This window comes from Mesorhizobium sp. M0496 (assembly GCF_040321205.1).
Classification (GTDB): Bacteria; Pseudomonadota; Alphaproteobacteria; order Rhizobiales; family Rhizobiaceae; genus Mesorhizobium.
In genome coordinates this window covers 54,553-97,373 of the sequence record NZ_JAMYRC010000026.1, presented here as the reverse complement: position 1 = coordinate 97,373, position 42,821 = coordinate 54,553, and the positions used below count along the sequence as shown (strand labels likewise).

Here is a 42,821-nt window from a genome sequence, read left to right as displayed (position 1 = left end):
TAAACCGCTTTCTCTTCATCAGTCCGTCCTTCAATCAAGGCCCGGACTCTAATCTCAGATGGAGGAAATTCTCAGTGGCAGGTCACCGACAGCAGCGTGCCGAAGATCGGCACCAGATTGATGAACAGGCCGGCGCGGTTGGCGCCGATCAGTTCGTTGCCCCTGATGTAGAAGATCTGCGAGATGACCGAGGCGCCGATCGCGGTATAGACGATGACTGTCCAGCCGCGCGCGTCGGGTACGATGACCTTGCCGGCAGCGACCTCCCACAGGAAGAAGGGCAGCGAGGTGACGAGAGCTGCGACCGACAGGGCCAGCATCAGGCTCTGCCAATGCATTACCGGTTTCAGCCGCAGCCCGACCGAATAGCCGCTGTAGAGAAACACGGCGACCAGCATGATGGCGTCGCCGAAATTGAGCTCCAGCGTCAACAGCCGGCGCGGGTCGCCGTGGCAGGCGGTCAGGATCACGCCGGCGATGGTCAGCACCACGCCGACAGTCTGCGCCCAGTTCACGCGCAGGCGGAAGAAGACGAAATTGGCAACGATGATCAGGATCGGCATCGCCGCCTGTTCGATCGAGACGTTGATTGCAGTGGTGTAGTTGAGCGCCGTGTAGAAGATGGTGTTGAACAGAGTGAAACCGCTGGCGCCGAGGGCCGCGAGGATGAGCCAGTGCTTGCGCACCACCGGCCAGTCCTTCTGGATCGTCTTCCAGCCTATCGGCAGCATGACCGCCACGGCCAGCACCCAGCGCAGGAAGACGAGCGTCATCGGCGAGACGTGATCGACCGCCAGCTTGCCGGCCACCGAGTTGCCGCCCCACAGCAAGGTGGTGAGCAGCAGGAATATGTAGGCGCTTCGATGCATCGCGGGATTCCGACCGCGGGGCCGCGGTGTTTGTCGGCCTATTGCCCCCATGCGCCCAAGTAAATGATGTCAAAGCCGAAAATTGTTGTGCCTCAGGGCATTTTCGGCGGCAAAGAAAGGTCGCGCTCGCGAGGTGTTGACGTTATAGAGGCCTGTCGTTTCGAACCATATTCAAGCCGCTTGGCGGCGTCTCAAGGGAAAAGAAACATGGCCAATGTGGTGGTCGTCGGCTCGCAGTGGGGCGATGAAGGCAAGGGCAAGATCGTCGACTGGCTGTCAGAGCGCGCCGATGTCGTGGTGCGTTTCCAGGGCGGCCACAATGCCGGTCACACGCTGGTCGTCGATGGCAAGGTCTACAAATTGTCGTTGCTTCCGTCGGGCGTCGTGCGCCAGGGCAAGCTGTCCATCATCGGCAACGGCGTCGTTTTCGACCCGCACGCTTTCGTCGCCGAAGTGGCGAAGCTCAAGGCGCAAGGTGTCGAAGTGGCGCCGGATCGCCTGAAAATAGCCGAAAACACAGCGCTTATCCTGTCCCTGCATCGGGAACTGGACGGATTCCGCGAGGACGCTGCTTCCAACTCCGGAACGAAGATTGGCACGACCCGTCGTGGCATCGGCCCCGCCTACGAGGACAAGGTAGGCCGGCGCGCGGTCAGGGTGATGGATTTGGCGGATTTGGAAACGCTTCCTTTGAAGGTCGACAGACTGCTGACGCACCACAATGCGCTGCGTCGCGGGCTTGGCCATGCGGAAGTCACGCATGATGCGATCATGCATGAGCTGACTTCGGTTGCGCACGAGATCCTGCCCTATATGGACCGGGTCTGGAAGATTCTCGACGACAAGCGCCGGGCCGGCGAGCGCATCCTGTTCGAGGGCGCGCAAGGCACACTGCTCGATATCGACCATGGCACCTATCCGTTCGTCACCTCGTCGAACACGGTCGCCGGGCAGGCGGCTGCCGGCTCCGGCGTCGGCCCGGGCGCCATCGGTTATGTGCTCGGCATCACAAAGGCCTATACGACGCGCGTCGGCGAAGGTCCGTTCCCGACCGAGCAGAAGAACGAGATCGGCGAATTCCTCGGCACGCGCGGCCATGAATTCGGCGTCGTCACCGGCCGCAAGCGTCGCTGCGGCTGGTTCGACGCGGTGCTGGTGCGTCAGGCCGTCGCCGTCAACGGCATCAAGGGCATCGCGCTGACCAAGCTCGACGTGCTCGACGGGCTGGACGAGATCAAGGTCTGCACCGGCTATCGTCTCGATGGCGAGATGATCGACTATCTGCCGGCCAGCCAGGGTGCCCAGGCGCGCGTCGAACCGGTCTACGAGACGCTGGAGGGCTGGAAAGGCACCACCGCCGGCGCGCGCAGCTGGAACGATCTGCCGGCCCAGGCGGTCAAATATGTCCGTTACATCGAGGAGCTGATCGGCGCCCCGGTCGCACTCCTTTCCACCAGCCCGGAACGGGACGACACGATACTTGTGACCGATCCGTTTCAAGATTAGTTTCTCAGCTTTCCGGGCATCGCGGCTGATTTGCGGGGGCCGGCGCGGAAACAAAATACAGGTCGACTAAAGCATGGCAGATTTCGTTGCTATTCTGAAAAAGGCGCTCGACAAACACGGCGACGAGACGCCGGAGAAGCGTACGCGCATCTATGCCAGCGTTCGTACCATGCTGGCGAAGAAGCTTGAGGAATATTCGCCGCCGCTGGCCACCGAAGCCATAACCACGCAGAAGCGTTCGCTGGAAGACGCCATCGTAAGTGTCGAGCGCGACTATGCCCAAAGCGTGCCGGAGACCGACCCGCTCGCGGAACTGGAACACATCTTTTCCTCGATTGATCGCAACAAGAACCAGCCGAGCCATACACGGCAACCGGCGAAGGCGGAATCGGCCTGGCCGGCACCGCCTGCGGCCAAGCCTGAACCTTATCAACCCGCCCCAACACCTGCCGCCAAGGTCGAGCCAAGCTGGCAAAGGCCGACGCCGGTGCCTTCCCAGCCGGCTCGCGCCGACACACCTCTTGCAGGGATGGACGCCGAGGAGGCGGACGACGGTGTCGATGTCTTTTCCAGCAACGAAGAGCCGGTATCGGACACTTTCCAGCGTCTGCGCCCGGCGGAGCGCAAGCGCAGCTATGGCGGGCTGATCGCCGCCGTCGTCGCGCTGCTGGTCGTTGCCGGTGGCGGCTACGGCATCTGGCTGAACAAGGATGCCTTCGGCAAGATGCTCGGGCTCGACGGCACCAAGGTCGCGACAAAGACAGAACCCGTGAAGCCGGCACCAGCCAAGCCGGCAACCGATGCCGTGGCGCCGCCGCCGGCGCCCGCAGCTGGCGGTACGGAAGCCGAAAGCACGAAATTCACCCAGCGGCTGACGCCGCAAGGCAGTGAAGTCGACCCCGGCCCGGCCGGCGGACAAAGCGGCATCGGCGAAGGCGAATCGGTCGCTGCGCTGACCACGCCGCCCTCGGCGACCAGCGCACCACCGATTTCCGCACCGGCCTCCGGCACGCCTGCCGCGGCTACGCCTCCGGCAACAGGCGCCGCACCCGCGACGCCGCCTGCCAACGGAGCTGCGCCGGCCGATGCCGCAGCCACTCCGCCAGCACCGGCGGGTGCCGCGCCGGCGGCACCGGCAGCCACGCCTGCCGAAACCGCGCTGCCGGTCGGCCAGAAGGCGATTTTCTATGAGGAGCGCACCAGCACCGCCCAGGGTTCGGCGGAGCCGGGCAACATCGTCTGGTCCCTGGTGCAGGAATCGCCCGGCGGCGACCTGCCGCCGGAGCCGGCGATCCGCGCCGAGGCCACCATTCCCGGCAAGGACATCCAGTTGCGCATGACCATCCGCCGCAACACCGACCAGACCTTGCCGGCCAGCCATATCATCGAAATGATCTTCCTGACGCCCGACGGCTTTGAAGGCGGTGGCGTCGACAACATCCTGCGCGTCGCCATGAAGGGTTCGGAACAGGATGCCGGCAGCCCGCTGATCGGCATTCCGGCCAAGATCGCCGACGGCTTCTTCCTCGTCGCGCTCAACGACACCAAGGCCGACGAAGACGCCAACATGACCTTGCTGCGCGGCCAGGACTGGATCGACGTGCCGGTCGTCTACAAGACCGGAAGGCGGGCATTGCTGACCATGGAAAAAGGCATTCCCGGCGAGAAGGTGTTCGACGAGGCGATCAAGGCCTGGCAGGCGAAGACGGCGGGCTGAGAAGGGAGCCGGCCCGAAGCCTCGTTGACTCAGAAGCCCTGGAACAACATATCGAGCGCGGCGACGATGTCGTCGTGGTGCCGGGAGAGATTTCCCTCGGCATCCGGCAATTCAGAGGCCATCAAGGCTGACATGAACTGCGTGACCATTACATGATCTTTGCCATCGATAGCGAAGGTCGGATTTAGTCGGCGGCCCGGAACCGGGGCTATGTTGGGCGGCATCAACGGAATGACGACTCTTGTGCTCAGTCCTTCAAGAAGGTCGGACTGAACATCGAGAAAATAGCCGCCGCCCTCAGCATTCCGATAAAGATCGTAACGTGCCATCAAAACAGCCGGTATTTGGCTAATGGCAGTCCGTTGCGCCTGACATATTCATTGGAGCTTTCAATGGCTTCTTTGTTTTCCTCTTGCCATCGACGCGTCTTTTCCGCCGCAATCGCTTTCGCGATCCCCGCCTCGGCGGCGCGGGAAATGTTGATGCCCAACGCTTTGGCGTCATTGATCAATTGAGAATCAATGGACGTGTTGACGGATTGCCGTTGAGGTTTTGGCGTCGATTGAAGCATGGAAATCGCTCTCTTTTATGCGCATAATATAGGCGCATAAAAGTTCACACACAATCCCTTACCCTTCCATCTCTTCGCGCAGCATCTCCAGTTCTAGCCATTCCTCCTCCAACGCTGCCAGCGTCGCGCGCTCCTTGTCGAGCGCGGCGATCGTCTTCTGGAACGAGGCTGGGTCGCGCTCGTAATAGGCCGGATCGGCGATGTTGTTCTCGAGCCTCGAGATCGACGCCATCACAGCTTCGATTTTTTTCGGCAGCGATTCCAGTGCGAATTTCTGCTTGAACGACAGTTTTTTCGCTGGACCTTTTGGCGCTGTGGCCTCGCTCTTGCCCGGTGCGGGCGCTTCGCCGTTTTCGGCCTTCGCGCGCGCCTTACGGTCGTCGAGCCTGGTGCCGCCGCGCTGCGCCAGCATGTCGGAATAACCGCCCGCATATTCGATCCAGCGGCCGTCACCATCCGGTGCGATCAGGCTGGTGACGGTGCGGTCGAGGAAATCGCGGTCGTGGCTGACCAGGATGACGGTTCCGGCAAACCCGGCGACCAGTTCCTGCAGCAGTTCCAGCGTCTCCATGTCGAGATCGTTGGTCGGCTCATCGAGCACCAGAAGGTTTGCCGGCCGCGCCAGCACGCGCGCTAGCAAGAGCCGTGCCCGCTCGCCGCCGGAAAGCTCGCGCACCGGCGTGCGCGCCTGCTCCGGCTTGAACAGGAAGTCCTTCATGTAAGAGACGACATGGCGCTGCTCGCCATTGATGACGAGATTTTCGCCGCGTCCGTCGGTGAGATACTGCGCCAGCGTCTCCAGCGGGTCGACGGCCTCGCGCTTCTGGTCGAGCGTGGCGATCTCCAGATTGGTGCCGAGCCGCACCGAACCGGCGTCGGGCTTCATCTCGCCGGTCAGCATCTTCAGCAGCGTCGTCTTGCCGGCGCCGTTCGGCCCGACCAGGCCAACCCGATCGCCGCGCTGGATGCGGGTTGAAAACCCCTTGACCACGGTGAGATCGCCAAAGCTCTTCTCGATGTTTTTCGCCTCGATCACCAGCTTGCCGGATTCGGCGGCGTCGCTCGCCACCATGGTGGCCGACCCTTCGGCGCCGCGATGGCCGCGAAAGCGCTGGCGCATGGTCTGCAATTCGCCCAGCCGGCGCATGTTGCGTTTGCGCCGCGCCGTCACGCCATAGCGCAGCCAGTGTTCTTCGCGCACGATCTGGCGGCCGAGCTTGTGCTGCTCGCGCTCTTCCTCTTCCAGCACCAGGTCGCGCCATTCCTCGAAATGACCAAACCCCTTGTCCAGCCTGCGGGTCTGGCCGCGATCGAGCCAGACGGTGGCGCGCGACACGCGCTCGAGAAAGCGGCGGTCGTGCGAGATGACGATCAATGCCGAGGAGGTGCGGATGAGTTCTTCTTCCAGCCATTCGATCACCGAGAGATCGAGATGGTTGGTCGGCTCGTCAAGCAGCAGGATATCGGGCTCTGGCGCCATGACACGGGCAAGGGCCGCGCGCCTTGCCTCGCCGCCGGACAGATCGTTCGGCTGCTCCTCACCCGAGAGGCCGAGATGCTCCATCAGATAGCTGGCGCGGTACGGATCGTCGGCGGGGCCTAGTCCGGCCTCGACATAGGCGCGGACCGATGCAAAACCCTCCATGTCGGGCATCTGCGGCAGATAGCGGACGGTCGCCGAAGGCTGGCGGAACACCTCGCCGTCCTGCGGCTCGATCAGGCCGGCGGCGATCTTCAGCAGCGTCGACTTGCCCGACCCGTTGCGGCCGACCAGCGCTATCTTGTCGCCGGCTGAAGCCGTCAAGGCGGCACCATCGAGCAGCGGCGTGCCGCCAAAGGTCAGCTTTATCCCGTCGAGATTGAGAAGGGGCGGGGCCATGTCAGCTTTCAGGTAAGGGATAGGGATGAGCGAGCAGCATCGCACGGCCATGATCCAGCGCGATTTCGAGGCGGCCCTTGACCTCGTTGGAGATGGTCAGCGACGAGCCGAACGCCACCTCGACGTGGTTCAGCGGCCATTTGGCGCCAGTCACGGTCAGGCCGGTGAGTTCGGAAAAGCCGAGTACCGAAAACAGCGTGCCGTTGGCATAGTCGAATCCAGCCTTGCCGTGGAGCAGGGGAACACCCTCCTGGGCGCCGCTGGTCAGGAGCACATCAGTCCCTGCCTCGGCCAGCCGCAGGGCAAGCGCCAGATGCAGGAAAGCGTGGTCGGCGCGCTTGCCGCCGAAGGCGCCGGCGAGCACCAGGCTGGTGGCGCCGAGCTCCAGTGCGGCGGCTATGGCCAGTTCGCCATCAGTCTTGTCCTTTTCGGCCGGGAAAGTCCGGCGGGGGACAGTGGCGAGATCGTCCGGCAGATTGGCTGGCACCGAATCGAAATCGCCCACCCACAGCTCCGGCACGAGATCCAGCAGCCGTGCATGGCCGATGCCGGCGTCGGCGGCGATGACGCGGGAGCCTTCGACCTGGCGGTCGAGCCGTGGCGTGCGGATGAGATCGCCGCCAAGCAGGATGGTGAATGTGCTCATATCGTGTGGCCCTTACCAGCCCGGCACGGGAAACGGAAGGCGGCAAACTCCCACTTGCGTGGGGGATCGGCCGGGCCTATGTGTCGAAACGCTCTAACGGGGTGCCGGACGCGATCTTCGCGGACCGGCTGAGAGGCAGTCTCGCCAACCCGCTGAACCTGATCCGGTTTGTACCGGCGGAGGGATTAGACGTTTCGGACAGTCCGACGCCTCAATTCCTTTTAATTCGAACGAAGGAGGCGCCGATGCGCACGCTTTTATACGCTCTTGTCTCAGCAATGACCGTGGTCCTGTCCGGGCCGGCCTTAGCCAAGGACAAGCTCACCGTCTACACCTATGAGAGTTTCACCGCCGACTGGGGTCCGGGTCCCGTGGTGAAGAAGGAATTCGAGGCCGAATGCGGCTGCGATGTCGAGTTCGTCTCGGTCGCCGATGGCGTGGCGCTGCTTAACCGCGTCAGGCTGGAAGGCGCTTCGACCAAGGCCGATATCGTGCTCGGCCTCGACACAAATCTGACCGCCGACGCCAAGGCCACCGGCCTGTTCGCACCGCATGGCGCGGTGACGGATGTCACTGTGCCGGGCGGCTGGAGCGACGACACTTTTGTTCCCTTTGACTACGGTTACTTTGCTGTCGTCTACGACACCGAGAAGCTGAAGACGCCGCCGAAGAGCCTGAAGGACTTGGTCGAAGGCAGCGCCGACGACAAGATCGTCATCCAGGACCCACGCACCTCGACGCCGGGCCTCGGCCTGCTGTTGTGGGTCAAGTCTGTCTATGGCGACAAGGCACCGGAGGCCTGGGCCAAGCTCAAGGCGAAGGTGCTGACCGTGACGCCGGGCTGGAGCGAGGCCTATGGCCTGTTCACCAAGGGCGAGGCGCCGATGGTGCTGTCCTACACGACCTCGCCGGCCTACCACATGGTCGCCGAGAACACCGAGCGCTACCAGGCGGCCTCCTTCGAGGAGGGCGAGTATCTGCAGATCGAGGTGGCGGGCATCACCACCACGGGGGCCAAGAACCCGCTGGCGGCAAAGTTCATGGCCTTCATGACAGGGCCGAAGTTCCAGGATGCCATCCCCGAAACCAACTGGATGTTCCCGGCCGGCAAGACCGACAAGCCGCTCAACCCGGCCTTCGACAAACTGGTCAAGCCGACCAAAACCTTGCTGTTCAGCCCGCAAGAGGTCGCCGCCAACCGCAAGGCTTGGGTGGATGAATGGCTGGCGGTGATGAGCAAGTAATTTGGTCCTATGATCGAAAGATGAGTGCTCTACGGCGCCCCCCTCTGTCCTGGCGGACATCTCCCCCACAAGGAGGGGGGCGCGAAGGAACGCGGCCTTCGCTAAGAACCTCAAGTCAGGTGGTCCAGCGTGCAGCGCGCGTCTGACGCCCGCATCACCGCTGGCACCCTGGCGCTCGCTGCAATAGCGCTGCTGATCGGCGGCGCGTTTGCCGGCCTGCTTTTCGAAGGCGCCCACGATCTTTCGGGCGCCTGGGCAGCCTTCGATCCCTATCTGCTTCGCGTCATTCGCTTCACGCTCTGGCAGGCGGCGCTGTCGACGCTGCTTTCCGTCGGGCCGGCGCTGTTCGTGGCGCGGGCGCTGTCGCGGCATCCACGCTTCTTCGGCCGCAGCTTCATCCTGCAGCTGTTCGCCGTCCCGCTAGCGCTGCCGGCCATCGTCGCGGCCCTCGGCATCCTGGCGCTTTATGGCCGCGCCGGCTATTTCGCCGATGTGCTCACGGTGATCGGCGGCGGAAGCTGGCCGGGTATCTATGGCCTGTCCGGCATTCTCGTCGCCCATGTGTTCTTCAACCTGCCGCTGGCGACGAGGCTGTTCCTCGAGGCGCTGCAGACCATTCCATCCGACCAATGGCGGCTGGCGAGCCAACTCGGCATGGCGGCACGGCCGGCGTTCCGGCTGATCGAATGGCCAACGCTGCGTGCGGCATTGCCGGGTGTCGCCGGGCTTGTCTTCATGCTCTGCATCACATCCTTCACGATCGTGCTGACGCTCGGCGGCGGGCCGGCCGCGACGACACTGGAGGTCGGCATCTACCAGGCGCTGCGCTTCGATTTCGATCCCGCGCGGGCGGTGACGCTGACGCTGCTGCAGATCGCCTTGACCCTTATCATGGTGCTGGCACTGACGCGGCTGGGCGCCAATGTGGTCGGCGACACCAATCTGCCGGTTGCGCAACGCCGCTATCTCTCGATCAACGGAAGCGAGACCTGGCTGAACGCCATGCTCATCGCCTTGGCGCTGCTGTTCGTCGTCGGGCCGATGGCGGCGACGGTGACGGCCGGGTTGGGTGCCGATCTCGGCCGGCTGGCCGGTGAGGCCACTGTCCGACAGGCGACGCTGACCAGTGCGGTGCTCGCCTTCCTGTCTGCACTGCTCTCGGTGGTACTGTCGCTGGCGCTGACCGTGGCGCGCCGGGCGCTGGCGCTGAACCGCCGGGCCGGGCCTCGGACAATGCTCGAACATGCCACGGATACAGGCGCCGGCTTTGTCCTTGTCGTGCCACCGATCGTCGTCGGCGCTGGCTGGTTCCTGTTGCTGCGCCATGTTGGCGATGTCTTCGCAATCGCCCCGGTCATGGTCGTCACCGTCAATGCGGTGATGGCGATGCCGTTCGCCCTGCGCGCCGTCCGTCCCGCCTACGATGCGGCCAGCGAGCGTCACGAACGGCTCTGCGCACAGCTCGGCATCGCGGGCTGGAACCGGTTGATGCTGGTCGACTGGCCGTCGCTGCGGCGGCCGCTCGCCACGGCCTTCGCTTTCGCCATGGCGCTGTCGCTTGGCGATCTCGGTGTCATTGCCTTGTTCGGCAGTGATTCCGTGCAGACATTGCCCTACCTTCTCCTGGCGCGCATGGGCAGCTACCGCACGCAGGACGCCTCTGGCCTGGCACTGCTGCTAGGCCTCGTCTGCCTCGCGTTGATCGTGGCGGCACACTGGCTGGGAAGGGAGAGGGTCCGGGATGCATGACGGGGCGGCCAGCAAGCTTGAGAAGGGCGCGCCGGTGCGGCTGGACAAGGTGTCGTTCAGCTACGGCGAGGCGCCGCTTGTCTTCGACGTCGAGTTTGCTGCGGCGAAAATCACCGCCATCATGGGCCCGAGCGGGTCGGGCAAGTCGACGCTGCTCAATCTGGTCGCCGGCTTCGAGACGCCACAGTCGGGCCGCGTGCTGATCGGCGGCGCCGATGTCAGCGCCGAGCCGGCCTCGGTGCGGCCGGTGTCGATGGTGTTCCAGGAGAACAATCTCTTCGCGCATCTCTCCGTCGAGCAGAATGTCGGGCTGGGCCGCTCGCCATCCCTGCGGCTGACCGAGGCGGACCGCGCCGCGATCGCCGAGGCGCTTGCGCGCACCGGTCTTGGGGGCAAGGAAAAGCGCCTGCCGCGCGAACTTTCCGGCGGGGAACGCCAGCGTGTCGCCCTGGCCCGCGTTCTGGTGCGCGATCGGCCAGTGCTGCTGCTCGACGAACCCTTCGCGTCGCTCGGCCCCGCTCTGCGCGACGACATGCTGGATATGGTCGCCGCCGTTCATGCCGAGCGGGGCATGACGGTGCTGTTCGTCACCCACCAGCCGGAAGACGCACGGCGTATCGGCGAGCACATGGTGTTTCTCGACGATGGGTTGGTCGCCGCAACCGGCAAGGCGGATGATTTTTTCACCGGGACTGGTCCGGAAGCATTCCGGCGCTATATCGGCGCGAGTGCGGGGGATGCCGTATCACGAGATGTTGCCCGGAAGCGGACATAATTTACGGTCAAACCGGCTCCAGGCGACGTGGCGCTTGCTTGCCTTGGCTGGAGGAGTGTGGCTAGGTCCGCCCTACTGGTCCGGCACAGGCCGTGATTTGCCTGCAGTATCCGCCGCCTGCCCCGAGGGACATGCAACGGATACTGCAGTGGTTTGAGATATAGCGCATGACACATTTCGAAGATCGCCCCCGATTTTCGTGATCATGCGCCGGGACCCGAAAGGAAGCCGTTCTGGCGATCGGCGCTAACACACTACGAATGAAACCGCTGGCGCGCTTTCTTGCGCTGGCCGGCTTTGCCGTGGCGCTGGCGAGTTGCCAGATGTTCACGCCGCCGGCGGTTCAGGAATCCGGCTTCCAGCCGTCCGACAAGCCGATCACGGTCGACAATGTCGGCGCCAACAATAAACTCGCCGAATTGGCCAAGGCGCAGCATCCGCGCATCCTGGCGACCTATGGCGGCGAATATTCCGATCCCAAGCTCGAGCGCATGGTCGCCAAGGTGGTCGGCAATCTGACGGTGGTGTCCGCCAACCCGACGCAGACCTATCGCATCACCATCCTGAATTCGCCCAACGTCAACGCCTTCGCGCTGCCGGGCGGCTATCTCTACATCACCCGTGGCCTGCTGGCGCTGGCCAATGATTCGGCAGAGCTTGCCGCTGTCATCGCCCATGAAATGGGCCACGTCACCGCCAATCACGGCCTGCAGCGCCAGCAGCTGGAGGCCGAGGAGGGCTTGGCGACGAAGGTGGTTTCCGATGTGCTGGGCGACAGCCCGACCGCCAAGGCGGCACTGCTCCGCGGCAAGCTGAGGCTCGCGCAATTCTCACGCAACCAGGAGCTGGAAGCGGATGCCATCGGCATCAAATCGATCGGCGAAGCCGGCTACGATCCTTTCGCCGCCGGCCGTTTCCTGCAGTCGATGTCGGCCTACACGGATTTTCGCTCGATCAGCGGCGCCACCGACGCCAGTCTCGACTTTCTGGCCACGCACCCCAATACGCCGCAGCGCATCGATCTGGCGCAGCGCCATGCCCGCCAGTTCGGCGCGCCGGGCGTTGGCACGCGCGACCGCGATTCCTTCCTCGCCGGCGTAGACGGCCTGCTCTATGGCGACACGCCCGAGGAAGGCTATGTGCGCGGCGAAACCTTCCTGCATCCGGGCCTCGGCCTCTCCTTCTCGGTGCCACAGGGCTTCATCATCGACAATTCGGCCGCCGCGGTGACGGCAACCGGCCCCGGTGACATGGCGATCCGCTTCGACGGCGTCTCGATCGACAAGAACCGCGCGCTGACCGACTATATCCGCAGCGGCTGGGTGGCTGGTCTCGACGACAGCAGCGTCAAGCAGGAGACGATCAACGGCAACGAGGCGGCGACCGCGCATGCCGGCGCCGAAGGCTGGCAATTCGACATTGCCGTGATCCGTGCCGGTGGTCAGGTCTACAGGCTGCTGACCGCGGCACCTTCGGCCAGCACCACGCTGGACGCGGTCGCGCGTTCGGTCAGCGGATCGTTCCGTATCCTGAGTGCTGCCGAAAAGGCGGCTCTGAAGCCGCTGCATATCCGCGTCGTCACCGTCCAGCCGGGGCAGACGATGGGTTCGCTTTCTGCTCAGATGGTTGGCGTCGACCGTAAGCTCGACCTGTTCCGCGTGCTCAACGCGCTGTCGCCGGGCGCTGCGGTTTCGGCCGGCGACAAGGTCAAGATCGTCACCGACAAATAGACCCGTTGCGACCTGCCCGATGCGGTCTCCCTTGCGTCATGAGGTCAGGCGGCAGTCGCCATGAACTCCGGGTTCTGCTTCACCAACGCGACCTTGAGCTTTTCCATGGCGCGGGCCTCGATCTGGCGGACACGTTCCTTGGAAATGCCGAGCGTCTCGCCGAGCGCTTCGAGCGTCGCGCCCTCGTCGTTCAGCCGGCGTTCCTCGATGATCCGCAGTTCCCGTGCGTTGAGCGCGCGAAGCGCCTCTCTCAGCCAGAGAGAGCGGCGGGCGACATCGATCTTGTCGCCGACGATCTCGTCGGGCAATGGATCATCCGAGACCAGGAAATCCATGCGCTCGGTCGAACCCGCATCGTCGGCTACCGGCATGTTGAGCGAGGAGTCGGGCGCCGACAGCCGCGAATCCATCATCGCCACATCGGCTTCGGAGACGCCGAGTGCCTCCGACACTTGGCGATAGAGCGTCGCGTTGGACAGCGGCTCGGCGCCATTCGCCAGCCGCGCGCGCAGGCGTCGCAGGTTGAAAAACAGAGCCTTCTGCGCCGAACTGGTGCCGCCGCGCACGATCGACCAGTTGCGCAGTATGTAGTCCTGCATCGAGGCGCGGATCCACCATGTCGCATAGGTCGAAAACCGCACCTCGCGCTCCGGCTCGAAACGAGCGGCGGCTTCAAGCAGGCCGACATGGCCCTCCTGGACCAGATCGCCGAGCGGCAGGCCGTAGTGGCGGAATTTGGAGGCCATGGAAATGACCAGCCGCATATGGGCGACGGTGATGCTGTGCAATGCGTTCTGGTCATTGTCCTCTTTCCAGAGCAATGCCAGCCGATGTTCCTCGTCACGTTCGAGGTAGGGAGCCCTCATTGCCGCGCGGACCATGACCCGTCCTGCCGTGTCTTCCATCATGAGGCGCTCCCTGGCTCAGGCGATGCGGATGACCTTGCAAACTTGGCTGGCGCCCAGGTTGAAATGGCGGCGTCGTGCCCTAGAACAGCCAGAACGTGCGGTGTGCGGGAATGGTTCCCTGGTTGCTGCCAGGCGAATCGTATGGCTTGAACGATGTCTGCACGGACCGGTAACGGCCTCGAGTGCCGCCAAGAAATGCCATTTAGAGAATCTGATTTCAGAAACGCGCTATTTTTGAAATCATGTTCCTTATTTTTTCCGGTTGTATCTGCCAGTTTCCAGCGCTCACAACATGCCGGGATATCCGGCCAAGGACGGGATCACAGAAAAATGAAATGGCTCAAGTCGCTCATTATCGCCGGAACGCTGCAGGCTCTGGCTGTCACCGCGGGCCATGCCGGTGCCAATCTCGACCAGATCAAGCATGCCGGGGTGATCAAGGTCGGTACGGAAGGCACCTATGCGCCATTCACTTATCATGACACTTCCGGCGCGCTGGTCGGCTTCGATGTCGAGATCGCCAAGGCGATCGGCGACAAGCTCGGCGTCGAGGTGGAGTTCCTCGAAGGCAAGTGGGATGGATTGATCGCCGGTCTCGACGCCAATCGCTATGACGTCGTCATAAACGAAGTCGGCATCACCGACGCCCGCAAGGCCAAGTACGATTTCTCCGATCCCTACATCGCCTCCAAGGCGGTGCTGATCGTGCGCGGCGACAACACCGACATCAAAACCTTCGCCGATCTCAAGGGCAAGAAGTCGGCGCAGTCACTGACCTCGAATTTTGGCAAACTGGCCGAGGCGAACGGCGCCGAACTTGTCGGCACCGATGGCTTCGACCAGTCGATCCAACTGCTTTTGACCGGCCGTGCCGACGCCACCATCAATGACAGCCTGTCATTCCTTGACTTCAAGAAGCACAAGCCCGACGCCAATGTGAAGATTGCCGCGCAAGAGGAAAACGCCGACTATTCCGGCGTCATCGTGCGTAAGGGCGATCCGGAACTGGTTGCGGCCATCAACAAGGCGCTGGCCGACATCAAGGCCGACGGCACCTATCAGAAGATCGCCGACACCTATTTCGGCCAGGACGTTTCGAAGTAATCCTGTGAGGTGGGCCGATCTCCGGCCCATGAGACATATCAAGCGGCGAGCCGTCTTTGACGGCCCGCCGCTTTTGTCGTGATATGTCGACTGCGTTCGCGCCTTGATGAAGCCGCCTCGACCCTTGGAGAGTCTTACGTGCCGCACTGGCTGCAACTGATGCTGGAGTCGCTGCCTTCGCTGTTGTGGGCGGCGCTTATCTTCACCGTGCCGCTGACGCTGCTGTCCTTCATCCTCGGCTTGACCGTCGGCCTCGGTGCAGCACTTGGCCGACTGTTCGGGCCGAAACCGCTGGTCGCGCTTGTGCGCTTTTATGTCTGGATCTTTCGCGGCACGCCGCTCCTGGTTCAGCTGTTCCTGATCTTCTACGGCTTGCCGTCGGTCGGCATCCTGTTCGATGCCTTCACGGCGGCGTTGATCGGCTTCACGCTCAACATCGGCGCCTACACGTCGGAAATCATCCGCGCGGCGATAGGCTCGGTGCCGAAGGGCCAGTGGGAGGCCGCCTATTCGATCGGCATGACCTGGAGCCAGGCGATGCGCCGGACGATTCTCCCACAAGCCGGCCGGGTCGCGGTGCCGCCGCTCTCCAACACTTTCATCTCGCTGGTCAAGGACACGTCGCTGGCGGCCGCGATCACCGTGCCGGAAATGTTCCAGGCGGCGCAGCGCATCGTCGCCACCACCTATGAGCCGCTGATCCTGTATGTCGAGGCGGCGATGCTCTATCTGGCGATGAGTTCGGTGCTGTCGGCCTTGCAGACCCGGCTGGAAATCCGGCTCAACCGCTATGGTGGCTTCCTGGAGGCGCGCTCATGATCGGCCTCACCAACATCGAGAAACGCTTCGGCGACAATCTTGTGCTGAAGGGCGTGACGGTCACCATCGCCGAAGGCAGCGTCACGGCGCTGGTCGGCCCTTCGGGCGGCGGAAAAAGCACTCTTCTGCGCTGTATCAACCTCTTGGAGATCCCGACCTCGGGCACGGTGCGCATCGGCGACGAGGCGCTCGAATTTCACCCCGGCGGCAGGGTTGCTGCCAGGGATATCCAGCGCCTGCGGCTGCAGACCGGCATGGTGTTCCAGAACTTCCAGCTGTTTCCGCACCGCACCGCGATCGAGAATGTCATGGAAGGGCTGGTGACGGTGCTGAAATGGCCGCCGGAGAGAGCACGCGAGCGAGCGCTCGCCCTGCTGGAGAAGGTGGGCATGGTGCACAAGGCCGATGCCTGGCCGGCGACGCTGTCGGGTGGCCAGCAGCAGCGCGTGGCGATCGCCCGCGCCTTGGCACCATCGCCGAAGGTGCTGCTCTGCGACGAGCCAACGTCGGCGCTGGACCCGGAACTGGCGCAAGAGGTGGTCGACGTGCTCGGCAAGCTCGCCAGCGAAGGCACGACCATGGTGATGGCGACGCATGATCTGCGCCTCGCGTCCAAGATCGCCCAGGAAGTGGTGTTCCTCGATGCCGGCGTCATCGTCGAGAAGGGGCCGGCCGCAGTGCTGTTCGGCAATCCGGAGCACCAGCGGACCAGGCGGTTCATTGCGACGCTGAAGCAGGAGGCGGAGAAGGAAGCTGGCGGCGAAGGATCGCTGTAGTTTCATCATCCCAAAAGCAAAAAACCCGGCGCAAGGCCGGGTTTTTCATGAATTCAAAGGCGGAAAAGCTCAGGCAGCTTCTTCCTGCTCGGCTTCCTCATTGTCGGCCTTGGCGCCACGCTTAGGGCCCTTGTTGAGGTTGACCTCGATCAGGCGCACGGCCTCGGTTTCCGACATGCGGTTGACGGCCGCGATCTCGCGAGCCATGCGGTCGAGTGCCGCCTCGTAGAGCTGGCGTTCGGAATAGGACTGCTCCGGCTGGTTGTCGGCGCGATAGAGGTCGCGCACAACTTCCGAGATCGAGATCAGGTCGCCGGAATTGATCTTCGCATCATATTCCTGGGCGCGGCGCGACCACATGGTGCGCTTGACGCGGGCGCGGCCCTGCACGACCTTCAGCGCGCGCTCGACATAATCTTCTTCCGACAGCTTGCGCATGCCAATGGAGGTCGCCTTGGCGACCGGCACCTTCAGACGCATCTTGTCCTTCGAGAAGTCGATGACGAACAGTTCCAGCTTGTGTCCAGCAACTTCCTGCTCGTCGATCGAGACGATCTGGCCGACGCCGTGTGCCGGATAGACGATGTACTCGCCGGTCTTGAAACCGTGACGCGCAGCGGTGGACTTCTTCTGCGGGGTGATCGTAGCCATTACGCCCTGAACTCCTTGTTGTGGTGCCGGCGTCCTGCCGGTCCGAACTCGCGCGATCGGGAAAGCCGATCGTTAACCGCACAACAGATGAACCCATCGGAAAAGCCGGACCGGCAAACCGCAACATTGCGACCGCCTGGCCCAGATCGCTCTGGTCCGAATGGGATTTTCACCTTTCAGTGATTTGGGGCGTCTGCGCCATAAATCGACGTTGTGTCACCGGCATGTTTGGTTGATGTAACACAAAAAGTCGGAAGAATCAAGGTTTTGCTGCATAAGCGAAGGCCACAGGCCGGCGCCGCCTGTCAAGGCGGTTAATGTGACGTGCCTCCTACCCCATGTAATACCGGCCTTTGCGGCCGTGTTGTCAATCGCCTTCGCCGGGCTCGGCCGAGAAGTATTTCTCGAACTTGCCGGCCTCGCCGTCGAAAGATTTGGCGTCTGCCGGAGGCTCCTTCTTGGCGGTGATGTTGGGCCATTTATCGGCGTATTCGGTGTTAATCTGCAGCCATTTGTCGAGGCCGGGCTCGGTGTCGGGCTTGATCGCATCGGCCGGGCATTCCGGCTCGCAGACGCCGCAGTCGATGCACTCGTCGGGATGGATGACGAGCATGTTCTCGCCTTCGTAGAAACAGTCGACCGGACAGACCTCGATGCAGTCCATGTATTTGCATTTGATGCAATTGTCGGTCACGACATAGGTCATCGGTCGGCTCCGGGACGTCCCATTTTGTTGGGCTTTTTCCGTCAGGTAACGCCTTTATCGGCCGCTTGCAAGGGCAGCCATTGCGGGCGGTGCCGGTGTTTCCGGAATGGAATTCCAGACGGCAGGCCCGGCGGAAGTCAGTCGTGTCCCGCAGAGCGTCTTGTTTGCCGGGTTCAGTTTTGCCTCAGGCGTGTCGTTGTCCTAAAACAGCCACGCGTTTTAGGCGCGACAGGCGTCAGTCTTCGCCGAGCAAGCGGTCGGTCTGGCGGCGTTCCTTCTTGGTCGGGCGGCCGCTGCCGGCCTCGCGCAGCGCCGGAAGCGCATCGGCGGGGGCTTCGCCCTTCGGCGCTGGCGGCGGCGAGATATCCTCGTAGAGCGTGCGTGCCTCCTCGGCCGGGCCACGCCGCACTCCGGCGCCGAGCACTTTCCAGACGAAGATGCGCCGCTCGAGCGTGATGGTCAGGACGTCGCCGGGCTTGATCAGATCGGAGGCCTGCGCTGCTTTGTCGCGATTGATGCGCACGCGGCCGGCGACCACCAGTTTCGCCGCCAGCGAGCGTGATTTCACGGCGCGCGAGAAGAACAGCCATTTGTCGATGCGCTGTCGGCCCTCGACGACCATCGAAGCGAGCCAGTTCTACTTCTTCAGCTGGTCGCGCAAAGCGGCGAGCTTGGCAAAGGGCGAGTCCGGATCGAAGCGCACCGGGCGCTCCTCGCGCGGCTTCGGCTGGAAAGCCGGCTTGCCGCCTTGCGCACCACCCTTGCCATCCGGCCTGCCGCCCTTCCAGTCGGGCCGGCCTTCACGGCGGTCGGGACGCTCGCCCTGCGGGCGGCCGTCACGCCGCTGTTCGCCCTCGGCCTGCGGCTTGGGCTTGAACTTCGAGCGGTCGAAGCGCGGCTTGCCGGCACCGTCGCGTCGACCCTCATGGGTCGGACGTTCTCCGGGAGCAGCCGCGGCCGGTGCGCCGGCGGCATCCGCAGGCGCATCGCTTCGGCCGCGCGCTTGTCCGTTCCGTGGGCGATTATTCCTGCGGTTGTCGTCGCGGTTGCGCGGGCGCTGTTCGAAACGACCCTGACGCCACAACAGGATGGGTTTTGGCGCTTCGGCTTCCGGGGCGGGTTCGCTGCTGGCGGCTGCTTCAGCCGCCGCTGCAGGTTCGTTCGGCGCGGCGTCCGTTGCGGGCGCGGCATCTGGCGTCAGCTCGGCCGGTGCGGCTTCAATCTCGGCAGCTTCAGCCGCTGCCTGCGGTTCAACCGGCGCAGGTTTGGCGGCCTCTGCAACAATCTCGGCGACCGGCGCTTCGTCCTGCGCGGTTTCGACCGGAGTGTCCGCCTGTTCTGCCACACCGGGCACAGCAGGTTCTGCCGCGGCGTCCGCGATGATTTCGGCAGGACTTTCGGTTGGCGTTTCCGAAACGGCCACTGCGTCCGATGCCGGCTCCGAACCTTCGACCGCTGCCTCCGCGGCCGCGTCGGTTGCCGCGGCTTCCGCCGCCTTGGCCTGTTCGGCACGTGCCGCCTCTTCCGCCGCCAGCTTGGCAGCGGCAGCTTCGCGCGCGGCATTGTCCTGTGCTTCGAGCCGCGCCTTCACTTCAGCCGGCGGCTTCGGCTCGGCGCGGTAGCCCAAGCCTTTCAGGATTTCTTCCATGTCGTCCGCGGTGGCGCCGAGGATCGACATCATCGGCGGCGTCACCATGAAGGACTGGCCGTCATAGGCGCCGTCAGGGCGCTGGCCGAGGCCGGGCTTCCAGTTGGTCGCCGGGCGGATCAGGTCGGCCAGCCGTTCCAGAATGTCGATGCGCACGGCGCGGCGGCCGAGATTGCGGTAGCCGGCGAGCTTGTAGAAGGTCTTGTCGAAAGTCGGATCGATGACCACCGAGGTGCGGCCGGAAGCGAGCGCGTGAACCACGTCGCCAAAGCCGGGCTTGTCCTTGCCGTCGTTCTTCAGCGCCCACAGAAGCGTTACCAGCCCGGCAGGCGCCGGCTTGATCAGCGCCGGCACGAAGACATGGTAGGCGCCGAAGCGCACGCCAAGCCGGCGAAGGGCGGCGCGGCCTTCCTGGTCGAGCGACTTCATCTCCTCGGCGATGTCGCGGCGGTTGATGAGACCGAAATTCTCGACCAGCTGGAAGGCGATGCCACGGCCGATGCCGGAAATCTGGTCGGCGTTCTTCAGGTCGACCAGCGGCTTCAGCAGCGATTCGATCTGGAAATTGACGAAACGCTCGGCCCGCGCGGCGACCTTGTCGCGTGCCGGGCCAGTCAGCTGTTCGTCGGCCAGCAACACCAGGCGCGGCTTCAGCGCGTCTTCGCCGGAAACCAGCGTGCCGATCGGCGCGCCGATCCAGCGCAGCGTGCCGTCCGAGCCAAGCGCGATGTCGCCATTGGCTGAAGCGCCGAAGCGTTCAGCGCGCGCCTCGAACTCGGCGGCCAGCGCCTTCTGGGCGGCCGTGCGCACGGCCTTGGCGTCTTCACCGCCGACCGTCTGGTCGGCTGTGAAACGGAACCCTTGCAACTCGCCGACATGATGGCCTTCGACAAGGACGGTTCCGGTTGGGCTTATTTCGGCTTCAGGCATGGTATTTTCTCTAAGGCGCCGCATGAGGACGGAAGTCCTGCGGTCTACGAAGCGTTTCGTCAACCGCTCATGCAGCGCATCCGACAATCTGTCTTCGATTTCGCGCGTCTTTTCCTGCCAGTGTGCCTGATCGGCCAGCCAACCGGGCCGGTTCGACACGAATGTCCAGGTGCGGATCTGGGCAATGCGATGCGACAACGTGTCGATGTCGCCCTCGGTGGTGTCGGCGCGACGCACCTGCTCGGCCATGTAATTCTCGTCGACATGGCCATGCCGTGCAAGGTCCGTGTAGATCGAAGCAACGAGGTCTGCATGCTGGGCCGGCGCGATCCTGCGGTAATCGGGCAGCGCGCAGGCCTCCCACAGCAGCGCGACGCGTTTGGCATTGCTGGCAAGAGCGCGGATGTCTTCATCGCGCGACAGATATTCAAGCGCCTGCGCGTCGACCGCAGGCAGCGCACGCGTCAGCCCTTCGACCGGGGCATTGGTTTCGATCGAGCGCTTCAGCGCATCAAGGCTGGCGAAGTCGAAACGCGCGGTTCGCCATTGCAGTACCTTCACGGGATCGAAATCATGGCCTTCGATCTTCTTGACCAGTTCCTCGTCCAACGGGTCGACCTGGCCGGTGACGCCAAAGGTGCCGTCGCGCAGATGCCGGCCGGCGCGGCCGGCGATCTGGCCAAGCTCTGCCGCCGTCAGGTTGCGATACTGATAACCATCGAATTTGCGGTTCTGGGCGAAGGCGACATGGTCGAGGTCGAGGTTGAGGCCCATGCCGATGGCGTCGGTGGCAATGAGATAGTCGACATCGCCCGACTGGAACAGCGCCACCTGGGCGTTGCGGGTGCGCGGTGAGAGTGCGCCGAGCACGACGGCGGCGCCGCCTTGCTGGCGGCGGATCAGTTCGGCGATGGCGTAGACTTCGTCGGCGGAGAAGGCGACGATCGCCGTGCGCCGCGGCAGGCGGGTCAGCTTCTTGGAGCCGGCATAGGCAAGATGCGACAGCCTGGGCCGCGTCACCACCGAGACGCCTCTCAGCAAGCGCTGGAGGATGCCGTGCATGGTGGCGGCACCGAGCAGCAGCGTTTCCTGGCGGCCGCGCAGATGCAGGATGCGGTCGGTGAAGATGTGACCGCGCTCGAGGTCGCCGGCAAGCTGCACCTCGTCGATGGCGACGAAGGCGGCGTCGGTCTCGCGCGGCATGGCCTCGACCGTGCAGACCGAATATTTCGCGCCCGCCGGCTGGATCTTTTCCTCGCCGGTGATCAGCGCCACCTTGTGGGCGCCAACCTTTTCGCAGACGCGGGTGTAGACCTCGCGCGCCAGCAGCCTGAGCGGCAAGCCGATGATGCCACTCTCGTGCGCCACCATTCGCTCGATGGCGAGATGGGTCTTGCCCGTATTGGTCGGCCCAAGCACGGCGGTCACGTCGCGGCCCGACAGGATCAGCGGCTCAGTGTGTTTCGGCTGGATGTTCATTGACCTAGAATAAGGCTTCTGGGACCTGGAAATAAGGCTTTCTGGCCTCTGGCTGTCGGGAGCGTGCCTCAAGTGGCGCGTATGACAGGTGACACATAGGGATTTCGGGCGCGAAGCGAAAGCGGAATGTTCCGCTGGGGGCTCGAAGTCGTTCTTGTCAAGCTCCGGATTGGGTGCGGATTAACCGATAGAACGAGTCTGGAACGAATCGGCGACGAATCAGTGACTCCTGCAGATTCAGCTTTTGTTCACGGCTACATGTGGATTTTGCGACCGCTGAACGCACCACATGCTGAATCGCCGAACTGGCCCGTTTCATGCTTGGAGAGTGCAAGGCGGGCATCGCCATTAACCTTTGCTGATGAACGATCCCAATGGCTCTGTGTGCCTTGCCCAACATTATGAAATTGTTGATCTTTCCTAATTTGCGTTAAGAATTCGGCGAGCGATTCAGGCCGCCGTCGTTAACGTTTCGGTCAAAGCCGGAACGAATCGGCGACGAATCAGCAATGTCAGAATATTCCTGGTTTGTTCACCCCAACATCTTGTGTTGTGAACAGCTTATCCACCGAGAATCCACAGGCTTGGGAACAGGTTTCGCACAGGGCAGCCAGCCGCTGTTAACTTCTGCGTGCCGGATTGGGTCAGCACCCGACGAGGGCGTGTCGAAAGGACCAGGCCGGCAGCGAAAAACGGACCGGTGTGCCGGCCCGTCGATCTATCGCCTACATCGCCGCGTCGTCAGGCGAAATACTGGCCGCCATTGGCTGTGATGGTCGATCCCGTGATGAAGCCGGCATCTTCGGATGCGAGGAAAACGACGCAGCGCGCGATTTCTTCGGGCTCGCCGAGACGGCCGACGGGGATCTGCGGAATGATGCGATCGTTGAGCACCCTCTCGTCGATCGCCTTGACCATTTCGGTGGCAATGTAGCCGGGGCAGATGACGTTGACGGTGATGCCCGCGCGTGCGCCTTCCTGCGCAAGTGCCTTGGAAAAACCGATGTCGCCGGCCTTGGCGGCGGAATAGTTGACCTGACCGGCCTGGCCCTTCTGGCCGTTGATCGAGGAGATGGTGATGACGCGGCCGAACTTGCGGTCGCGCATGCCGCTCCATAGCGGATGCGTCATGTTGAAGACGCCGGACAAATTTGTGTCGATGACCTCTTTCCACTGTTCGCGCGTGATCTTGTGGAACATGGCGTCACGAGTGATGCCGGCATTGTTGACCAGCACCGAGACCGGGCCGAGATCGGCCTCGACTTGGCTGATGCCGGCGACGCAGGCATCATAGTCGGCGACCGACCATTTATAGACCGGAATGCCGGTCTCGGCTTTGAATTTCGCCGCCGCGTCGTCATTGCCGGCATAGTTCGCGGCAACCGAATAGCCGACGGTCTTCAATGCGATCGAGATCGCCGCGCCGATACCGCGCGATCCGCCTGTGACGATTGCTACCTTGGTCATGTGTTCCTCCTCCCTAGAGTTTTTTGTGAATGGTCAATAGTGAATGGTGAATGGTCGAAGACGGACGGCTACCCGCCATTCACCATTTGCCATTCACCATTCACTCTTTTTCTCAGATTGCCTCCACGCACATGGCGACGCCCATGCCGCCGCCGATGCAGAGCGTGGCGAGGCCCTTCTTGGCGCCGCGCCGGCGCATCTCGAAGACCAGCGTGTTGAAGACGCGGGCACCCGAAGCGCCGATCGGATGGCCGATGGCGATAGCGCCGCCGTTGACGTTGACGATCGAGGGATCCCAGCCCATGTCCTTGTTGACGGCGCAGGCCTGCGCTGCGAAGGCTTCGTTGGCCTCGATCAGGTCGAGATCGCCGACCGACCAGCCGGCCTTTTCCAATGCCTTGCGCGAAGCAGGGATCGGGCCGGTGCCCATGATCTGCGGATCGACGCCGGCGGTTGCCCACGACACGATGCGCGCCAGCGGGGTAATGCCGCGCCTCACCGCTTCGGCTTCGCTCATAAGCACAGCACCCGCGGCGCCGTCATTGATGCCGGAGGCGTTGGCGGCGGTCACCGTGCCGTCCTTGTCGAAAGCCGGCTTCAGCTTGGTCATGGCGTCGATCGTGGCGCCGTGGCGGATGTACTCGTCCTGGTCGACGATGGTGTCGCCCTTTTTGCCCTTGATGGTGACGGCGACGATCTCGTCCTTGAACTTGCCGGCCTTCTGCGCGGCCTCGGCCTTGTTCTGCGAGGCGAGCGCGAACTGGTCCTGGTCGTCGCGGGTGATCTGGAACTGACGCGCGACGTTTTCGGCGGTGTTGCCCATGTGATAGCCGTTGAAGGCATCCCACAGTCCGTCCTTGATCATGGTGTCGATCAGCTTGAAGTCGCCCATCTTGACGCCGGCGCGCAGGTGCTGGGCATGCGTCGAAAGCGACATCGATTCCTGGCCGCCGGCGATGATCACCTTGGCATCGCCGGTGGCGATCTGCTGCATGCCGAGCGCAATGGCGCGCAGGCCTGAGCCGCAAACCTGATTGAGGCCCCAGGCGGTAGTTTCCTTGGGCAGGCCGGCGTTGATCGATGCCTGGCGGGCCGGGTTCTGACCCTGCGCGGCGGTCAGCACCTGGCCGAGGATGACCTCATCGACCTCGCCTGGTTCGACACCGGCGCGCGACAGCAATTCCCTGATGACGACGGCACCGAGCTCATGCGCCGGGGTGGCGGCGAAGGCGCCGTTGAAGGAGCCGACCGGCGTGCGCGCCGCACTGGCAATGACGATGGAAGCGGACATTTTCTTCTCCAGACTTCAAGGGTGTTGTTCTGTCGTTGAGGACTTTTCTTGCCCTTTCCCAACCCCAAGTCAAACCGGAAATGGGCATGGCGCCCATGCGGGGCAAGCAGGTCGCGCCTTGCCATGGCGGCCGTTTGTCCATTGCTGCGCAGCATATTTTGCCTGCTATGCAGCATTTAGTGATCCCGCACTGCACAAACTGCTTGGAATTGTGCGGCTTTTGCGCATATCCTCGAAAAAGGCACAATCGTTATCGGCGGCTTACTCAGAGGCGCGCCGGTGTCCCCGGGAGGATGTAGATGGCCGCTAAAGACGATCCGATCATCATCAAGAAATACGCCAATCGCCGCCTCTACAACACCGGCACCAGCACCTATGTGACGCTCGAGGACCTCGCCGAGATGGTCAAGAAGGGCGAGGAGTTCACCGTCCAGGACGCCAAGACCGGTGACGACATCACGCATCCGGTGCTGACCCAGATCATCTTCGAGCTGGAGAACAAGGACGGGCAGAACATGCTGCCGATCCCGTTCCTGCGCCAGCTGATCGCCTATTACGGCGACCAGATGCAGATGATCGTGCCGAGTTTCCTCGAACAATCCATGCTCGCCTTCTCCAAGGAGCAGGAACGCTTTCGCGAGCAGATGAAGGGGGCGCTCGGCAAGTCGCCGCTGGACATGATGAAAATCACCACGCCGATCAAGGCGCTGGAGGAACAGACGCGCCGCAACATGGAAATGTTCCAGAATGCGATGCGGCTGTTCACGCCATTCCCACCGGCGGGCTCCGCGCCAGCCGCTGCGCCGACTCCCGAGCCGGCGGCCAAGAAGGAAACGCCTGACAAGCCCGACGACCTTCAGGAGCTGAAGGACCAGATCGCGGCCATGCAGCGCAAGCTCGACACGATGTCTTGAGACGTTCGATCGCTGCTCGTCCATCTTTTCCGAAGACGGGTACCTTTCGGGGTCATGCCCTACGGCAGCACTCCCACATAGCGGCCGCGCGGCCTGATGATGCTTCCGCTTGTTATCTGTTCGACCGTGTGCGCGGCCCAGCCGACGCTGCGTGCGAGCGCGAACAGGCGGAACGGTGCATCGCGCGGCAAGCCAAGGCTGCGCGTCAGCGCGGCCAGGCCAAGGTCAATGTTGGGAAGCGCGCCGGTCGCTCCACGGGCCGCATCGCACAGCGACGATAATGTGCCGTCAACCTCGATCACCGACAGCAGCGCCTCCGCCCGCGGATCGCCGTCGGGATAGAGCGGATGACCGAACCCCGGCAGCGGCCGGTCGTGGCTGAGCCAGCGCCGGAGCGCCGCATCGGCGCCATGCCCTGCCGCATCCTCGGCCAGTTGCATCACCGCTTCGCCGGCGCCGCCATGGCGAGGGCCTGACAGCGTCGCCAGCCCCGCCAGCAGGCAAGCGGCCAGCGGCGCGCCGGTCGAGGCAGCGACACGGGCGGCGAACGTCGATGCGTTCAGTTCATGGTCCGCGAGCAGGACAAGAGCGCGGCGGATCGCGTCCGCCCCCGTTGCGTCCACCGACCAGTCCCGCGCCAACCGTTGATGGACCGGATCCGACCCCGCCGATGCGCCCAAGGCACCGGCCAGAACGCCGACCGCGTGCGCGGCATCGGCATGCAGCGAGGCGGCGCTGCGCCCGAGTGAAGGCCGCCCCTGGCCGGCAAGCACTGCAAGCTGCGCGAAGGCCGAGGCTCGGCCGGCTTGATGGGGCGCATCCGGCGATGGTGCTCGGAAAGCCACTGGTTGAGGCCGAGCCCAGAGCACGGCGGCTGTTTCTTCCAGTGTGGCACTCGCCGAAAGCGCGACGGCGTCCTGGCCACGATAGACAAGGCGACCGTGCAAGACGGTCGAGATCAAGGTGACGATCGACGGTTCGCCCCAGGCAATGGCGCTTTCGGCGATGGCCGACGGGCTCCGTCCGCGCGCCCGACGAATGGCCAATGCGGCAATATCGTCGGCGCGATACTGGCTGCGGCGCGGATCGGTCCGGTCGGGCCGCATGCCGATGCGCCCACGGCTGACATAGGCGTACAGCGTCTGCGCCCGCACCTTGAGGCGTTCAAGTGCTTCTTCCCGGGACAACCACTCGGTCATATCGAACTCTGATATTGATTCTATTGATCAAGATTGATGGACATGTTGCCCAGCCTTATCTCCAATCCGCAAACGCTTCAAGGAGACAGGCTATGGCGAATGGGCTCGATGACGTGGTGGCGGCGGAAACTGTGCTCTCCGACGTGGATGGCTTGGGCGGCCGTCTGACGATCCGGGGTCATTCGCTGCCGGAACTGGCCGGCCGCTGGAGCTATGCCCAGGTGGTTCGGCTGCTGCTCGGTGGCTTTTTCGATGACCTTCCCGATGATGCGGAACTGACGCGGGCTCTCGGCCAGGCGCGTGCTAACGTGTTCGAGCGGCTTTCGCCCTCGCTGCCCTTGCTGGCATCGCTCCATGTCTACAGCGCCATGCGCGCCGGCATGGCGCTGCTGCCGGACGACGACACGCTGACGGGCGCCTTGCTGTTGATTTCGGCGCCAGCGGTGCTGACGCCGGCCCTGCTTCGCCTGCAGCGCGGCGAGGAGCCGATCGCGCCGGACAGCCGGGCCGATCATGCCGCCGATATGTTGCGGATGCTAAGCGGCGCAACTGCGTCACCGGCGCTGGCAAAAGCGCTCGACACCTATCTGGTGACGGTCTGCGATCACGGTCTCAATGCATCGACCTTTGCGACACGCGTGGTCGCGTCGACGCAGGCCGGCCTGACATCGTCCGTGTTGGCCGGGCTCGGCGCGCTCAAGGGGCCGCTGCACGGCGGCGCCCCCGGCCCTGTCATCGAGATGCTGGATGCAATCCAAGCGCATGGCGATGCGGCCGACTGGCTGCGCGACGAGGTCGCGCACGGCGAGCGCATCATGGGCTTTGGGCATCGCATCTACCGCGTGCGCGATCCGCGCGCCGATGTGCTGAAAGCGGTGGTGCGGCAACTCGGCGGCGAGGGCGAAACCGGCCGCCGGCTGGCTTTCGCGGAGACAGTGGAACAAGCGGCGCTCGAGGTACTGCGGGTCGCCAAGCCGTCGCGCTCGCTGCAGACCAATGTCGAGTTCTATACCGCGCTGCTGTTGGAAGCGGCGGGCTTTTCCAGCCAGGCGTTCAGCAATGTCTTTGCCGCCGGGCGTGTCGCCGGCTGGATCGCGCATGCGCGCGAGCAGCAGACGACCGGTCGGATGATCCGGCCGCAGTCGCGCTATGTCGGGCCGGTGCCGGACCTGGTTGCCTGAAGCTCTCTTTGCTTTGCGGGGAAGGACGGGGCGATCCAGCCTACGCCCTTCCTGGGAGCGGCTGCGGCCGCTCATGACGAAAATTTCATCTCACCGCACAAGTCCGGCCGCTGTTATTGCGTCGCATTGAGCATATATGCTGCACTGCAACATAGACTGCTTTTGCCGCAACCAGAGGATTCCGCCCTTGGCCACCAGAAAAACCGCTGTCATCACCGGCTCCACATCGGGCATTGGCCTGGCTATCGCCCAGGCGCTGGCGGCCGAAGGTCACAACGTCGTCGTCAACTCCTTCTCCGACACGGAAGCCGACCACGCCATCGCCGGTGCGATCGCCAAACAGCACGGCGTAAAGACGGCCTACATCAAGGCCGACATGTCGAAACCGGCTGAATGCCGGGCGCTGGTCTCTAAGGCGGCAGAAACGTTCGGGTCGGTCTATATTCTGATCAACAATGCCGGCATCCAGCATGTCGCGCCGGTGGAAGACTTCCCGATCGAAAAATGGGATGCCATTATCGCGATCAACCTGTCTTCGGCGTTCCACACCATCGCAGCCGCCATTCCGCTGATGAAAAAGGCCGGCGGCGGCCGGATCGTCAACATCGCCTCGGCGCATGGCCTGGTCGCGTCGCCGTTCAAGTCGGCCTATGTCGCGGCCAAGCACGGCATCATGGGGCTGACCAAGACCGTCGCGCTCGAACTGGCGCGTGACAAGATCACCTGCAACGCCATCTGCCCGGGCTATGTGCTGACGCCGCTGGTCGAGGCGCAGATTCCCGACCAGATGAACGCCCACGAGATGGACCGCGAGACCGTCATCCGCGAGGTCATGCTGGACAAGCAGCCGACCAAGGAATTCGTCACGGTCGAGCAGATCGCGGCAGCAGCGGTGTTCCTGTGTTCGGACGCGGCGGCGCAGGTCAACGGCACGCATCTCTCGGTCGACGGCGGCTGGACCGCCGCGTGAGGTCCAAAATTTTCTCATCTACCAAACGGGACAGATCAAGGACGACGCCATGACCAAAAACGGCAAGGCGGAGGAGACGAAGAAGATCAACATCGCACTTCAGGGCGGCGGCTCGCACGGCGCCTTTTCCTGGGGTGTGCTCGACCGGCTGCTGGAGGACGGCAGGCTGGAGATATCGGCAGTGTCCGGCACCAGCGCCGGTGCCATGAACGCGGTGGCGCTGGCCGACGGTTTTGTCCGCGGCGGGGTTGAGGGTGCAAGACAAAAACTCGACGATTTCTGGCGCGCGGTGGCGGCTAAGGGCCGGTTCAGCCCGGTGCAGCGCATGCCGTGGGATGTCGCCTGGGGCAACTGGTCGATCGAGAACACGCCCGGCTATGTCTTCTTCGACACCATGTCACGGGTATTTTCGCCCTATGTCGCCAACCCGCTCGGCCTCAACCCGCTGCGCGACGTGGTCGAGCAGGAGATCGATTTCGCCAATGTCCGTGCCTGCAAGTCGATGGAGCTGTTCATCTCGGGGACCAATGTCGAAACCGGACAGTTGCGCGTCTTTTCCGACGGCGAGATCGACCTCGACACGGTGATGGCGTCGGCCTGCCTGCCGCAACTGTTCCGCGCCGTCGAGATCAAGGGCGTGCCCTATTGGGACGGCGGCTATGGCGGCAATCCGGCGCTTTATCCGTTCTTCAAGACGGCGGCGACCGAGGACGTGCTTCTGGTGCAGATCAATCCGGTGGTGCGTGAGGGAACGCCGAGGAGCGCCAACGAGATCCAGAACCGCATCGACGAGATCACCTTCAATGCCGGGCTGCTGCGCGAATTCCGTTCGATCGCCTTCGTCAAGGAACTGATCGCCGCCGGCCGTCTGCCGCATGGCGAATACCGCGATATCCGCATGCACCGCATCGATGCCGACGAGGCGTTCAAGGACCTGTCGGCATCATCGAAAGTGAATGCCGAATGGGCGTTTCTGACCTATTTGCGCGATCTTGGCCGCACCGCCGCGACCGACTGGCTAGAAGAGAATTACGACGCTGTCGGCAAGCACCCGACGCTCGATCTGTCCGGCGAACTCGATGACGGTTTCAAACCGGTGCGCGGCCCCGCACCTGGCCGGCGGGTCAAGGAATTCCTCGCTGTGCGCAAGAATCCCGAGGTGGTTCGCCGTCGCGCTTAAACGGCCAATCGATGTTCATCGATTGGCCCGCGATCATGCTTTCAGGGTGAGGTCGATCACCCTAATCAGGGCGGCGGCTGCCTGTCGCTGCCCCTGGGGATCGCTGATCCGCGCCTTCATGCCTTCCAGCCCGTCGAGCAGCATGTCGGCAAGCAGTTGCGTCGACAGGCCCCTGGCCGCCAGATCGACGCCGTTCCTGGCTGCCTCGCCCTCGATCGCGGCGGCAATATGTTTGCCAAGCCCGCCGCGCCAGCAGCCGACCAGATCGGCAAGGCTCGATTTCATGTCCAGCAGTTCGGCGCCGTGCGGCGAGGCAATGACCGCGCTCATCATCGAGATGAAGGCCTCGTCGATGGCTCGCATCATGCGCTCGGTGAAAGTGCCGTCGCCGGCCAGAGCCACCTTTGCCGCTTCGACCGAGCGCGACAGGATCATCATGGCGATGGCGCGGAAAATGTCGGTCTTGTTCTTGAACAGGAGATAGAGCGCCGGGCGCGACATGTCGGCGGCGCGGGCGATGTCGTCCATGGTGGTGCGGGAGAAACCGTAGGCCAAAAACACCTTCATCGCCCCATCCAGGATACGGACGCGTTTGGGGTCGGCTGCGGCGATGTCTTCGATCTGATTCATGGAGCAATTCTACCCTGCAAAATCCTTATTGACAAAATGACGTAATTTGTCAATCTGTATCGGGACGAAGCGACCCAAGAGGGTGCTTTGCCTTCGGGCAATGGACGACAACAAAGGGTATCCCCATGCGCCTCACCGTCGACGGACAGTCATTCGATATCGACGCCGATCCGGACATGCCGATGCTGTGGGCGCTACGCGATCTCATTGGCAAGACCGGACCGAAGTTCGGCTGCGGCATTGCCGCCTGCGGCGCCTGCACGGTTCATGTCGACGGTCAGCCGGTGCGTTCCTGCTCGCTTCCGGTCGGCCAGGTCAGCGGCGCCGTCACCACCATCGAAGGCATCGGCACGGCGGGCAGACTGCATCCGGTGCAGCAGGCATGGCTGGAGGAACAGGTCGCGCAATGCGGCTACTGCCAGGCCGGCCAGATCATGAGCGCGGTGGCGCTGCTCGACGAGGTCGCTGACCCGAGCGACGCCGACATCGACAACGCCATGGGCGGCAATCTCTGCCGCTGCGGCACCTATCCCAGGATTCGCTCGGCCATCAAGAAGGCCGCGGCGCTCAAGACGGCGGGGCTCTGACCATGGCCAGTGTCGGAAAGATCGCCCGCCGCACGTTCCTGATTGGCGCTGCCGCTGTCGCGGGCGGCGTTGCCGTCGGCTACTACTATTATCGCAAGCCCTTTCCGAACCCGCTCGAGGCCGATCTCGGGAAGGGCGAGGCGACCTTCAACCTCTATGTGAAGATCGGTGCCGACAACACCATCACCATCGTCGCGCCGCGCGCCGAGATGGGACAAGGCATTTCGACCACGCTTGCCGCCATGGTCGCCGAAGAACTCGATGTCGGCCTCGATCGGATCAAGGTCGAGCACGGCCCCGCCTCCTACGCCTATTACAACGCAGCGATCTTGGAAGAGGGCGGTCCGTTCGCCTTCTTCGACGAGAGCATGACCGCGCAGGCGGTGCGCTCAGGTCTCGGCGTGGTCGGCAAATTCCTTGCCCTGCAGGGCACGGGTGGTTCGGCTTCGACACGCGACGGTTTTGACAAGATGCGGCAAGCGGGCGCGGCCGCCCGGCAGATGCTGATCGCGGCTGCGGCGCAAAAACTGGGTGTCGCCGCCGCCGATCTGGAAACGGCCGACGGTTCGATCCTGCACAAGGCGTCTGGCAAATCGCTGACCTATGGGGCGGTCGCCGCGGCCGCTGCCGCGATGGTGCCGCCGGCCGAAGTCAGGCTCAAGGATCGAGCCGACTGGAAACTGCTGGGAAAGCCGCAGAAGCGCATCGACATGCTGGCCAAGGTCACCGGTGCGCCGATCTTCGGCATCGATGTCCGGCTGCCGGATATGCTCTACGGCACGGTCAAGATGAGCCCACGCTTCTGGTCGAGGCCGGTCAAGGCGGACCTATCGAGGGCCGAGAAAATGCCCGGCGTGATCAAGATCGTGCCGCTCGAGACGAATTACGGCCATGGCTTCGGGATCATCGCCGAAAACACATGGGCGGCGTTCAAGGCCGCCGAGGTGATCGACGCCCAGTGGTCCGATCCCGAATATCCGCTCAGCAGCGCCGCCATATCCGATGTGCTGAAGCAGGCGCTTGGCACCAAGGGTTCGGTGATGCGCGACAATGGCGATGTCGACAGCGCCTTTGCCGATGCGCCGCGCGAAAGGATCGTCGAAGCAGATTATGCGGTGCCCTATCTGGCGCACGCGACGATGGAGCCGATGAACGCGACGGCGCAGCTTAGGGATGGCGCGCTCGACATCTGGTGCGGCAACCAGGCGCCGACCCTGGTGCGGCAGCTGTGTGCCAACGCGGTCGGTGTCGAGCAGGACAGGATTACCGTGCACACCACCTTCATGGGTGGCGGTTTCGGCCGGCGCGTCGAGGTGGATTACGCGCTATGCGCCGCGCTGATGTCGAAGGAGACGGGCGGGCGTCCGATCAAGGTGACCTGGACGCGCGAAGAAGACATGCGTCACGACGCCTACCGGCCGGCCGCTATCGGCAAGTTCCAGGCGCGGCTCGGCGACGATGGTATGCCGGTCGCCGTCGACATGAAGATGGCCTCGCCATCGGTGATTGCCGGCACGCTGCGCCGGCTGTTTCCCTCGATATCGCCGCTCGGTCCCGACAAGACCATTGTCGATGGCGCCTATGACCAGCCCTACACCATCCCGAATTACCGGGTCAGCGGTGTCGCGGCGGCGGTCTCCATCCCTGTCGGTTCCTGGCGCTCGGTCGGCAGTTCGGTCAACGGCTTCTTCCATGAGGGGTTCATGGACGAGATCGCAGTCGCCGGGAAAGTCGACCCGGTCGAGATGCGCAAGACGCTGATGGCCGCCTATCCCTCGGCGGTGAAGGTGGTGGAGAAAGTCGCCGCGATGGCGAAATGGGGTGAGGCGCTGCCCGCCGGCAAGGCCAAGGGCATGGCGTTCACGCTGTCCTTCGGCAGTTGGGTCGGCGAGATCGTCCAGGTGGCGGATACGCCGGCCGGCATCCGTATCGAGAAGGTGTGGATCGCCGCCGATGTCGGCACCGCGCTCGATCCCGGCATCATCGAGGCGCAGCTGATCTCCGCCGCCATCTATGGACTGGCGGCAGCGATGGGCCAGGAGATCACCTTCGCCGACGGCATGGTCGAACAGTCGAACTTTCACGATTTCGATGCCATGCGGATCTTCCAGTGCCCGGTCTTCGAAGTCGCCATCCTGGAAAACTTCCACAAGATGGGCGGCGTCGGCGAGGTCGGCACACCGCCGGCAGCATCAGCCTTGGCCAACGCCATCTTCGCGTTGACCGGCAAGCGCATCCGGACGCTGCCTTTGTCCAAGGAGGTGGCCTTCGCATGAAAAGGTTCCTCATCATGCTGACGCCTGCTGCCATGCTCGTCCTCGCGATGCCGTTTGCAATCGCGCAAGAGAGCCAGACGCCGGCGCCAGCGACGGTCGACGCAGCAAAAGGCCTGTCCGAATGGGACAAGGTCTATGCGGTGTTCTCGCATCCACGCTGCGCCGACTGTCATGTCGCGGACGACCGGCCGCGCTGGTCCGGCGCGCATCATGGCGGCACTCGCGTTCACGCCTTCAATGTCCAGCGCGGTGCTGATGGATCGGGCTTCGGCAATCCGGGCCTGCGCTGCACGACTTGCCATTTCTCCAGCAATTCCAATGCATTGCATGGGCCACCCGGAGCCGAGAACTGGCATCTGGCGCCGGCCGAGATGGCCTGGTTCGGCAAATCCTCGGCCGAAATCTGCGCCCAGATCAAGGATCCCCTGCGCAATGGCAACCGCAGCTTGAAGGATATAGCGCTGCATGTTCGCGACGACAGGTTGGTCGCCTGGGGCTGGGCGCCGGGGTCGGATCGTGAACCGGCTCCGGGCTCTGCCGAAGCAACATATCAAGCTATCGAAACCTGGGCGGCGGCGGGCGCATCTTGTCCGGTGGCGCAATGATCTTGCAACTTTCGGACTATATTGCGGTGCAACTTTGATGTAGAAGCGCGCTTCGCCGATCACGGCAAATTGAACACGGCTTGGCGCGCACCCATATCGGCGACGCGCCCGCGTTATGAGGACGCTGGCCGAACCCGCAGTGGAAAAAACGACGATGCCGAGAATCAGGTTTCACAAGCTTGCAGCCATTGTTGTGCTCATTGGTTTCGCGGCCTGGATGGCGACAGGCGAGTTTTCGTCGGTCGGCAGCGTAGCCGCCGAAAAAGCCAAGGCAGCCGAAGTCGAGCAGGCCAAGGCGCCGGACGCCAACAAGCCCAAGACGGCGGAAGCCGAGCCGAAGGCACCACTGCGCGCCGTCGCGGTGGTGACGCCGCCGCGCAAGACATATGCACGCGCCATCCGCATTTCCGGGCTGACCGAAGCCGACAAGCGGGCGGTGCTGGCGACTCGCGTCGCCGGTGTCATCGACAAGCTGCCGGTCAAGCAAGGCCAACACGTCAAGAGCGGCGATCTGGTGATGATGCTTGCGGCGGAAGAAAAGATCTCGATGGTCGACAACGCCAGGCAATTGGTTGTGCAGCGTCAGGCCGAGTTGGAAGCATCGCTGCGGCTGATGAAGTCAGGCAATTTGCCGAAGCTGCAGCTCGACACCGCGCGCTCCAATCTGACCCTGGCGCAATCGCAGCTGGATACCGCGCAGGCCGAGCTTGACCGCAACGAAGTCAAGGCGCCGTTTGACGGCGTTATCGACAGGGTGCCGGTGGAACTTGGCAGTTCCATAATGCAGGGCGGCGAGGTGGCAACCATCCTCAAGCTTGACCCGGTGATTGCCCGCGGCGAAGTCAGCGAGCGCGACCTGGGCTATCTCAAGCTCGGCGACAAGGCCAATATACGACTGGTCAGCGGGCAGACCGTCGAAGGCACCGTGCGTTATATCAGCCGCGACGCATCATCGGCGACCCGCACCTTCCGCGTCGAGGTGGCGATCCCCAATGGCGACGGCTCCGTGCCGGCCGGTATGACGGCGGAAATCGCGCTCAACGCGCAACCGACCGACGCGGTTCTGCTGCCGCGCTCGGTGGTGACACTCGGCGACAAGGGCGACCTCGGCATCCGTGCCGTCGGCAAGGACAACAAGGTGGCGTTCTTCCCGATCGACCTCGTCGACGACACGCCGACCGGCCTCGTGCTCGGCGGCATCCCGGCCGACGCGCGTATCATCGTCGCCGGCCAGGAGCTGGTGAAGGAAGGCGACCTGGTCAATCCGGTCGATGCCGACCAGGCGACCATCAAGAAGCTGCTCGGCGAAGCGACTGCAGGCACGCAGTAGCACAGATCCTACGGATCAGCCCTGGGCTGGGACAATCGGCTGCGACGCAGCTCCTGCAATTCAACGACAGGCGTTAGCCATGGATATCGTCAGACTCGCAATCAACAATGCCCGCCTGACCATCTCGGTCCTGGTCTTCCTTCTGCTGGCGGGCTGGGTCGCCTATCAGGCGACGCCGAAGGAAGCGGAACCCGACGTTCCGATTCCGATGATGTATGTCAGCCTGATATACCAAGGCATTTCGCCCGAGGATTCCGAGCGGCTTCTGCTACGGCCGATGGAAAGCAAGCTGAAGAGCCTGAAGGGCCTCAAGGAAATGCGCTCGGCCGCCTTCCAGGGTGGCGGCTATGTAATGGTCGAATTCCAGCCGCAGACCAATCTGGCGACGGCGTTGCAGGACACGCGCAGCAAGGTGCAGGACGGCAAGGCCGATCTGCCGCAGGCGGCCGAAGAGCCAGTCGTTACCGAAATCAACATCTCGGAATTCCCGGTGATGGTCGTCACGTTGTCGGGCGAATTGCCCGAACGTGTGCTGACCGCCGCCGCGCGCGAACTGCGCGACCGCATCGAAGAGGTGCCCGGCGTTCTCGAAGGCTCGCTGCAGGGCTCACGCGACGATCTCGTCGAAGTCGTCATCGACCCCATGAAGCTGTCGTCCTATGGGTTGCAGCTTGATCAGCTGATCGGCGCGGTTGGCAGCTCCAACAGTCTGGTTGCCGCCGGCAACATCGAGGGCGCGGAGGGCAAATACGCCGTCAAGGTGCCGTCGCTGATCGAGACGCCCGAGGATGTGGCTGCGCTGCCGGTCGTCGCCGGCGCCAACGCCGTCGTGCAAGCCAAGGACATCGCGACGATCCGTTCGACCTTCGCCGACGCCACGACTATCACGCGCCTCAACGGCAAGCCGGCAATCGCCATCGAAATCAAGAAGCGCATCGGCGCCAATCTGATCGACACGCTCACCAAGGTGAAGGAAGTCTCCGACACCTTCGTCAAAGCGATGCCCGAGGGCATGCACGTCACCTACACGCAAGACAAGTCCGTCTTTGTCAACCAGCTGCTCGGCGACCTGCAGAACCACGTGATGATCGCCGTCATCCTGGTGTTCATCGTCATCCTTTACGCGCTGTCCGGCCGAGCCTCGCTGCTGATCGGTCTCGCCATTCCGTCGTCCTTCCTGATCGGCATCCTGCTACTGGCGATGATGGGCTACACGATCAACATGATCGTGCTGTTCAGCCTCATCCTGGCCGTCGGCATGCTGGTCGACGACGCCATCATCGTCACCGAGTTCGCCGAGCGACGGATGAGCGAAGGCATGCCCAAGGAGGAAGCCTTCGCGCTGGCCGCCAAGCGCATGGCCGGCCCGGTCATCGCCGCGACGATGACGCGCATCGCCGCTTTCTCGCCGCTGCTGTTCTGGCCGGGCATCATCGGCGACTTCATGAAATACATGCCGATCACGCTGATTGTCACGCTGTCGGCCTCGATGCTCTACGCGCTGGTGTTCGCGCCGACGCTCGGAGCGATCTTCGCCAAGGCGCCGCAGCATCACGAGGATGACCACCGCGACGGCTGGTACATGGCCGTGGTCAAGCAGGCAGTGCGATTCCCAATCACCGTGCTGGTCCTTACTGTCGTCTTGTTGAGCGGTGTGTTCGTTGGCTATGTGAAGTATGGCGCGGGTGTGGAATTCTTTCCCAGCGTCGAGCCTGATTACGGCCTGCTCTACGTTCATGCCCGCGGCAACCTTTCGCTGGCCGAAATGGACACCGCGACGAAGATTGCGGAAAACAGGATGCTCGGCTGGCCCGGCATCAAATCGGTCTATACCCGCGTGGGCAGGACGCAGGGCGGCGGCCAGGACGTTCCGGAAGATGTGGTCGGCGTTATCAACTATGAGTTCATCGACTGGCGCGAGCGCAAATCCGCGAACGATATCCTGAACGATCTGCGTGGCGTCATGGCCGGCATTCCAGGCGTCGATGTCGAGGTGCGTGTGCCGGAGGCCGGACCACCGACCGGCAAGCCGATCCAGATCAGGCTTTCGGCGATCGATCCGAAAGGGCTCGACGATAAGGCGCGCGCCGTCGCGGAGCGCATCGCCAAGGTGCCCGGCGTCATCGATATTTCCGATGGTCTGCCGCCGCCCGGCGTCGACTGGGCGATCGAGGTCGACCGCGCAAAAGCTGCGCAATACGGCATCAGCCCGACGGCAGTCGGAACCGTGGTGCAGCTGGTGACCAACGGGTTGAAGCTCTCGGAATACCGTCCGGCCGGCGCAGACGATGCCGTCGACATAAGGCTGCGCCTGCCCGAAGACCGGCGCACGTTGTCGACGCTCGACGAGTTGCGGGTGCAGACCGCGCAAGGCTCTGTGCCGATCTCGAATTTCGTCGTGCGCAAACCCGAGCCGACGGTTGGTATCCTCAACCGCATCGACGGTGCTCGAACAGTGGTCGTGCAGGCCAACGTCGCCGCTGACGCCCAGGTCGCGACCGTGCAGGAGCAGGTCACCAAGGCCGTCTCCGATATGGATCTGGGCAGCGGCATCCGCTGGAAGCTGGCTGGCTCGAACGAGGACAGCGCCGAAGCCAGCGCCTTCCTCAGCAAGGCCTTCGGAGCGGCGATCTTCCTGATCTTCCTGGTGCTTCTGGCGCAGTTCAACAAGTTCACCAGCGTCTGGCTGGTGCTGTCCTGCGTGGTCATGGCGACGATCGGCGTGTTCCTCGGCCTGCTGATAACAGGCGAGACGTTCGGCATCGTCATGTCGGGCATCGGCGTCATCGCGCTGGCCGGCGTGGTGGTGAACAACAACATCGTGCTGATCGATACCTATGACCGGCTGCGCGAAGAGGGCTGGGACAAGGTCGAGGCGGTGCTGCAGACTTGCCGCGAACGCGCCCGCCCCGTGGTGCTGACGGCGGTGTCGGCCATTCTCGGCGTGCTGCCAATCGCCTTCGGCCTTGGCCTCGAAATCTTCCATCACGAGACGACGATCAACGCGCCGTCGACGCAATGGTGGATTTCGCTGTCGTCGGCGATCGTCTTCGGCTTGTCCTTCGCCACGGTGCTGACGCTGGTGGTGACGCCGTCGATGCTGATGGTGTTCACCCGCGCCAAGGTCAGGCCGGGCGCGCGGCGTGGCTGGTTCAGCCGGCTGTTCCGGCGCGGCAAGGGCGAGATCTCGTCGACCGATGCGTCGGGACAGGACGATGCCGGAGCAGAGCCGGAGATCGCCTTTCCAAAAGCCGCCGAATAGACCACCTGTCTGCGTTTCTCTGACGCAAAGGCCGCCTGGAACAACCGGGCGGCCTTTGCATTGTTCTCCCAAGAGCAATGCGAAGCGTTGTCACCGGAGCAATGTTGTGCAGGGAGTTTCCCATGCCGATCACCACCATTATCATCATCGTCCTGGTTCTCGTGCTCATTGGCGCCGTGCCGGCCTGGCCGCATTCGCGTTCTTGGGGTTATGGACCGTCCGGCATTCTTGGCGTGGTGCTGGTGGTGCTCCTGGTGCTGGTGTTGATGGGGCGGGTCTGACGAGTTTTCAGTGTGTTGAGAGACTTCTCGGTGCAAGAGATTGGATGGGCAGGCTGTGACCCGCCGGGCCTGTCAGGCGGCTTTCGCGGTGCCATTCACGGTGGCGATGCCGATATCCTCGAGAGCCTCGGTGACCGCCTGGTCGAGCGGTGTATGGGGAATCGCACCGATGATGCCTTCCAGCCTTGCCGAAGCCAGTTGGTGCGGCTCGAAGCGCAGATAGGACATCGAAACGATCTCGCGCCACATTGCCACGAACGGGCTGCCGGCACGCAGCACCCACCAGGCCATCGAGGTCATCTTGAGCGGGCGGCCAACGGCCCTCTCGGCGGCGGCCTTGATCTCCAGATCGGTGACTGCATGGCCGGGAAAGTTCAGTGCTTCATAGTAGCCGAGCTTGTCGAGATTGCGAGCCAACGCAACGAAGCCTACGGCAAAGTCCGGCAGATAGGCCCACTCATGCACCAGATCGGCAGGGCCGGGCGCGGTATAGATGCCCTTGCTTATCTTGGCGGCGACGACCAGATCGAACCAGGAGCCGCTACCGCTGCCGCCGAAAAAATCGCCGGCGCGCAGAATGATGGTGCGGACGCGGCCCGCTTCGGCTTCACGGCGGAACAAATCCTCCATGGCGCAGCGGATGCGGCCCTTCTCTGTCGTCGGGTGGAACGGCGTGTCTTCCGTGATCACCGCCGGCATCGGCGAGCCGTAATTGTAGACGGTGCCGGGGAAGAGGTGCAGCGTGTCATTTGCATGGCAAGCGGCCATGACGTTCTCGGCCATCGGCAGGCACTTGCCCCAGTCGGTGTAAATCGGGTTGAGGCCGTTGAAGACGATATCGACACCTGCCGTAGCGCGGACCAGCGATTGACGGTCCAGCGCATCGCCGGCAACCGCCGTAGCGCCCTTGAGTTCGGCCGGCACCTTGCCGGTACGGGTGACGGTGCGGACGTCGAAGCCGGCGTCGATGAAAGCTTTGGCGACGACGCGGCCGAGCCGGCCATTGGCACCGAGAATTGCGATCTTGGTCATTTCTGGTCTCCGTGTTTGTGTTTGCAGCCTGAACATGATCGCTTCGCAAGTGAATTGAAATTGACAATGATTGGCGCTCTGATATTCATAAATGAATGGCTGAAATCGACTGGAACCTGATCAAGAGCTTCGTCACGGTGGCGGAAACCGGCAGCCTGTCGGCTGCCGCGCGAAAGCTCTCGGCCAGCCAGCCGACACTCGGCCGTCACATCGGCGAACTCGAACAGGCGCTTGATATCACGCTGTTCCGGCGTGGGCGGCGCGGCTATGAACTGACCGAAGCCGGCAGCACGCTGTTCGAACGCGGCAAGGCGGTCAGCGAGCAGGCAAGCGCCTTTTCACTGCTGGCGCTGGGATCGGTCGAGGCAATCGAAGGCACGGTGCGCATAGCAGCCAGCGAAGTTGTCGCCGCCTATGTGCTGCCGGAGATGACGGCGCGGCTAGGGATCGAGGAGCCGGGTATCGAGGTTGAGGTCGTCGCCTCCAATCAGGTCGAGAACCTGCTGCGTCGGGATGCCGACATCGCCATCCGCATGGTCAAGCCGGCGCAGAATGAACTGGTGGCACGCAAGGTCTGCGATATTCCGCTTTGCGCCTGCGCGGCCAAATCCTATCTCGACCGGCGCGGCCGTCCTCTGGAGCCATCCGGCCTTGTCGACCACGATCTGGTCGGCTTCGACCGCAGCGACGAGATCATCAGGGGCTTCACCCAGTATGGCATCCCTGTTACGCGGAGCAGTTTCCGCTTCAGGGCCGACAATCAGATCGTCTTTTGGGAGGCGGTGCGAGCGGGAAACGGCATCGGTCTCGGCCAGCAGCCGCTGGTCGACCGTGATCCATCGGTGGAGAAATTACTGCCTGGGCTGCCATTGCCTATCCTGCCGGTATGGCTGGCCATGCATCGCGACGTGCGCACCAGTGTACGCATCCGCCGCGTGGCAGATTTCCTCTACGAAGAGCTGAAACTTTATTCGGCCGGCGCGGCAGCGAATTCGGCGCGGTGAGCAAGCCCGGCCATCGACAGCACGACGATCAGCAGCCCCGACATGGCCACGAAGATTGGGCCGAAGCTCGAATGCTCGGCAACGAAGCCGATCGCAGACGGTGCCACCAAGATGCCGGAATAGCCCATTGTGGTGACGACGCTCATGCCGGTGCCCGACGACATGCCTTCCTGGTTGCCGCCGGCCGAGAAGATGATCGGCACCATGTTGGCGATGCCGAAGCCGCACAAGGCAAAGGCGGCGATTGCAAGCCAGGGCGAGGGCGACAGTCCGGCGATCAGCATGCCAGCTGCCGCGACAACCGCCGAGCCGCGTAGCGTTGCCACCGCGCCGAAGCGGTTGCGTACGCCGTCGCCGAAGAACCGCATGATCGCCATGACACCGGAAAAGGCGGCGTAGGCGAGACCGGCGATGGCAAGGTCTGCGCCGAGTTCCTGCCTGAGATACAGCGCCGCCCAGTCAAGCACCGCACCTTCGGAAACCATCGTCAGCAGCGCCATCAGGCCGACGAGGTAGACCAGCGGGTTGGCCGGCAGCGTGAATTTGTGATGCGTGGCCGCCTGCGGCCTGTTCTCGCCGATCAGATAGCCAACCGCCACCGCGATCACCGCGAAGGCGAGCACAGTCACCACCGCCGCGTGGGCGAGATGGCCGTAGGTCTGGATGGCGAAGCCGCCTAGACCGCCGCCGGCGAAACCGCCGAGGCTCCAGAAGCCATGCGACGACGACATGATGGCGCGGGAGAGCCGCCGTTCGACCACCACGGCATTGGCGTTCATGGCGACGTCCATGCCGCCGATCGAGCCGCCGAAGATGAACATGGCGATGGCTGCCAGCGGCACATTGGGCGCCAGCGCCACGACCAGCAGGCCGAGGCTGCCGCAAAGGCCGAACCAGCGCAGCACGGTGCGCGAACCATGTCTGGAGATCAAATGACCGCACCAGGTCATGGCGGCGACGGCGCCGGCGCCGAACAGCAGGATCAATAGCCCGAGCGTGAATTTCGAGATGTCGAGCCGGGTCAGGAACACCGGAATCTGAGGCGCCCAGCTACCGGTCAGGAAGCCGTTGGCAAGGAAAATGGCCGCGACGGCCCATCGTCCGCGAATGGCAGTCTGCATGGCTGTTGACGCGTTCATAAGGCGAATCCGGTCAGAAAATGGCTTCGCGCCGCAAATTAGATCGATTCAATTTCTAGTCAAGCGCTGTATGTGGGGAAATGCTTGGACCAAAGGGCGAGATAGGATCGCATCGTTCGTGGCGGACAACCTACGTTGGAGATTAGCGGAAACGCTTCTCTCTTCGTCATCCACGGGCGGAGCAAGGAGCGCAGCGACGCGGCGCAGACCCGAGGATCCATGCCGCGACTCCTGAGCGATGCTATGGTGCGGAACTAGCTCTAGCTGGAGCGCCACGACCATTATTCTGAACCGCTATGCTTGTGCCAACCCTCGCGGCATGGATCCTAGGGTTTGCGCCGCGTCGCTTCGCTCCTTGCTTCGCCCTAGGATTGTGAAGTTGAGTGGGCCTAGCCATACGAGACGCCGGAAGAAGGTGGACGGGGACCGATCGCCCCACAAGGTTTGTCTAGTGGTCCTTGGGACGCCTTGCCTCGAATTCGGCTTTCTTGGCGTCAGAGGCCTCGATTTGGTTGAGTGCCTGCCATTGCTCGTAAGGCATGCCGTAGACGATCTCGCGCGACTGGTCCTTGCTGAGGTCGATGCCCTCGGCATTGGCCGCCTCGCGGTACCAGTTCGACAGGCAGTTGCGGCAGAAGCCGGCAAGGTTCATCAGGTCGATGTTCTGCACGTCGCTGCGTTCGCGCAGATGTTCGACCAGGCGGCGAAAGGCGGCGGCCTCAAAATCGCGTTGCTGCTCGTCGCTGAGTTCGGTCATGGTCACAGC

37 protein-coding genes and 1 riboswitch are annotated in these 42,821 nt (G+C 63.4%); of the genes, 20 read left to right on the top strand and 17 right to left on the bottom strand.

Annotation, left to right across the window (positions count from 1 at the left end; translation table 11 throughout):
- Window positions 1–71 precede the first annotated feature (71 nt).
- Window positions 72–869, bottom strand: coding sequence for a DMT family transporter (locus NKI73_RS21270; protein ID WP_352632855.1), 798 nt, complete (start codon window positions 867–869; stop codon window positions 72–74).
- A 207-nt stretch (window positions 870–1,076) separates the two neighbouring features.
- On the opposite strand from NKI73_RS21270, the gene NKI73_RS21265 reads away from it, so the two are divergent.
- Both NKI73_RS21265 and NKI73_RS21260 read left to right on the top strand, forming a co-directional pair.
- Window positions 1,077–2,375, top strand: a complete 1,299-nt coding sequence (locus NKI73_RS21265) for an adenylosuccinate synthase (protein ID WP_352632854.1) — start codon at window positions 1,077–1,079, stop codon at window positions 2,373–2,375.
- 73 nt (window positions 2,376–2,448) lie between these two features.
- The gene (locus tag NKI73_RS21260) at window positions 2,449–4,092 is read left to right on the top strand and encodes a hypothetical protein (RefSeq protein WP_352632853.1); all 1,644 of its coding nucleotides are present in this window, start codon (window positions 2,449–2,451) and stop codon (window positions 4,090–4,092) included.
- Between the two features lie 29 nt (window positions 4,093–4,121).
- Here the strand turns inward: NKI73_RS21260 and NKI73_RS21255 are convergent, their stop codons facing one another.
- From NKI73_RS21255 to NKI73_RS21240, 4 genes are read right to left on the bottom strand one after another with little or no spacing between them, the layout of a single operon-like run.
- The gene (locus NKI73_RS21255) at window positions 4,122–4,421 is read right to left on the bottom strand and encodes a CcdB family protein (RefSeq protein WP_127297430.1); all 300 of its coding nucleotides are present in this window, start codon (window positions 4,419–4,421) and stop codon (window positions 4,122–4,124) included.
- Window positions 4,421–4,663 (bottom strand): type II toxin-antitoxin system CcdA family antitoxin, encoded by a 243-nt coding sequence (locus NKI73_RS21250; RefSeq protein WP_031213967.1) that lies wholly within the window; start codon window positions 4,661–4,663, stop codon window positions 4,421–4,423. The genes NKI73_RS21255 and NKI73_RS21250 overlap by 1 nt, the downstream gene beginning before the upstream one ends.
- Window positions 4,664–4,721: 58 nt before the next feature.
- Window positions 4,722–6,542, bottom strand: a complete 1,821-nt coding sequence (locus tag NKI73_RS21245; protein ID WP_352632852.1) for an ABC-F family ATP-binding cassette domain-containing protein — start codon at window positions 6,540–6,542, stop codon at window positions 4,722–4,724.
- 1 nt (window position 6,543) lies between these two features.
- Window positions 6,544–7,188, bottom strand: coding sequence for a thiamine diphosphokinase (locus NKI73_RS21240; RefSeq protein ID WP_352632851.1), 645 nt, complete (start codon window positions 7,186–7,188; stop codon window positions 6,544–6,546).
- An 87-nt stretch (window positions 7,189–7,275) separates the two neighbouring features.
- Window positions 7,276–7,390, top strand: a riboswitch (TPP riboswitch).
- 43 nt (window positions 7,391–7,433) lie between these two features.
- On the opposite strand from NKI73_RS21240, the gene thiB reads away from it, so the two are divergent.
- The 4 genes from thiB (at window position 7,434) to NKI73_RS21220 (ending at window position 12,686) form a co-directional block, all read left to right on the top strand.
- Window positions 7,434–8,432: a thiamine ABC transporter substrate binding subunit gene (gene thiB, locus NKI73_RS21235; protein ID WP_352632850.1), complete on the top strand. Its 999-nt coding sequence runs from the start codon at window positions 7,434–7,436 to the stop codon at window positions 8,430–8,432.
- A 129-nt stretch (window positions 8,433–8,561) separates the two neighbouring features.
- Window positions 8,562–10,181 (top strand): thiamine/thiamine pyrophosphate ABC transporter permease, encoded by a 1,620-nt coding sequence (gene thiP / locus NKI73_RS21230; protein ID WP_352632849.1) that lies wholly within the window; start codon window positions 8,562–8,564, stop codon window positions 10,179–10,181.
- The gene (thiQ, locus tag NKI73_RS21225; RefSeq protein WP_352632848.1) at window positions 10,174–10,956 is read left to right on the top strand and encodes a thiamine ABC transporter ATP-binding protein; all 783 of its coding nucleotides are present in this window, start codon (window positions 10,174–10,176) and stop codon (window positions 10,954–10,956) included. Before thiP ends, thiQ begins: the two co-directional genes overlap by 8 nt.
- Window positions 10,957–11,216: 260 nt before the next feature.
- Entirely contained in the window at window positions 11,217–12,686 is a 1,470-nt protein-coding gene (locus NKI73_RS21220) for a M48 family metalloprotease (protein WP_352632847.1), read from the top strand.
- Between the two features lie 44 nt (window positions 12,687–12,730).
- Here NKI73_RS21220 and NKI73_RS21215 read toward each other — a convergent pair whose 3' ends face one another.
- Entirely contained in the window at window positions 12,731–13,594 is an 864-nt protein-coding gene (locus tag NKI73_RS21215; RefSeq protein ID WP_352632846.1) for an RNA polymerase factor sigma-32, read from the bottom strand.
- Window positions 13,595–13,924: 330 nt separating this feature from the next.
- Between NKI73_RS21215 and NKI73_RS21210 the strand changes: the two genes are divergently transcribed.
- From NKI73_RS21210 to NKI73_RS21200, 3 genes are all read left to right on the top strand, one after another.
- Complete coding sequence (locus tag NKI73_RS21210; RefSeq protein WP_352632845.1) at window positions 13,925–14,698, top strand: amino acid ABC transporter substrate-binding protein; 774 nt, start codon at window positions 13,925–13,927, stop codon at window positions 14,696–14,698.
- 138 nt (window positions 14,699–14,836) lie between these two features.
- Window positions 14,837–15,517 (top strand): amino acid ABC transporter permease, encoded by a 681-nt coding sequence (locus NKI73_RS21205; RefSeq protein WP_352632844.1) that lies wholly within the window; start codon window positions 14,837–14,839, stop codon window positions 15,515–15,517.
- Window positions 15,514–16,293 (top strand): amino acid ABC transporter ATP-binding protein, encoded by a 780-nt coding sequence (locus NKI73_RS21200; protein ID WP_352632843.1) that lies wholly within the window; start codon window positions 15,514–15,516, stop codon window positions 16,291–16,293. The genes NKI73_RS21205 and NKI73_RS21200 overlap by 4 nt, the downstream gene beginning before the upstream one ends.
- A gap of 69 nt (window positions 16,294–16,362) precedes the next feature.
- Here the strand turns inward: NKI73_RS21200 and NKI73_RS21195 are convergent, their stop codons facing one another.
- The 6 genes from NKI73_RS21195 to NKI73_RS21170 all read right to left on the bottom strand — a co-directional run bounded on the left by NKI73_RS21195 (window position 16,363) and on the right by NKI73_RS21170 (window position 24,465).
- Complete coding sequence (locus NKI73_RS21195) at window positions 16,363–16,944, bottom strand: CarD family transcriptional regulator (RefSeq protein ID WP_013529179.1); 582 nt, start codon at window positions 16,942–16,944, stop codon at window positions 16,363–16,365.
- 367 nt (window positions 16,945–17,311) lie between these two features.
- Complete coding sequence (fdxA, locus tag NKI73_RS21190) at window positions 17,312–17,650, bottom strand: ferredoxin FdxA (protein ID WP_095487362.1); 339 nt, start codon at window positions 17,648–17,650, stop codon at window positions 17,312–17,314.
- A 235-nt stretch (window positions 17,651–17,885) separates the two neighbouring features.
- Complete coding sequence (locus tag NKI73_RS21185; protein ID WP_352632842.1) at window positions 17,886–18,272, bottom strand: RNA-binding S4 domain-containing protein; 387 nt, start codon at window positions 18,270–18,272, stop codon at window positions 17,886–17,888.
- Between the two features lie 15 nt (window positions 18,273–18,287).
- Window positions 18,288–21,707 carry a helicase-related protein gene (locus NKI73_RS21180; RefSeq protein ID WP_352632841.1) on the bottom strand — a complete coding sequence of 1,140 codons (3,420 nt, stop codon included), beginning with the start codon at window positions 21,705–21,707 and terminating at the stop codon, window positions 18,288–18,290.
- Window positions 21,708–22,448: 741 nt separating this feature from the next.
- The gene (gene phbB, locus NKI73_RS21175) at window positions 22,449–23,174 is read right to left on the bottom strand and encodes an acetoacetyl-CoA reductase (protein WP_352632840.1); all 726 of its coding nucleotides are present in this window, start codon (window positions 23,172–23,174) and stop codon (window positions 22,449–22,451) included.
- 112 nt (window positions 23,175–23,286) lie between these two features.
- The gene (locus NKI73_RS21170; protein WP_352632839.1) at window positions 23,287–24,465 is read right to left on the bottom strand and encodes an acetyl-CoA C-acetyltransferase; all 1,179 of its coding nucleotides are present in this window, start codon (window positions 24,463–24,465) and stop codon (window positions 23,287–23,289) included.
- Window positions 24,466–24,764: 299 nt separating this feature from the next.
- On the opposite strand from NKI73_RS21170, the gene phaR reads away from it, so the two are divergent.
- Entirely contained in the window at window positions 24,765–25,379 is a 615-nt protein-coding gene (gene phaR / locus NKI73_RS21165) for a polyhydroxyalkanoate synthesis repressor PhaR (RefSeq protein ID WP_352632838.1), read from the top strand.
- 59 nt (window positions 25,380–25,438) lie between these two features.
- On the opposite strand, the gene NKI73_RS21160 is transcribed toward phaR, so the two are convergent.
- Window positions 25,439–26,578: a citrate/2-methylcitrate synthase gene (locus NKI73_RS21160; RefSeq protein WP_352632837.1), complete on the bottom strand. Its 1,140-nt coding sequence runs from the start codon at window positions 26,576–26,578 to the stop codon at window positions 25,439–25,441.
- A 92-nt stretch (window positions 26,579–26,670) separates the two neighbouring features.
- On the opposite strand from NKI73_RS21160, the gene NKI73_RS21155 reads away from it, so the two are divergent.
- From NKI73_RS21155 to NKI73_RS21145, 3 genes are all read left to right on the top strand, one after another.
- A complete protein-coding gene (locus NKI73_RS21155; RefSeq protein WP_352632836.1) occupies window positions 26,671–27,759 on the top strand; it encodes a citrate synthase/methylcitrate synthase in 1,089 nt (362 codons plus the stop codon).
- Window positions 27,760–27,937: 178 nt separating this feature from the next.
- Window positions 27,938–28,729 (top strand): 3-hydroxybutyrate dehydrogenase, encoded by a 792-nt coding sequence (locus tag NKI73_RS21150; RefSeq protein WP_352632858.1) that lies wholly within the window; start codon window positions 27,938–27,940, stop codon window positions 28,727–28,729.
- Window positions 28,730–28,778: 49 nt separating this feature from the next.
- Window positions 28,779–29,909, top strand: a complete 1,131-nt coding sequence (locus NKI73_RS21145; protein WP_352632835.1) for a patatin-like phospholipase family protein — start codon at window positions 28,779–28,781, stop codon at window positions 29,907–29,909.
- Between the two features lie 33 nt (window positions 29,910–29,942).
- On the opposite strand, the gene NKI73_RS21140 is transcribed toward NKI73_RS21145, so the two are convergent.
- Window positions 29,943–30,539, bottom strand: coding sequence for a helix-turn-helix domain-containing protein (locus NKI73_RS21140; protein ID WP_352632834.1), 597 nt, complete (start codon window positions 30,537–30,539; stop codon window positions 29,943–29,945).
- 125 nt (window positions 30,540–30,664) lie between these two features.
- Here NKI73_RS21140 and NKI73_RS21135 point away from each other — a divergent pair, with 125 nt between their 5' ends.
- From NKI73_RS21135 to NKI73_RS21110, 6 genes are all read left to right on the top strand, one after another.
- Entirely contained in the window at window positions 30,665–31,126 is a 462-nt protein-coding gene (locus tag NKI73_RS21135) for a (2Fe-2S)-binding protein (protein WP_352632833.1), read from the top strand.
- A gap of 2 nt (window positions 31,127–31,128) precedes the next feature.
- Entirely contained in the window at window positions 31,129–33,402 is a 2,274-nt protein-coding gene (locus NKI73_RS21130; RefSeq protein ID WP_352632832.1) for a xanthine dehydrogenase family protein molybdopterin-binding subunit, read from the top strand.
- On the top strand, window positions 33,399–34,007 hold the full coding sequence (locus NKI73_RS21125) for a hypothetical protein (protein WP_352632831.1): 609 nt from the start codon (window positions 33,399–33,401) through the stop codon (window positions 34,005–34,007). Before NKI73_RS21130 ends, NKI73_RS21125 begins: the two co-directional genes overlap by 4 nt.
- Before the next feature lie 154 nt (window positions 34,008–34,161).
- Entirely contained in the window at window positions 34,162–35,337 is a 1,176-nt protein-coding gene (locus tag NKI73_RS21120; RefSeq protein ID WP_352632830.1) for an efflux RND transporter periplasmic adaptor subunit, read from the top strand.
- A 79-nt stretch (window positions 35,338–35,416) separates the two neighbouring features.
- On the top strand, window positions 35,417–38,599 hold the full coding sequence (locus NKI73_RS21115) for an efflux RND transporter permease subunit (protein WP_352632829.1): 3,183 nt from the start codon (window positions 35,417–35,419) through the stop codon (window positions 38,597–38,599).
- A gap of 122 nt (window positions 38,600–38,721) precedes the next feature.
- On the top strand, window positions 38,722–38,880 hold the full coding sequence (locus NKI73_RS21110; protein ID WP_352632828.1) for a DUF3309 family protein: 159 nt from the start codon (window positions 38,722–38,724) through the stop codon (window positions 38,878–38,880).
- Between the two features lie 72 nt (window positions 38,881–38,952).
- Here NKI73_RS21110 and NKI73_RS21105 read toward each other — a convergent pair whose 3' ends face one another.
- Window positions 38,953–39,912 (bottom strand): NAD-dependent epimerase/dehydratase family protein, encoded by a 960-nt coding sequence (locus NKI73_RS21105; protein ID WP_352632827.1) that lies wholly within the window; start codon window positions 39,910–39,912, stop codon window positions 38,953–38,955.
- A 95-nt stretch (window positions 39,913–40,007) separates the two neighbouring features.
- Between NKI73_RS21105 and NKI73_RS21100 the strand changes: the two genes are divergently transcribed.
- Entirely contained in the window at window positions 40,008–40,916 is a 909-nt protein-coding gene (locus NKI73_RS21100; RefSeq protein WP_352632826.1) for a LysR family transcriptional regulator, read from the top strand.
- On the opposite strand, the gene NKI73_RS21095 is transcribed toward NKI73_RS21100, so the two are convergent.
- Together NKI73_RS21095 and NKI73_RS21090 are read right to left on the bottom strand one after the other, a co-directional pair.
- On the bottom strand, window positions 40,880–42,055 hold the full coding sequence (locus tag NKI73_RS21095) for an MFS transporter (protein ID WP_352632825.1): 1,176 nt from the start codon (window positions 42,053–42,055) through the stop codon (window positions 40,880–40,882). The two genes, NKI73_RS21100 and NKI73_RS21095, sit on opposite strands and share 37 nt — an antisense overlap.
- Window positions 42,056–42,503: 448 nt before the next feature.
- Window positions 42,504–42,812, bottom strand: coding sequence for a DUF1244 domain-containing protein (locus tag NKI73_RS21090; protein WP_352632824.1), 309 nt, complete (start codon window positions 42,810–42,812; stop codon window positions 42,504–42,506).
- Window positions 42,813–42,821: the final 9 nt, after the last annotated feature.

What these genes read in the sequence shown, in the direction of transcription:
- NKI73_RS21245 (WP_352632852.1), bottom strand. Translation starts at nt 6,542, where the DNA reads ATGGCCCCGCCCCTTCTCAATCTCGACGGGATAAAGCTGACCTTTGGC.
- phbB (WP_352632840.1), bottom strand. Translation starts at nt 23,174, where the DNA reads ATGACCAAGGTAGCAATCGTCACAGGCGGATCGCGCGGTATCGGCGCG.
- NKI73_RS21220 (WP_352632847.1), top strand. Translation starts at nt 11,217, where the DNA reads ATGAAACCGCTGGCGCGCTTTCTTGCGCTGGCCGGCTTTGCCGTGGCG.
- phaR (WP_352632838.1), top strand. Translation starts at nt 24,765, where the DNA reads ATGGCCGCTAAAGACGATCCGATCATCATCAAGAAATACGCCAATCGC.
- NKI73_RS21180 (WP_352632841.1), bottom strand. Translation starts at nt 21,707, where the DNA reads ATGAACATCCAGCCGAAACACACTGAGCCGCTGATCCTGTCGGGCCGC.
- NKI73_RS21120 (WP_352632830.1), top strand. Translation starts at nt 34,162, where the DNA reads ATGCCGAGAATCAGGTTTCACAAGCTTGCAGCCATTGTTGTGCTCATT.
- NKI73_RS21130 (WP_352632832.1), top strand. Translation starts at nt 31,129, where the DNA reads ATGGCCAGTGTCGGAAAGATCGCCCGCCGCACGTTCCTGATTGGCGCT.
- NKI73_RS21095 (WP_352632825.1), bottom strand. Translation starts at nt 42,055, where the DNA reads ATGAACGCGTCAACAGCCATGCAGACTGCCATTCGCGGACGATGGGCC.
- NKI73_RS21255 (WP_127297430.1), bottom strand. Translation starts at nt 4,421, where the DNA reads ATGGCACGTTACGATCTTTATCGGAATGCTGAGGGCGGCGGCTATTTT.
- fdxA (WP_095487362.1), bottom strand. Translation starts at nt 17,650, where the DNA reads ATGACCTATGTCGTGACCGACAATTGCATCAAATGCAAATACATGGAC.
- NKI73_RS21215 (WP_352632846.1), bottom strand. Translation starts at nt 13,594, where the DNA reads ATGATGGAAGACACGGCAGGACGGGTCATGGTCCGCGCGGCAATGAGG.
- NKI73_RS21160 (WP_352632837.1), bottom strand. Translation starts at nt 26,578, where the DNA reads ATGACCGAGTGGTTGTCCCGGGAAGAAGCACTTGAACGCCTCAAGGTG.
- NKI73_RS21185 (WP_352632842.1), bottom strand. Translation starts at nt 18,272, where the DNA reads ATGGTCGTCGAGGGCCGACAGCGCATCGACAAATGGCTGTTCTTCTCG.
- NKI73_RS21240 (WP_352632851.1), bottom strand. Translation starts at nt 7,188, where the DNA reads ATGAGCACATTCACCATCCTGCTTGGCGGCGATCTCATCCGCACGCCA.
- thiB (WP_352632850.1), top strand. Translation starts at nt 7,434, where the DNA reads ATGCGCACGCTTTTATACGCTCTTGTCTCAGCAATGACCGTGGTCCTG.
- NKI73_RS21250 (WP_031213967.1), bottom strand. Translation starts at nt 4,663, where the DNA reads ATGCTTCAATCGACGCCAAAACCTCAACGGCAATCCGTCAACACGTCC.
- NKI73_RS21090 (WP_352632824.1), bottom strand. Translation starts at nt 42,812, where the DNA reads ATGACCGAACTCAGCGACGAGCAGCAACGCGATTTTGAGGCCGCCGCC.
- NKI73_RS21105 (WP_352632827.1), bottom strand. Translation starts at nt 39,912, where the DNA reads ATGACCAAGATCGCAATTCTCGGTGCCAATGGCCGGCTCGGCCGCGTC.
- NKI73_RS21200 (WP_352632843.1), top strand. Translation starts at nt 15,514, where the DNA reads ATGATCGGCCTCACCAACATCGAGAAACGCTTCGGCGACAATCTTGTG.
- NKI73_RS21125 (WP_352632831.1), top strand. Translation starts at nt 33,399, where the DNA reads ATGAAAAGGTTCCTCATCATGCTGACGCCTGCTGCCATGCTCGTCCTC.
- NKI73_RS21110 (WP_352632828.1), top strand. Translation starts at nt 38,722, where the DNA reads ATGCCGATCACCACCATTATCATCATCGTCCTGGTTCTCGTGCTCATT.
- NKI73_RS21155 (WP_352632836.1), top strand. Translation starts at nt 26,671, where the DNA reads ATGGCGAATGGGCTCGATGACGTGGTGGCGGCGGAAACTGTGCTCTCC.
- NKI73_RS21115 (WP_352632829.1), top strand. Translation starts at nt 35,417, where the DNA reads ATGGATATCGTCAGACTCGCAATCAACAATGCCCGCCTGACCATCTCG.
- NKI73_RS21195 (WP_013529179.1), bottom strand. Translation starts at nt 16,944, where the DNA reads ATGGCTACGATCACCCCGCAGAAGAAGTCCACCGCTGCGCGTCACGGT.
- NKI73_RS21100 (WP_352632826.1), top strand. Translation starts at nt 40,008, where the DNA reads ATGGCTGAAATCGACTGGAACCTGATCAAGAGCTTCGTCACGGTGGCG.
- NKI73_RS21135 (WP_352632833.1), top strand. Translation starts at nt 30,665, where the DNA reads ATGCGCCTCACCGTCGACGGACAGTCATTCGATATCGACGCCGATCCG.
- NKI73_RS21170 (WP_352632839.1), bottom strand. Translation starts at nt 24,465, where the DNA reads ATGTCCGCTTCCATCGTCATTGCCAGTGCGGCGCGCACGCCGGTCGGC.
- NKI73_RS21210 (WP_352632845.1), top strand. Translation starts at nt 13,925, where the DNA reads ATGAAATGGCTCAAGTCGCTCATTATCGCCGGAACGCTGCAGGCTCTG.
- thiQ (WP_352632848.1), top strand. Translation starts at nt 10,174, where the DNA reads ATGCATGACGGGGCGGCCAGCAAGCTTGAGAAGGGCGCGCCGGTGCGG.
- NKI73_RS21140 (WP_352632834.1), bottom strand. Translation starts at nt 30,539, where the DNA reads ATGAATCAGATCGAAGACATCGCCGCAGCCGACCCCAAACGCGTCCGT.
- NKI73_RS21145 (WP_352632835.1), top strand. Translation starts at nt 28,779, where the DNA reads ATGACCAAAAACGGCAAGGCGGAGGAGACGAAGAAGATCAACATCGCA.
- NKI73_RS21265 (WP_352632854.1), top strand. Translation starts at nt 1,077, where the DNA reads ATGGCCAATGTGGTGGTCGTCGGCTCGCAGTGGGGCGATGAAGGCAAG.
- NKI73_RS21260 (WP_352632853.1), top strand. Translation starts at nt 2,449, where the DNA reads ATGGCAGATTTCGTTGCTATTCTGAAAAAGGCGCTCGACAAACACGGC.
- NKI73_RS21270 (WP_352632855.1), bottom strand. Translation starts at nt 869, where the DNA reads ATGCATCGAAGCGCCTACATATTCCTGCTGCTCACCACCTTGCTGTGG.